General features: G+C 71.6%; 61 protein-coding genes and 1 pseudogene (2 of these 62 running past the window's edge). 28 read left to right on the top strand and 34 right to left on the bottom strand.

Going from position 1 to position 55204, the window contains the following annotated elements; genetic code table 11:
- The 3 genes from AB0C15_RS09805 to AB0C15_RS09795 all read left to right on the top strand — a co-directional run.
- On the top strand, window positions 1-929 hold the 3' portion of the coding sequence (locus AB0C15_RS09805) for an FAD-dependent monooxygenase (protein ID WP_357350551.1). 592 nt of this gene lie to the left of the window's left edge; 929 of the gene's 1521 nt are visible here — the last part of the coding sequence; its start codon lies beyond the left edge, outside the window; the stop codon is at window positions 927-929.
- A 130-nt stretch (window positions 930-1059) separates the two neighbouring features.
- Window positions 1060-1494 (top strand): sigma-70 family RNA polymerase sigma factor, encoded by a 435-nt coding sequence (locus AB0C15_RS09800; protein WP_357350841.1) that lies wholly within the window; start codon window positions 1060-1062, stop codon window positions 1492-1494.
- The gene (locus AB0C15_RS09795) at window positions 1491-2186 is read left to right on the top strand and encodes a hypothetical protein (protein WP_357350549.1); all 696 of its coding nucleotides are present in this window, start codon (window positions 1491-1493) and stop codon (window positions 2184-2186) included. Before AB0C15_RS09800 ends, AB0C15_RS09795 begins: the two co-directional genes overlap by 4 nt.
- Window positions 2187-2239: 53 nt before the next feature.
- Here AB0C15_RS09795 and AB0C15_RS09790 read toward each other — a convergent pair whose 3' ends face one another.
- The 6 genes from AB0C15_RS09790 to AB0C15_RS09765 form a co-directional block, all read right to left on the bottom strand.
- Window positions 2240-2998 carry a nucleotidyltransferase domain-containing protein gene (locus AB0C15_RS09790; protein ID WP_357350547.1) on the bottom strand — a complete coding sequence of 253 codons (759 nt, stop codon included), beginning with the start codon at window positions 2996-2998 and terminating at the stop codon, window positions 2240-2242.
- A gap of 130 nt (window positions 2999-3128) precedes the next feature.
- Window positions 3129-3494: a hypothetical protein gene (locus AB0C15_RS09785; protein WP_357350545.1), complete on the bottom strand. Its 366-nt coding sequence runs from the start codon at window positions 3492-3494 to the stop codon at window positions 3129-3131.
- A 533-nt stretch (window positions 3495-4027) separates the two neighbouring features.
- A complete protein-coding gene (locus tag AB0C15_RS09780; RefSeq protein ID WP_357350543.1) occupies window positions 4028-4357 on the bottom strand; it encodes an endonuclease VII domain-containing protein in 330 nt (109 codons plus the stop codon).
- 223 nt (window positions 4358-4580) lie between these two features.
- Complete coding sequence (locus AB0C15_RS09775) at window positions 4581-5042, bottom strand: HNH endonuclease (RefSeq protein WP_357350541.1); 462 nt, start codon at window positions 5040-5042, stop codon at window positions 4581-4583.
- 218 nt (window positions 5043-5260) lie between these two features.
- Window positions 5261-5830 carry a pantetheine-phosphate adenylyltransferase gene (coaD, locus tag AB0C15_RS09770; RefSeq protein ID WP_357350539.1) on the bottom strand — a complete coding sequence of 190 codons (570 nt, stop codon included), beginning with the start codon at window positions 5828-5830 and terminating at the stop codon, window positions 5261-5263.
- Window positions 5799-6527 (bottom strand): class I SAM-dependent methyltransferase, encoded by a 729-nt coding sequence (locus AB0C15_RS09765; RefSeq protein ID WP_357350537.1) that lies wholly within the window; start codon window positions 6525-6527, stop codon window positions 5799-5801. Before AB0C15_RS09765 ends, coaD begins: the two co-directional genes overlap by 32 nt.
- A gap of 780 nt (window positions 6528-7307) precedes the next feature.
- Here AB0C15_RS09765 and pip point away from each other — a divergent pair.
- Window positions 7308-8300, top strand: a complete 993-nt coding sequence (gene pip, locus AB0C15_RS09760) for a prolyl aminopeptidase (protein WP_357350535.1) — start codon at window positions 7308-7310, stop codon at window positions 8298-8300.
- On the opposite strand, the gene AB0C15_RS09755 is transcribed toward pip, so the two are convergent.
- The 4 genes from AB0C15_RS09755 to AB0C15_RS09740 all read right to left on the bottom strand — a co-directional run bounded on the left by AB0C15_RS09755 (window position 8280) and on the right by AB0C15_RS09740 (window position 11591).
- A complete protein-coding gene (locus AB0C15_RS09755; RefSeq protein ID WP_357350533.1) occupies window positions 8280-9905 on the bottom strand; it encodes a serine hydrolase domain-containing protein in 1626 nt (541 codons plus the stop codon). The genes pip and AB0C15_RS09755 overlap by 21 nt on opposite strands.
- Before the next feature lie 28 nt (window positions 9906-9933).
- Window positions 9934-10209, bottom strand: a complete 276-nt coding sequence (locus AB0C15_RS09750; RefSeq protein ID WP_357350531.1) for a hypothetical protein — start codon at window positions 10207-10209, stop codon at window positions 9934-9936.
- A gap of 3 nt (window positions 10210-10212) precedes the next feature.
- On the bottom strand, window positions 10213-10551 hold the full coding sequence (locus tag AB0C15_RS09745; RefSeq protein ID WP_357350529.1) for a winged helix-turn-helix domain-containing protein: 339 nt from the start codon (window positions 10549-10551) through the stop codon (window positions 10213-10215).
- 107 nt (window positions 10552-10658) lie between these two features.
- On the bottom strand, window positions 10659-11591 hold the full coding sequence (locus AB0C15_RS09740; RefSeq protein WP_357350527.1) for a LysR family transcriptional regulator: 933 nt from the start codon (window positions 11589-11591) through the stop codon (window positions 10659-10661).
- A 128-nt stretch (window positions 11592-11719) separates the two neighbouring features.
- Between AB0C15_RS09740 and AB0C15_RS09735 the strand changes: the two genes are divergently transcribed.
- Together AB0C15_RS09735 and AB0C15_RS09730 are read left to right on the top strand one after the other, a co-directional pair.
- On the top strand, window positions 11720-12973 hold the full coding sequence (locus AB0C15_RS09735) for an MFS transporter (protein WP_357350526.1): 1254 nt from the start codon (window positions 11720-11722) through the stop codon (window positions 12971-12973).
- Window positions 12973-13485 carry a GNAT family N-acetyltransferase gene (locus tag AB0C15_RS09730; protein ID WP_357350524.1) on the top strand — a complete coding sequence of 171 codons (513 nt, stop codon included), beginning with the start codon at window positions 12973-12975 and terminating at the stop codon, window positions 13483-13485. The genes AB0C15_RS09735 and AB0C15_RS09730 overlap by 1 nt, the downstream gene beginning before the upstream one ends.
- On the opposite strand, the gene AB0C15_RS09725 is transcribed toward AB0C15_RS09730, so the two are convergent.
- Window positions 13455-14195 (bottom strand): NAD(P)H-binding protein, encoded by a 741-nt coding sequence (locus tag AB0C15_RS09725; RefSeq protein ID WP_357350522.1) that lies wholly within the window; start codon window positions 14193-14195, stop codon window positions 13455-13457. The two genes, AB0C15_RS09730 and AB0C15_RS09725, sit on opposite strands and share 31 nt — an antisense overlap.
- Before the next feature lie 126 nt (window positions 14196-14321).
- On the opposite strand from AB0C15_RS09725, the gene AB0C15_RS09720 reads away from it, so the two are divergent.
- On the top strand, window positions 14322-14804 hold the full coding sequence (locus tag AB0C15_RS09720; RefSeq protein WP_357350520.1) for an Rrf2 family transcriptional regulator: 483 nt from the start codon (window positions 14322-14324) through the stop codon (window positions 14802-14804).
- Between the two features lie 49 nt (window positions 14805-14853).
- On the opposite strand, the gene AB0C15_RS09715 is transcribed toward AB0C15_RS09720, so the two are convergent.
- Complete coding sequence (locus AB0C15_RS09715) at window positions 14854-16407, bottom strand: glycosyltransferase family 39 protein (protein WP_357350518.1); 1554 nt, start codon at window positions 16405-16407, stop codon at window positions 14854-14856.
- 123 nt (window positions 16408-16530) lie between these two features.
- Here AB0C15_RS09715 and AB0C15_RS09710 point away from each other — a divergent pair, with 123 nt between their 5' ends.
- The 3 genes from AB0C15_RS09710 to AB0C15_RS09700 are packed head-to-tail and all read left to right on the top strand — an operon-like array spanning window position 16531 to window position 18676.
- On the top strand, window positions 16531-17562 hold the full coding sequence (locus AB0C15_RS09710; protein WP_357350517.1) for an aldo/keto reductase: 1032 nt from the start codon (window positions 16531-16533) through the stop codon (window positions 17560-17562).
- A complete protein-coding gene (locus AB0C15_RS09705; protein ID WP_357350515.1) occupies window positions 17559-18065 on the top strand; it encodes a DinB family protein in 507 nt (168 codons plus the stop codon). Before AB0C15_RS09710 ends, AB0C15_RS09705 begins: the two co-directional genes overlap by 4 nt.
- A gap of 23 nt (window positions 18066-18088) precedes the next feature.
- On the top strand, window positions 18089-18676 hold the full coding sequence (locus AB0C15_RS09700) for a GNAT family N-acetyltransferase (protein ID WP_357350513.1): 588 nt from the start codon (window positions 18089-18091) through the stop codon (window positions 18674-18676).
- Between the two features lie 9 nt (window positions 18677-18685).
- On the opposite strand, the gene AB0C15_RS09695 is transcribed toward AB0C15_RS09700, so the two are convergent.
- The 4 genes from AB0C15_RS09695 to AB0C15_RS09680 form a co-directional block, all read right to left on the bottom strand.
- Window positions 18686-18811, bottom strand: coding sequence for a hypothetical protein (locus tag AB0C15_RS09695; protein ID WP_357350511.1), 126 nt, complete (start codon window positions 18809-18811; stop codon window positions 18686-18688).
- A 5-nt stretch (window positions 18812-18816) separates the two neighbouring features.
- Complete coding sequence (locus AB0C15_RS09690; protein ID WP_357350509.1) at window positions 18817-20085, bottom strand: hypothetical protein; 1269 nt, start codon at window positions 20083-20085, stop codon at window positions 18817-18819.
- Window positions 20082-20603, bottom strand: a complete 522-nt coding sequence (locus AB0C15_RS09685; RefSeq protein ID WP_357350507.1) for a SigE family RNA polymerase sigma factor — start codon at window positions 20601-20603, stop codon at window positions 20082-20084. Before AB0C15_RS09685 ends, AB0C15_RS09690 begins: the two co-directional genes overlap by 4 nt.
- A 149-nt stretch (window positions 20604-20752) precedes the next feature.
- Window positions 20753-21049, bottom strand: a complete 297-nt coding sequence (locus AB0C15_RS09680) for a hypothetical protein (RefSeq protein WP_357350506.1) — start codon at window positions 21047-21049, stop codon at window positions 20753-20755.
- A gap of 204 nt (window positions 21050-21253) precedes the next feature.
- On the opposite strand from AB0C15_RS09680, the gene AB0C15_RS09675 reads away from it, so the two are divergent.
- Window positions 21254-22024, top strand: coding sequence for a DUF5753 domain-containing protein (locus AB0C15_RS09675; RefSeq protein ID WP_357350504.1), 771 nt, complete (start codon window positions 21254-21256; stop codon window positions 22022-22024).
- Window positions 22015-22206, top strand: coding sequence for a DUF397 domain-containing protein (locus AB0C15_RS09670; protein WP_357350502.1), 192 nt, complete (start codon window positions 22015-22017; stop codon window positions 22204-22206). Before AB0C15_RS09675 ends, AB0C15_RS09670 begins: the two co-directional genes overlap by 10 nt.
- A 5-nt stretch (window positions 22207-22211) precedes the next feature.
- On the opposite strand, the gene AB0C15_RS09665 is transcribed toward AB0C15_RS09670, so the two are convergent.
- The gene (locus tag AB0C15_RS09665; protein WP_357350500.1) at window positions 22212-23444 is read right to left on the bottom strand and encodes an MFS transporter; all 1233 of its coding nucleotides are present in this window, start codon (window positions 23442-23444) and stop codon (window positions 22212-22214) included.
- A gap of 69 nt (window positions 23445-23513) precedes the next feature.
- Here AB0C15_RS09665 and AB0C15_RS09660 point away from each other — a divergent pair, with 69 nt between their 5' ends.
- The 6 genes from AB0C15_RS09660 to AB0C15_RS09635 all read left to right on the top strand — a co-directional run bounded on the left by AB0C15_RS09660 (window position 23514) and on the right by AB0C15_RS09635 (window position 28590).
- Entirely contained in the window at window positions 23514-24017 is a 504-nt protein-coding gene (locus AB0C15_RS09660) for a MarR family transcriptional regulator (protein ID WP_357350498.1), read from the top strand.
- Window positions 24018-24072: 55 nt separating this feature from the next.
- On the top strand, window positions 24073-24588 hold the full coding sequence (locus tag AB0C15_RS09655) for a DUF2087 domain-containing protein (RefSeq protein ID WP_357350496.1): 516 nt from the start codon (window positions 24073-24075) through the stop codon (window positions 24586-24588).
- A gap of 224 nt (window positions 24589-24812) precedes the next feature.
- Window positions 24813-26480: an ABC-F family ATP-binding cassette domain-containing protein gene (locus AB0C15_RS09650; RefSeq protein WP_357350494.1), complete on the top strand. Its 1668-nt coding sequence runs from the start codon at window positions 24813-24815 to the stop codon at window positions 26478-26480.
- 36 nt (window positions 26481-26516) lie between these two features.
- A complete protein-coding gene (locus tag AB0C15_RS09645) occupies window positions 26517-27026 on the top strand; it encodes a GNAT family N-acetyltransferase (RefSeq protein ID WP_357350839.1) in 510 nt (169 codons plus the stop codon).
- A 68-nt stretch (window positions 27027-27094) separates the two neighbouring features.
- Complete coding sequence (locus AB0C15_RS09640; RefSeq protein WP_357350492.1) at window positions 27095-27520, top strand: Hsp20/alpha crystallin family protein; 426 nt, start codon at window positions 27095-27097, stop codon at window positions 27518-27520.
- A gap of 71 nt (window positions 27521-27591) precedes the next feature.
- Window positions 27592-28590, top strand: coding sequence for a tyrosine-type recombinase/integrase (locus AB0C15_RS09635; RefSeq protein WP_357350490.1), 999 nt, complete (start codon window positions 27592-27594; stop codon window positions 28588-28590).
- A gap of 35 nt (window positions 28591-28625) precedes the next feature.
- On the opposite strand, the pseudogene AB0C15_RS09630 reads toward AB0C15_RS09635, so the two are convergent.
- From AB0C15_RS09630 to AB0C15_RS09620, 3 genes and pseudogenes are all read right to left on the bottom strand, one after another.
- Window positions 28626-28805, bottom strand: a pseudogene (locus tag AB0C15_RS09630) (VOC family protein); the annotation flags it as partial.
- 171 nt (window positions 28806-28976) lie between these two features.
- Window positions 28977-30140 carry a PQQ-binding-like beta-propeller repeat protein gene (locus AB0C15_RS09625; protein ID WP_357350488.1) on the bottom strand — a complete coding sequence of 388 codons (1164 nt, stop codon included), beginning with the start codon at window positions 30138-30140 and terminating at the stop codon, window positions 28977-28979.
- A 31-nt stretch (window positions 30141-30171) separates the two neighbouring features.
- Window positions 30172-31875 (bottom strand): acyl-CoA dehydrogenase family protein, encoded by a 1704-nt coding sequence (locus AB0C15_RS09620; RefSeq protein ID WP_357350486.1) that lies wholly within the window; start codon window positions 31873-31875, stop codon window positions 30172-30174.
- A gap of 146 nt (window positions 31876-32021) precedes the next feature.
- On the opposite strand from AB0C15_RS09620, the gene AB0C15_RS09615 reads away from it, so the two are divergent.
- Genes AB0C15_RS09615 through AB0C15_RS09605 form a run of 3 tightly spaced genes read left to right on the top strand, consistent with a single transcriptional unit; the run spans window position 32022 to window position 34871 of the window.
- Window positions 32022-32480, top strand: coding sequence for a hypothetical protein (locus AB0C15_RS09615; protein WP_357350484.1), 459 nt, complete (start codon window positions 32022-32024; stop codon window positions 32478-32480).
- Window positions 32467-33660 carry a low temperature requirement protein A gene (locus tag AB0C15_RS09610; protein WP_357350482.1) on the top strand — a complete coding sequence of 398 codons (1194 nt, stop codon included), beginning with the start codon at window positions 32467-32469 and terminating at the stop codon, window positions 33658-33660. The genes AB0C15_RS09615 and AB0C15_RS09610 overlap by 14 nt, the downstream gene beginning before the upstream one ends.
- Entirely contained in the window at window positions 33657-34871 is a 1215-nt protein-coding gene (locus AB0C15_RS09605) for a low temperature requirement protein A (RefSeq protein ID WP_357350480.1), read from the top strand. The genes AB0C15_RS09610 and AB0C15_RS09605 overlap by 4 nt, the downstream gene beginning before the upstream one ends.
- Here the strand turns inward: AB0C15_RS09605 and AB0C15_RS09600 are convergent.
- The 5 genes from AB0C15_RS09600 to AB0C15_RS09580 all read right to left on the bottom strand — a co-directional run bounded on the left by AB0C15_RS09600 (window position 34838) and on the right by AB0C15_RS09580 (window position 39806).
- Window positions 34838-35461, bottom strand: coding sequence for a thymidine kinase (locus AB0C15_RS09600; RefSeq protein WP_357350837.1), 624 nt, complete (start codon window positions 35459-35461; stop codon window positions 34838-34840). The two genes, AB0C15_RS09605 and AB0C15_RS09600, sit on opposite strands and share 34 nt — an antisense overlap.
- Before the next feature lie 149 nt (window positions 35462-35610).
- Window positions 35611-37005: an MFS transporter gene (locus AB0C15_RS09595; protein ID WP_357350478.1), complete on the bottom strand. Its 1395-nt coding sequence runs from the start codon at window positions 37003-37005 to the stop codon at window positions 35611-35613.
- Window positions 37006-37024: 19 nt separating this feature from the next.
- Entirely contained in the window at window positions 37025-37792 is a 768-nt protein-coding gene (locus tag AB0C15_RS09590; RefSeq protein WP_357350476.1) for a glycerophosphodiester phosphodiesterase, read from the bottom strand.
- Window positions 37793-37877: 85 nt separating this feature from the next.
- Window positions 37878-38453, bottom strand: a complete 576-nt coding sequence (locus AB0C15_RS09585; protein WP_357350474.1) for a hypothetical protein — start codon at window positions 38451-38453, stop codon at window positions 37878-37880.
- A 582-nt stretch (window positions 38454-39035) separates the two neighbouring features.
- Window positions 39036-39806, bottom strand: a complete 771-nt coding sequence (locus tag AB0C15_RS09580; protein WP_357350472.1) for a lysophospholipid acyltransferase family protein — start codon at window positions 39804-39806, stop codon at window positions 39036-39038.
- A gap of 150 nt (window positions 39807-39956) precedes the next feature.
- On the opposite strand from AB0C15_RS09580, the gene AB0C15_RS09575 reads away from it, so the two are divergent.
- From AB0C15_RS09575 to AB0C15_RS09560, 4 genes are all read left to right on the top strand, one after another.
- A complete protein-coding gene (locus tag AB0C15_RS09575; protein ID WP_357350470.1) occupies window positions 39957-41369 on the top strand; it encodes a cytochrome ubiquinol oxidase subunit I in 1413 nt (470 codons plus the stop codon).
- 14 nt (window positions 41370-41383) lie between these two features.
- Complete coding sequence (gene cydB / locus AB0C15_RS09570) at window positions 41384-42382, top strand: cytochrome d ubiquinol oxidase subunit II (protein WP_357350468.1); 999 nt, start codon at window positions 41384-41386, stop codon at window positions 42380-42382.
- 41 nt (window positions 42383-42423) lie between these two features.
- Entirely contained in the window at window positions 42424-42621 is a 198-nt protein-coding gene (locus tag AB0C15_RS09565; protein WP_357350466.1) for a hypothetical protein, read from the top strand.
- A 527-nt stretch (window positions 42622-43148) separates the two neighbouring features.
- Complete coding sequence (locus AB0C15_RS09560) at window positions 43149-44336, top strand: GNAT family N-acetyltransferase (protein ID WP_357350464.1); 1188 nt, start codon at window positions 43149-43151, stop codon at window positions 44334-44336.
- A 182-nt stretch (window positions 44337-44518) separates the two neighbouring features.
- Here the strand turns inward: AB0C15_RS09560 and AB0C15_RS09555 are convergent, their stop codons facing one another.
- Window positions 44519-44959 carry a hypothetical protein gene (locus AB0C15_RS09555; protein WP_357350462.1) on the bottom strand — a complete coding sequence of 147 codons (441 nt, stop codon included), beginning with the start codon at window positions 44957-44959 and terminating at the stop codon, window positions 44519-44521.
- A gap of 97 nt (window positions 44960-45056) precedes the next feature.
- Between AB0C15_RS09555 and AB0C15_RS09550 the strand changes: the two genes are divergently transcribed.
- Window positions 45057-45512 carry a MarR family transcriptional regulator gene (locus AB0C15_RS09550; RefSeq protein ID WP_357350460.1) on the top strand — a complete coding sequence of 152 codons (456 nt, stop codon included), beginning with the start codon at window positions 45057-45059 and terminating at the stop codon, window positions 45510-45512.
- 20 nt (window positions 45513-45532) lie between these two features.
- Here AB0C15_RS09550 and AB0C15_RS09545 read toward each other — a convergent pair whose 3' ends face one another.
- Together AB0C15_RS09545 and AB0C15_RS09540 are read right to left on the bottom strand one after the other, a co-directional pair.
- Window positions 45533-46216, bottom strand: a complete 684-nt coding sequence (locus AB0C15_RS09545) for a hypothetical protein (protein ID WP_357350458.1) — start codon at window positions 46214-46216, stop codon at window positions 45533-45535.
- A gap of 106 nt (window positions 46217-46322) precedes the next feature.
- Entirely contained in the window at window positions 46323-46784 is a 462-nt protein-coding gene (locus tag AB0C15_RS09540; RefSeq protein WP_357350456.1) for a peroxiredoxin, read from the bottom strand.
- 167 nt (window positions 46785-46951) lie between these two features.
- On the opposite strand from AB0C15_RS09540, the gene AB0C15_RS09535 reads away from it, so the two are divergent.
- A complete protein-coding gene (locus tag AB0C15_RS09535; RefSeq protein WP_357350455.1) occupies window positions 46952-47680 on the top strand; it encodes an SDR family oxidoreductase in 729 nt (242 codons plus the stop codon).
- 32 nt (window positions 47681-47712) lie between these two features.
- Here the strand turns inward: AB0C15_RS09535 and AB0C15_RS09530 are convergent, their stop codons facing one another.
- The 3 genes from AB0C15_RS09530 to zwf form a co-directional block, all read right to left on the bottom strand.
- Complete coding sequence (locus AB0C15_RS09530; RefSeq protein WP_357350453.1) at window positions 47713-47838, bottom strand: hypothetical protein; 126 nt, start codon at window positions 47836-47838, stop codon at window positions 47713-47715.
- Window positions 47835-49241 (bottom strand): OFA family MFS transporter, encoded by a 1407-nt coding sequence (locus AB0C15_RS09525; RefSeq protein ID WP_357350451.1) that lies wholly within the window; start codon window positions 49239-49241, stop codon window positions 47835-47837. Before AB0C15_RS09525 ends, AB0C15_RS09530 begins: the two co-directional genes overlap by 4 nt.
- A 202-nt stretch (window positions 49242-49443) precedes the next feature.
- A complete protein-coding gene (gene zwf, locus AB0C15_RS09520; protein ID WP_357350449.1) occupies window positions 49444-50823 on the bottom strand; it encodes a glucose-6-phosphate dehydrogenase in 1380 nt (459 codons plus the stop codon).
- 342 nt (window positions 50824-51165) lie between these two features.
- Here zwf and AB0C15_RS09515 point away from each other — a divergent pair, with 342 nt between their 5' ends.
- Window positions 51166-52638 (top strand): beta-N-acetylhexosaminidase, encoded by a 1473-nt coding sequence (locus tag AB0C15_RS09515; RefSeq protein ID WP_357350835.1) that lies wholly within the window; start codon window positions 51166-51168, stop codon window positions 52636-52638.
- A 550-nt stretch (window positions 52639-53188) separates the two neighbouring features.
- Here AB0C15_RS09515 and AB0C15_RS09510 read toward each other — a convergent pair.
- The 3 genes from AB0C15_RS09510 to AB0C15_RS09500 all read right to left on the bottom strand — a co-directional run.
- Window positions 53189-53884: a hypothetical protein gene (locus AB0C15_RS09510; RefSeq protein ID WP_357350447.1), complete on the bottom strand. Its 696-nt coding sequence runs from the start codon at window positions 53882-53884 to the stop codon at window positions 53189-53191.
- Window positions 53885-54004: 120 nt separating this feature from the next.
- Window positions 54005-54706, bottom strand: a complete 702-nt coding sequence (locus AB0C15_RS09505) for a DUF6193 family natural product biosynthesis protein (RefSeq protein WP_357350445.1) — start codon at window positions 54704-54706, stop codon at window positions 54005-54007.
- A 169-nt stretch (window positions 54707-54875) separates the two neighbouring features.
- Window positions 54876-55204: the final stretch of a hypothetical protein gene (locus AB0C15_RS09500; protein ID WP_357350443.1), read on the bottom strand. The gene runs 427 nt beyond the window's last position; only the last 329 of its 756 coding nucleotides appear in the window; its start codon lies off the right edge, out of view; its stop codon occupies window positions 54876-54878.

Below are 55204 nucleotides of genomic sequence, written 5' to 3'. Positions count from 1 at the left end.
CCGGCGAGCCCGCCCGGACCGAGACCCTGATGGGCGAGATGGAGGTGGGCGTGCCGCAGGCGGAGATCGCGGCCACGACGACCGCCGTGGGTCAGACCCACAAGCCATTCTGGGTACGGCCGGCGGGCGGTGGCTTCTACAGCGTGCTGGTCCCCGCCGCGGGGCTCAGCGACCGTTCGGAACCGCCTACCATCGCCGACTTCCGCGACCAGTTGCGGGCCATCGCCGGAACCGACTTCGGTGTGCACTCGCCGCGCTGGCTGTCCCGCTTCGGCGACGCCACCCGGCTCGCCGAACGGTACCGGGTCGGGCGGGTGCTGTTGGCCGGCGACGCCGCCCACGTCCATCCTCCCATCGGCGGACAGGGCCTCAACCTGGGCATCCAGGACGCGGTCAACCTGGGGTGGAAACTGGCCGCGCAGGTCCGCGGCTGGGCACCGGCGACACTGCTGGACACCTACCAGGCCGAGCGCCATCCGGTCGCCGCGCAGGTGCTGGACAACACCCGGGCGCAGACGGAGCTGCTGTCCGCCGAACCGGGCGCACAGGCCGTGCGAAGGCTGTTCACTGAGCTGATGGACTTCGACGAGGTGAACCTCCACCTCCTTGCGAAGATCACCGCCATCGGCATCCGCTACGACTTCGGCGCGGACCCCGACCTGGTCGGTCGCCGCCTGCCCGACGTCGACGTGACACAGGGCCACCTCTACGGTCTGCTGCACGGCGGGCGTGGTCTCCTGCTGGACCGCACCGAACGCCTGACCGTCGGCGGCTGGTCGGACCGGGTCGACCAGCTCGCGGATTCCGCCGCCGACCTGGACGTGCCGGGCGTCCTGCTCCGGCCGGACGGTCACGTCGCCTGGGTCGGCGACGACCAGCGGGACCTGGACGCGCATCTGCTCCGCTGGTTCGGCAGACCCGCCCACTGATCTCGCCGACCTGTCAGGTGCCGTGTCGACGTGCCGCTACGTCGACACGGCACCTCATCGGCCTCGGCGTCTGGCCGGGCCGCCCGTGGTTTCCGCGCCACCGCACGGCGTCCGGCCTTGAGCTGCCGTCCTGAGCGGCGACCGGCAGGTGGCGGAGGATCTCGCCCAGACCGTGCTGGCCGATGCGTACCGGCACTGGAAGCGGGTGCGCGCGGCGGCAGACCCCGAAGCGTACGTACGCCGCATGCTGGTGAACGCGCACCTGAGCTGGCGTCGTCGGCGTTGGACGACGGAGCGGCCCGCCGACCTGCGTCAGGAGACCGGTGCCACGGTCGCCGACCCGGCCGACGCAGTCGCCGCCCGGGACCAGATGCGGGTGCTGCTGAGCGGGCTCGCCCCGCGCGCCCGCACAGTGCTCGTCCTGCGCTACTACGCCGACCTGGACGACGCGGCGATCGCCGCGGCCATGGGGGTCAGCGAGAGCTCGGTGCGGGCCACCGCCTCGCGTGCCCTGGCGAGGCTGCGCGGGCCCGCGTCCATCGACGCACGGAGGGAGACCCGATGAACCAGTCGACCGAGCGCGAGCTGCGCGAGCTGTTCGCCGCCGAGGCCGCCGACGCCCCCGACGAGCTGGCCGTGGCCGCCGCGGCGGTGCGCAGGGTCCGCCGCAGGCGCCGGACCCTGGCGGCTGCGGCGGCCTTGACCGCGGTGATCGTCGCGGCGGGTGTGTACGGCGTCTACCGGCCGGCCCCGACGCCGCAGGCGCAGCCGCCGGTCACTCCCTCGTCCGCACCGGCCGCCTCGGAATCGGCGGACGAACTGCCGGCCGGGGTCAAGCCGGGCGATCCGCTCACCTCCGGCGCGACGCAGTGCGCCAAGCCGTACTCCCCGAAGACGCTCGCCGAGCAGGCCTTCGCCTTCGACGGCACCGTGACCGGCATCGGGCCGGGACGAACCGGGCGCGGTGAGCATCCCCCGCTGGACCTGCGATCGGTGACATTCCAGGTGCACACCTGGTTCACGGGCGGCTCCGCCGGCACCGCCGTGGTGGACATCTCGCCACCCGCCGCGGGGGCCGAGACGGGCGATGCCACGTCCGAGCATGCCCCCGCCTATCAGGTCGGCACGCGGTTGCTCGTGTCTGGCATGCCCCGCTGGGGTGGCGCACCGCTCGCCGACCCGATCGCGTGGACCTGCGGTTTCACCCGGTACTACAGCCCATCGATGGCGGCCGAGTGGGCCACCGCGACGAGATGAGCGACGCGCCGGCGGGCCCACAGGGCGGCCGGGCTGGTGGTTCGCGGACTCCCTCAGCCCTCGCGTGGATCGTCATCGGAAGCGGCAAGGTCGCTGAGAATCGGGCGTAGGCGGTCGGCCAGGGTCGGGTCCGTACGAGTGAGTTCCGCGCTCAGGGCCGCCACGGCGGCCGACAGCGCGCGACGCAACTCGGTCTCCTCCAGGGAGCGGACCAGTGTCGTTTCGAGGGGACCGGTGATGGTCGGGGGTAGGAGATGGGCACCCTTGGCGTAGCTGGTGGGGTGGCGCAGACGTTGGCAGGCGAGCGCGATCGTCTGGGTTCGCAGCGCGCTGATCCAGTGCTCCGCCTGCCAGTACCTGCCGCGCTCGATGCTGATCCGCGCGTGCAGTGCGTGGTGCCAGGCCAGGCCGGCGATCACGTCGTAGCCACCCGGCATGACCGGCTGCGGCGGTGCGGATCGCCCGAACACGAGTCGCCACTTCGGGCCGCGCGGCCCGAAGTCACCTTCCGGGCTGAACGCGAGGTCGACCTCCAGGCCCTGCGGAAGTAGGAACACCCGGTAGATGGCAGGCCCGGACGGCAGGTCCCAGTGATGGACGGCGGCGAAGTCCCGGTACAGGTGTCGCGTCCACCGGTGCATCACGGCGTCGAGTGGTTCGCTGACCGCGAAGGCCAGATCGATGTCTGACCAGCGGTCCTCGTCGTCGGTGGCGTGGGAGCCGGTGATCGCGGCGGCGACGACAGCGGGGTCGTGGTCGGCGAGGTCCAGGAGCCGCCGCCGGACCAGATCACGTTCCGTTCTGGAGAACACCGGCTCAGGCTGCTCGTCGACAGAGACTCCCGCAACCCCGGTGCGACCTCCAGGGCTTTGTCAACGCCCGTGATGACCGCGGGCCCGTCACCCCCGGCGCCGGGGGTGACGGGCCCATCGGCGAGCTGTTCTACCCGAGACAGTTGGCGACGGCCGTAAGGTTCTGAGCCGTGGTTCCCCGGTTGGAGCCTCGTACCGCCCAGCCGTTGCCCGACGCGAACGAGTCGGTGAGGAAGATGTCGAACCCGGAAGTCTGTCCGCCTCCTCCGGTGATGACCGTGCCGGCGGGGCAGGTGGCGAAGGAGATATTGTTCGCCCCCGCCAACACTGTTACGGGAGTACCTGTCGTTTGAGACAGTGCAGTCATCCCGGACGGCTTCTTACTCGCGGCGGGGCTGGTGTCAGCCGCGTTCGCCCCGCTCAGAGGAACGACCAGCAGAAGACCGCTGACCGATATTGCCGCTGCGCTGTTGATGAACAACTTCTTCTTCTGCACGCCTGGTACTCCCATCGATTGCCGAGCACGAGAGACATTCGACCGAACGGTCCGCAGCAGGCTACTAACATTCAGTGATCAAGCGCAGTGATGAACTTCGATTTCCAGATGGATCAAAGTTCGACGCATGACCCCGGCCGGCAACAAAGACGTGACAGGTCTCGACCCTCCACCCGCTCACCGATGTGGGCACCCGGGCCGGATCCGGCGCCAGCAACAGATCCACCCCGTCGCAGCGGAAGCCCGAGAGTCGATGTGCGACCTCGCGTCCAGATAGGCCCCAACTCCACGCACGGCGCAGACGACGGACCGGCCTGTGGAGAACGCCGGCTCAGGCTGCACTTCGACAGAGTCTCCCGCAGCCCCGCTGCGACCTCAGCCCGATTAACGACTTACTGGTAACACTAATCCAGTAATTACCCTCTACATTTCGGGCAAACCGACCATGCACCATAATGACAGTTCTTGTGCGTAAGGATTTACGCTGGTGTACGCGTCTGGGTTGTTAGGCGCGCACACATCGAGCGGGAAACTCAGGTGGCCTCTCCGGGCGGCACCGACGACGGCCCCGATTGGAGGTAGTCCAGTGCGCGGCGCAGCGCCTCAGGGCTGTCCCGGAAGTGCCCAAGTGCCGAGTTGCATCCGTTGCAGAGGAGCCCTCGAACGGTGTTGGTGCCGTGGCAGTGATCCACGACCAACCGGAACGCCTGGGCGGAGGGCTTACCGTCCTTCCGAGGGCGACCGGCGAGAGTTGCCGCGAGGTCATCCTCATGGATGCCGCAGATGGCGCATCGAAACCCTTGCCGTGACCTCAGTTCATCGTAGAACGGCTCGGTGATCCGGTACTTGCTCCAGAGATTCATCGCTCGATTGGAGCCCGGTCGGGAATCCCTACTGGCCTGATTCACACGACGGGAGTAGTCGCGGCACGGTTGGCAGGAGAGCATGGTGCGACCGGTCGCGCCGACGAAGGACTCGGCCGGCCGAAGCTGCTTGCACCGATGGCAGGTCTTTGACTCGTTCACGATCCTCGCACCCTGGCAGCTTGAGTGGCGATGCCGGCATCCGAAGCGCTGGATGGCCTGACTACGAGCGGCCGTACGCGGCCCGGGCCTGGGTCACCTCGGCGGCCTCGCGTTCACGCCACCGGCGCTGTGCCTCCCGGTTGCACGTTCGGCAGACCCGACGGTACCGGCCGGTCGCCGGGTCGAGCTCACGGTCGTGGCCGTTGCGGCACCGCGGCGCCTGGTTCCGGCGGCGGCCGGCTTCGGCACGGCTGAGCTGACGTAGGTGCGTCGGCTCGATACAGTCGGCGGCGCCGCAGGACTGGTCGACGTCGAGGGCGGGGTCGTACCCGCCGAGGAAGACGACGTACGCGGCGATGTGCGCCCACGCCCGGCCCGCGACCTTCTGGTGCACCCCGCGTCGCTGCCCGTAGCCGACGACGACCAGGCAGCCGGTCTCGGTGCGGTGTGAGCGCTCCAGCAGGTAGGCGCGAAGCGACTCCTCGGTGTGGTAGCGGGACAGACCCTTCACGGCGGAGAGCACCGTGTCACCGTACCCACGTCACGCTCCATCGTCGATTGACGCTGACACGACGGCGCGGCTGTTCGGCGAGTGGCCGCGCTCCGACCTGTGGGCGGTCGTGCGGTCGGCGGTGACCATGGTGTACACGCCCAGGCCGAGGCGGGGTCAGCGCGAGCGCGGCTGCCACGAAGGTGGCCGTCCGGGGACGGGCGGCAGCCTTGGGTGTCGGTAGCTGAGCCTCACACTTCAGCGTCAGTCGACCGGGCCGACTGTGCCGATCGGTGTGCGCGTACGGCCGTGGATGACATGGCGGCCAGGTGCGGACGCGTCGGCAACCAGATGGTCCCCATGCCGAGTTGCTCGTTCATCGCGGCGAGTTGGTGCTCGTAGCCAAGGTCCGCGGCCGTGCGTACGCCGCGGACGATGACCGTGGCGCCTCGGCGTCGGCAGTAGGCAGCGGTCAGGCCGGTCCAGGTGTCCACTTCGACGTTGTCCCAGGCTGCCGGAATGGCATCGCGCACCTGCACGGCCCTGGCCGTAGCCCCGGCGGTTGGTTGCTTGTCGGCGTTCACCGACAGCAACACGATGACCCGGTCGAACATCACCCGAGCGCGGGCCACCAGGTCGCGGTGTCCCGGGGTGAACGGATCGAACGTGCCTGGATAAACCGCCAACGAAACGCGCACGGACACCACCCCACGACTCGATGTTGCAGTCACCACGACCCCGACCCCAATGCCACGATCGTCGGTGATCTTCTCAGGATGCTGGTGCGGCTCAGGTGACGACGAGGAGGTCCAGGGCGTCAACCACGGGTCCGGTCGCACGTTGCGCTGCCCTGCGCAGTCGGGCCAGACCTGCGGCGTACTCGTCGTCGCTTATCAGTTGCAGAGGGGTGTGTGCCTCGCGGCGCAGCGCCGCCGCAGCCTCGCGTAGTGAGGCTGCGGTTACCTGCGGGACCTGTTCGAGGCCGACGGTGATGAACCCGGCGGCAGTGAGGGCTGCTTCGACATCGGCCACGCTGGGGTAGGTGTCGAGCACCCGGATGGCTTCGGTGAAGTAACGGAACAGGGTGATGGCGTGGTGTCGGCCGGCGAACGCGGAGCGGATCAGCACCGGGCCGCCGGGGCGGACGACCCTGCGTACCTCTCGGGCTGCACGGTTCAGGTCCGGCACGTGGTGGATGACCGTGGAGATCCAGGCGGCGTCGACGCTGCCGTCGTCGAGCGGGATGCGCTCGGCGTCGCCATGCAGGACAGGCTGGTACATCGAGCGGGCACGCATCGCCTCGGAGGGCTCGACTGCGGTGACCTCGACGTCGTACCAGTCGATGAAGGCTCGCGCCCACATTCCGGTGCCCGAGCCGAGGTCGAGTAATCGCATGCCCGCATGGGGGTCAAGGTGCCGGGTCACGGCTTCCCGCCAGGCCGAGAGCCCGTCGTCGGTGAGGTGACGGGTCGCCTCGAACGCCGCGGCGTCCGCGTTGCCGTACGCGATTCGAGCCATGCCTTGACCCCACCGTCCAGGTACCCGAGGGCGCAAGGGTGCAGGGGTGTGACTAACCGCCCAGGCTGACGGCCCGTGATGGCCTTGGACTTTGACACGTCGGTGACGGCCCCAGCCTCACAGCCTTCCTCCTGGTGCCCAGAGGTTGCGGTCCAGCGTGGGTCCACGTTCCAGGAATCAGGCAACAGCTGGTCGCAGAGGGCGCACGCGTAGTCGTCGCCTTTGACGATGTTCACGCAGTAGCAGTCCGGGCAGCGGCGGAATACAAACGTCGCCGTGAACGAATCTGGGTGCCCAATTCCCATGTCATCGAGGGCTGCGGCTACCGCCGTCCAGCATGACGGATCAGGGCAGTATCCGGTCGACTGGTTGCTGATCTCGCCCACTTTCACGCCGGCAGGATGCTGAACGAAGGTGATCTCACCGGCGGCGAGCACCTCACCTCCGCCGGCGCACGCCACGTGCTCACTACGCCGTGGGGCCAGACGGAGAATGCCGTGCGGGTCGACCACATAGGTAAATGGCTCGGTGTGGTCCCGTGGCTCGGCACCAGCGAGCCAGCTTCTGACGTCCTCGATGGAGCGAACGCACTGTCCGTCTGAGCCCGTCCGGCGTACTGCAGCAGCTATGTCCGCAGGCCCAACGTATCGGAACCGGTACCCATCAGCGACCACGGCCCGACCGTATCGGCCCAGGGTTGATGGCCGCACCGAATTCTCCACCTGTCCCGCTGTTGAAGCTCGCCATACGATTGCCACCCACGTCGCGGAGGTCTGGAGCGTGACCGAGCTGTACCCGCCAATCGAGCCGTACGACGCGGGCGTGCTCGACGTAGGCGACGGCAACCTCGTGTACTGGGAGGTGTGCGGCAATCCGGCCGGAAAGCCGGCGCTTGTCGTGCACGGCGGGCCCGGATCCGGTTGTGGGACCGGCTGGCGCCGGTACTTTGATCCGGACCGGTACCGGGTCGTCCTGTTCGATCAGCGAGGTTGCGGTCGCAGCACTCCACACGCGAGCGAGCCGGCGACCGACATGCGGCACAACACGACCTGGCACCTGGTCGCCGACATGGAGCGGCTACGCGAGCGCCTTGGCATCGACCGCTGGCTGCTGCACGGCGGTTCCTGGGGCTCCACGCTCCTCTTGGCCTACGCGCAGCAGTTCCCCCGGCGGGTGTCCGAAATCGTGATCGTCGCCGTCACCATGACGCGACGCGCCGACGTCGACTGGCTCTATCGGGGCGTCGGCCGGTTCTTCCCCGAGCAGTGGGAGCGGTTTCTTGACGGCGCGCCGGGCACACCCCGCGACGGGGACGTCGTCGCCGCGTACGCCGGCCTCATGGAACACCCCGACCCCTCCGTGCGAGAGAGAGCCACGATCGACTGGTGCGCCTGGGAAGACGTGGTCCTGTCCGGAGAGACCGGCGGCGCGAGCAATCCGTACGGCGACCGCCCCTCCTCGGCTCGGCTGGCCTTCGTGCGCATCTGCGCGCACTACTTCTCCCACGGGGCGTGGCTGGAGGAAGGCGCACTGCTGCGCGATGCCAGGCAGTTGGTCGGTATCCCCGGCGTCCTCATCCACGGCCGACTCGACCTCGGCGCGCCGCTGCAGACAGCGTGGGATCTGCACCGTGCCTGGCCCGACTCGACGTTGACGGTGGTGGAGGGCGCAGGACACCTCGGCACCACCGAGACGCGGGAACACGTTCTTCGCGCCCTCGACCGATTCGCAGGTGCTGCGGACGTACGCACGTCACGCGCCATCGTCGACTGACGCTGACACGACGGCGCGGCTGCTCGGCGAGGGGTCGCGCTCCGACCGGTCGGCGGTCGTGCTGTCGGCAGCGCGCTTCGCGCGGTCGGCGGTGGCCATGGCGTACACACCCGAGCCCAGGCGGGTCAGCGCGAGCCCGGCTGCCAGGACGACCACGGCGCGGATGGTGTGCCCGACGTCCGGGGCCCACAACTGGAGTTTCGCCAGCCCGGCGCCCTGCCAGAGGGAGGGCGCCTGCCAGCCGGCTCCGGCCGCCACCGCGGCGCAGGCACCGACCCAGGCGGTGGTGGCGGCGACCGTCCGGCCCCGGGAGCGCGGTGGCGCGACCGCGTTCCGCCGCCTCCGCAGGATGCGGACCCAGGACCAGGCCAGGAGAGCGAACAGCACCGCGGCGACGCCGAGGAGCCCGACCAGGGCCCAGACGTGCATCGGGTCTTCGGTGACGGTCGCGGGTGTGCCGCCGTGCAGGATGCGGGCGAGGTTGAACGCACCTGCGGCGAGCGGCGCGTCCATCTGCAGGCCGTAGACGTTCGTCATGATGATCACGGCGAGGTTCGAGTCGGGTGCCAGCACGATGTGGGTGAAGAAGTCCGGGGTGGCGCCGGCGTGCCAGACGATGCGGGTGCCGACGCCGTCCAGGGTGCTGTTCTTCCAGCCGAACCCGTAGCTGCCGTGACCGGTGGAGACGGTGCCGGTCTGCATCTGTTGCGTGCGCTGCGGCCCGAGGACCCGGCTCTCGCCGTAGCGGCCGCCGTTGAGCTGCGCGATGGCGTAGTGGGACAGGTCGTCGAGACTGGCGGCGAGGAAACCGTAGGGCACCCCCGCGGTGTCGAACGGCGCGGTGAAGCGGTGCGGACGGCCGAAGTGGTACCGGTGCCCGGCCGGGATGCCGACAGCTCGGGCCTCGTCGGCGGTGGCCGCGGAGTGCGTCATCCGGAGCGGATCGAGCACGTGCCGGCGGAGGTAGCCGCCGAAGGTGTCGCCGGTGACGTGCTCGACGAGCGCGCCGAGGATCATGTAGTTGGCGTCGCTGTACTGGTAGGTCTCTGCGACGGCGGCGGTGGGCCGCACGCTGGCCAGGTCCCGTACGGATCGGGCCAGCGCGCCGGGGCGGTTGTCGTAGCGGTCGGTCAGGTCGGTGCTCCACACCTGCGGCAGGCCGCTGGTGTGGGTCAGCAGGTGCCGGACGGTGACCGTCCGGGTGGTGTCCGGGTTGCCCAGTCGCAGCCACGGGAGGTAGGTGGACGCGGTGGTGTCGAGGTCGACCCGGCCGGCCTCGACCAGTTGCGTCACCGCCAGCGCGGTGAACGACTTGCTCGTGGACCCGAGCAGGAACGGGGTCTGCGGGGTGACCGCTCGGCCGTCCCCGTCGACGCCCCACGCGCCGCGCTGGAGCACCTCGTCGCCACGGATGACCGCGTACGCCAGCCCGGGTGCGTTGACCTGCTCCTGGTAGGTGCGCAGGTAGCGTTCGCCGGCGGCGAGGTCGTCGACGGTCGCGGGGCTGGCCGCGACCGGGGCGGCAAGCGTGGCCGTCACCAGCATGCAGCCGGTCACGCCGACGAGCCGTCGGGTCTGCGTCCGGGCGTACGTCCAGGTGCTCATGGGGTGCGTCCCTCTCGTCGGTGGGCCGTCAGCCGATCTGGCTCAGGAGCTTTTCCAGTGCCGCCAGGCGCTGCCGGACCTCGCCGAGTTCTTCCCGCACCCCCCTGATCTCCTGCGCCGTGGCCTGGGCGCCGGTCGCACCGCGCTCGGCCAGCACCCGGTAGCCCTCCTCCCGAGCTGCCGCGTACCGGGCGCGGTAGATGGCGGTCCCGATGAGACCGCCGACCACGATCACCGCCGTCACGATCACCGCCACGGCGATGGTGGAGGTCTGCGCGATGTCCAACGCCACCTGGTGGGTCATTGCTCACTTCTCCTGTTCTGCGCCGGGCCCCGGGCCGGTCAGGTTCCGGGCGGCCAGCGCGATCGTCTCCAGGTCCAGGGCGACGGCGAACGGCACCGCCTGGACATACTTCACCGAACTGCCGTCCGGTGCCGTCACCAGTTCGCCGGTGACGAGGCCGGCCGCTTCCAATTTCTGCAGGTGCATGTAGAGCAGCGGTCGGTTCATCTGCAGTTGCCGCGCCAGCTCGCTGACGTAGGTGCGCTGCCGGGCCACGGCGGCCAGGATTCGCAACCGGTGCGGGCTGGCCAACGCGGCCAGCAGTGACACGAGTTCGTCACCGGTCGGCGGGGTGCCGCTCATCCTGGTTTCCCTCCTCAGCGGGAGCGTCAGATTTCTCTGACACCCCGTGTCACAAAAGTCTGACAGGGAGGGGAGTGGACGTCAACCGTCCGATCGGGGTGGGCCGATCACCGAGCCCAGTGCGGTAGCCAGACCCCGGTGGCGGGTGCCTGCGCGCGTCGGAAGCCCAGATAGTCGCGAAGTGTGCGCAGCGCGGGATGCGGGTTGTCGTCGCGCCAGATGAGCGAGAGGGGGTAGATCGGCGCGGGGTCGCGCACCGGTACGCGCCGCAGGTCGTAGCTGTCCGGCCACAGGTAACGGGTGCGCTCGCCCGCGAGGGTCGCCAGCTCCGCCGAGTCGGCGATCTCGGCCAGCAGCACCTCGTTGCCGAAGACCGGCCCGACCAGGTCGATGGTGAGGCCGAACGCGGCGGCGAGTGCGTCGTAGTAGTCGGCCCACTCGGTCCCGGGAGCCAGGCCGGGCATCCAGATGCGGTGTTCGGCGAGCTGTGCGGGCGTGACGCTGCGGGCGTTGGCGAGCGCGTGGCGTGGGCCGACGAGCAGCTCGTGGTGCTCGTCGATCACCCGCGCGGTCCGGATCGCCGCCGGCAGGTGGCGTACGGCGACGGTGACGGCGTGGAAGGTGGCGTCGACGGTGCCCGCCTCGACGGCGGCGGTCGCGGCGTGCACGTCGGCGTCGAGGGTGACGACGTCGAGCTCGATGCGGGGGTACGCCCGGTGGAAGTCCTGCAACAGCACCGCCGGTGCGATCCGTCGGCTGTGCACGTCGACCCGCAGCGCCCGTCGGCCGGGGCGTACCGAGGCGTCGGCGCGGGCCTCGGCGCGGAGCAGTTCCCGGGCGTGCGGGAGGAACGTCTGACCGTCGACGGTCAGGTGGGTGCCGCGAGCCGTGCGGGTGAACAGTCGTACACCGAGGTCTTTCTCCAGCGCGGCGACGCGCTTGGAGACGGCCTGCTGGGTGATCGACAGCGCGACCGCGGCGTCCTGGAACTGGCCGGCGTCGGCGGCGACGACGAAGGTGCGGACGGCGTCGAGATTCACCCGGCGAACCCTACTGACACAACTCCTGGTTGTGACTCGCCGCTCACCGGGTTGTTTGATCTCTGGTCACCGGGCTTGCTGTGATCGCGACGGTCAACGGCGGGTTGTCGGGAGCGGGAGGTGTGGGTGTGTCCACGAGGCGATCCCTGGGACGGCGGTTCGGTTGGTTGTGGGCGTCGTACGCGGTCAGCGCCTACGGCTCGGGGCTGGGTTTCGGGGCGTTGCCGTTGATCGCCGTGCTGGTGCTCCACGCCAGCCCCGCCCAGGTGTCCGTGCTGGCCGCGCTGGGGCCGGCGGTGGGCGCGCTGCTCGCGGTGCCGCTCGGGCCGTGGGTGGAGTTCCACCGCAAGCGGCGGGTGATGGTCGCGATGGACCTGGCCCGGTTCGCGGTCCTGCTGACTGTCCCCGTCGCGTACGCGCTGGGCCGGCTCAGCTTCGGGCAGTTGCTTGTCGTCTCGGCCGTGCTCGCCACCGCCAGGATCGCCTTCGCCGCGGCCAGCGGCGCCCTGCTGAAGTCTCTCGTCCGGCCGGACGACCTGCTGGTGGCCAATGCGCGGTTCGAGTCGACGACCTGGAGCGCGATTGCGATCGGGCCGCCGCTGGGCGGCGCGGCGGTGGGACTCTTCGGGCCGGTCGTCACCGTCGTGGCCGACGCGCTGAGCTACCTGCTCTCCGCGTTGGGCCTCACCGCCATGCGGGGCTACGAGGACCGCCCCCGGCGCGTCGGCGCGGGCCGGGTCCGGGCCGGGGACCTGCTCGACGGCTGGCGACACCTGCTGACCCACCCCGGCCTGCGGGCGCTCTACCTCAACCAGTTGCTCGTCGCCGGGCTGATCATGGCCACCGAGCCGTTGTTGGCCGTGCTCCTGCTCGGCGAGCTGGGCTTTCCGCCGTGGCAGTACGGCCTCGCCTTCGCCGTGCCCTGCGTCGGCGGGCTCATCGGGTCGCGCCTGGCCCGTCGGGTGGTGGCACGCCACGGTCAACACCGGATCATCCGCACCGTGGGCGCGCTGCGCGCGATCTGGTTGATCGGCCTCGCCTTCGTCCAGCCCGGTGTGGTCGGTCTCGCCACGGTGATCGCCGTCGAACTGGCGATCATCATCAGCATGAGCCTCTACAACCCGTTGCTCGCCACCTACCGCCTGGAACAGACTCCGCAGGATCGCGTCGTCCGCACCCTCTCTGCCTGGTCGATCGGCAGCAGCGCCACCATCGCCGTCCTCAGCGCGCTCGGTGGGTTGCTTGCGCAGGCCACCAGCCCACGCACGGCGATCACGGTCGCCGGCCTGCTGATCCTCGCGAGCCCGCTGCTGCTGCCCCGACGCCCGGACACCGTTCGACCGGCACCCGAGCGCGCCGAGCGGATCTCGACGATCGCGTGATGTTCCAGCCGACCTTCCCGATCCGCACCGCGCGGCTCACCCTGCGCCCGGTGACGATCGACGACCTCGACGATGTGTACGCGTATCAGCGCCGGCCCGACGTGGTGCGGTGGATGCTCGGCGCGGAGCCGCGTACCCGTGCGCAGTCGCGGGCGTCGGTGCTGGCCATGGCGGGCGAGGACGCGTGGCGCGCGGAGGGCGACTGCCTGACGGTGGCCGCCGTCACCGACGCCGGGGTGATCGGCATCGTGGAGTTGGTGTGGCGTAGCCGGCTGGAGCGTACCGCCGAACAGCGCCTCGGCCCGGCTGATGGCGCGACTGGGCATGCGGCAGGAGGCCCGCCATGTCGAGAGTTACCTGTTCAACGGGGAGTGGGCCGACCAACTCGTCTTCGCGGTGCTGGCGCGCGAGTGGCAGACCGGGACCCGCACGCCGCCGTCATGATCGTCCAGCACGGCGACGTGCGGGTCGTGTCCACACCTCAGGCCTGGCGGCCGAGCCACTCCCGGTAGCTGGTGGGCGCGATGACGGCGTCGGCGGAGCCGGTGAGCACGTCGCCGGACACGGCGGCGAACATGCCGGAGCTGTCGTCGGTGGTCACGGTGCGCTGGTCACCGCGGGCGGCCAGGGTGATCCGCCCCAACTCGTCGAGGGCGAAGACGTCCGGCCCGGCGACGTTGCGCACGCCCTTGAGCGGGGCGCCCATGCTGACCTCGGCGACGGCCTGCGCCACGTCGGCGGCGGCCATCGGCTGCACCGGGGTGCTGGGCAGCCGGACGGTGGTGTCGTCGGCCGTCCAGGACATGATCGCCTCGACGAACTCGAAGAACTGGGTGGCGCGGACGATCGAGTACGGAACGGGACCGGCCGTGAGGATGTCCTCCTGGAGGGTCTTGGCGCGGTAGTAGTCCAGGCCGGGCACCTGGTCGACGCCGACGATGGAGAGGATCACCGCGTGGCCGACGCCCGCGCGAGCGGCGGCGGCCAGCAGGTTGTCCATGGTCGTCTGGAAGAAGGCGGGGGAGGCCTCGTCGAAGGTCGGCGAGTTCGTCAGGTTGACCACGACCTCAGCCCCGGCGAGCCCGTCGGCCAGGCCCTGCCCGGTGAGCAGGTCCACTCCGGTGGACGGCGAGAGCGGCACCGCGTCGTGCCCCGCGGCCTGCAGGATCTTGACGACCTGCGACCCGATGAGGCCGGTTCCGCCCAGTACGGCGATCTTCATGCCCATGCACCTTCCCGTGACTGTGTGGTCCGACCGTCAGCGGTCAACCGAAACTCGGACCTTCCTTGTCCGAGAACTATACTCGGACACAATGAGTCCGAGTAACGGGGTGACTAGGGTGACGTCATGAAGATGTCCGGCGGGGTGGAGTGGGCCCTGCACTGCTGCGTGGTGCTCACCGCCAGCCACACGCCTGTTCCGGCGGCCAAGCTCGCGGAACTGCACGACGTCTCCAGCAGCTACCTCGCCAAGCAGCTCCAGTCGCTGGCCCGCGCCGGCCTGATCCACTCGGTGCAGGGCAAGTCGGGTGGCTACGTGCTGACCCGCGCGCCGGAGAGCATCACCCTGCTCGACGTGGTCCGCGCCGTCGACGGCCCCGGCCCGAGCTTCGTCTGCACCGAGATCCGCCAGCGCGGCCCCTTCGCGACCCCGGCCGACGCCTGCACCACACCGTGCCCGGTCGCCCGCGCCATGTGGTCGGCCGAGGACGCGTGGCGGCAGGCCCTCGCCGCGATCACCATCGCCGATCTCGCCCGCGACGTCGACGCCACCTCCGGCCCCGAGGCCCTGGTCGGCATCCAGGCATGGTTGGGCGGCGGAGCCGGCTGACCAGCGGAGCCGGTGCTGCCGGCTGACCAGCGGAGCCGGTGCTGCCTGGTCAGCCGGTGTGGCGTACCTCGGTGTCCCAGATCTGCGCCCACGGACGCCGCAGCCCCCGACACACGAAGATCGGGCCGCCGTTCTCGTCGTTCTCCACCTCGACCCGCTGGTCCACCCAGCCGGCCTGCGTGCACGACTCGAACCACTCGTTCAACCGGGCGGGACCGGCCCAGCCGACGGCGATGACGACGTCCGCGTCGGCGGGCGGCCGGCCGAAGTCGACCATGCTGTTGTGCCCGGAGTACGCCCGGGGCAGGCCACGTGCCGGCCCGTACCGGGCCACCGCGCCCGCCTCGCCGTAGTTGCCGGTCAGAATGACCGCGCGCGAACGCTCGTCCTGCGGCAGAGCACGATGGACGGTGGCGAGCGAGTCGGCGAACTCCGGCCAACCGATCGTCTCACCGGCGTCGTAGTTGACGTCGACCACGAACCCGGGCAACCGGTCGGCCGGCAGCACCGGCAGCAGCAACACGACGTTTGGCAGCAGGAACGGCACCACGCCCAGCACGAGCAACCCGCGACGCCACCAGAGCGACCCGCGCGACGCCCACGCCACGGTGACAACCGCACCGGCGGCGGTGAGCACCAGCAACAGCGGCGCGTCGTAGTAACCCTTGCCGCCGGCGATCAGCACGATGCCGACCACCACCATCCAGGCCCAGCCCACCGCACGGTAGGCCCGCCACTGCGGCCGACGCAGCAACGCGACGAGGCCGGCGATCCAGATCGGAACGGCGTACGGGCTGATGATGACGAACTGGAGGGTGAACGCGTCGAGCCGACCACTGTAGGAGCTGTCGCCGTCGGAGATGGACGCGGCCACGCCGAGCTGCGGAAAGCCGTTGGCCGCCTGCCAGATCAGGTTCGGCGCGGCCAGCAGCACGGTGATCCCGGCGGCGGCGAGCACCCATCTGTCGCGCAGCAGCCGACGCGGCCCGGCGATCAGCACCCCGGCGACCAGGCCCACGGCCAGCAACGCCGGCAGCAGCTTGCTGAGCATGCCCACGCCGAGCGCCAGCCCGATGCCCAGCGCCCAGCGGCTGTCACCGGTGCGCAGCAACCGCACCGCACACCACGCCGCGACCAACCAGACCAGCAGGTCGACGGTGGTGGTGCTGAGCAGGTGCCCGCTGGCGAGCACGATGCCGGACAACCCGGCGAGCACCGCCGCGAACACCTGCGCGCCCCGGCCGGCGCCCAGCTCCCGGGCGATGGCGGCGACCAGCAGCACCGCGCCGCCGGCCAGCAACGCCGACGGGGTACGCAGCACCACCAGGTTGCCCGGCGCGATCGTGTCGAGCAGCCGGGCCAGCGCCGGGACCAGTGGCCCCTGATCGACGTAACCCCAGTCGAGGTGCCGACCGGCGAGCAGGAAGTACAGCTCGTCGCGGTGGTAGCCGTAGCGGCCGGCGAGCAGCAGCAACGTCGCCGCGGTGGCGGCGGCGACCAGCCACGGACCGCGCGTACGCGCACCGGGCTCGGGTGGGACCGCCGTGGGCGGCGACTGGGTGGGCTCGTGCGGTCGGTCGATGTCGGTCGCGGACTCGCTCACGCGCCCATGATGACCGGCGGCGTCGCCGCGTGCGTGCCCGTGACCACGTTCGGCACCGTGACGTATGCGGGTGGCCGGGGCCAGTGCGAAGATCGGCTTTGTCACTCGGACCGAAAGGACGATATGCGCTATCGCACTCTGGGCAACACCGGCACCGTGGTGTCGACCCTGTGTCTGGGCACGATGACCTTCGGCGCGGAGACCGACGAGGCCGGTAGCTTCGCCCAACTGGACCGGTTCGTCGAGGCCGGCGGCACCTTCATCGACACCGCTGACGTCTACTCCACAGGCGTCTCCGAGGACATCATCGGGCGGTGGCTGCGCAGCCGGCCCGACGTGCGGGACCGACTGGTCATCGCCACCAAGGGGCGGTTCCCGATGGGGCCCGGGGCGAACGACGCCGGCCTGTCCCGGGTGCACCTCACCCGCGCCCTGGAGGCCAGCCTGCGACGGCTCGGCGTCGAGGCCGTCGACCTGTACCAGGCGCACGCCTGGGACCCGCTGACCCCGCTGCCGGAGACGCTGCGGTTCTTCGACGACGCCGTCAGCGCCGGCAAGATCCGCTACGCGGGGGTCAGCAACTTCACCGGTTGGCAGTTGCAGAAGGCGGCGCTGCTCACCCAGCACCTCAACCTCACCCCGATCGTGACCCTGCAACCGCAGTACAACCTGCTGGCCCGGGAGATCGAGTTCGAGCTGGTCCCGGTCTGCGAGAACGAGGGCATCGGCATCCTGCCGTGGTCGCCGCTGGGCGGCGGTTGGCTGACCGGCAAGTACCAGCGCGACAACGAGCCCACCGGCGCGACGCGGCTCGGTGAGAACCCGCAGCGCGGCGTCGAGGCGTACGCGGGTCGTAACGCCGAGGAGCGCACCTGGCGGGTGCTCGACGCGGTCCGCGAGATCGCCGAGGACCGTGGGGTGTCCATGTCGGCGGTGGCGCTGGCCTGGCTGGCGGCCCGACCGGCGGTCACCTCGGTGATCCTCGGCGCGCGGACCACCGACCAGCTCGACGACAACCTGACCGCCGCCGACCTGGTCCTCGACGCCGACCACATGCGGCTGCTGGACGAGGCGAGCGCCCCACCGGTGGGCGACTACCCGTACGGCGGCGCGGGTGTGCGTCAGCGCGGCCGTGACCTGCCCACCGGGTCATGACGGAGTTTCCCGAGCCGACCGGCCCGGCGGGCAGCCGCACCGAGGTCTTCCTCCGATACCTGGAGTACTTCCGCGAGTCCGTCCTCGACAAGGTGTCGGCGCTTGACGAGTCGGAGCTGCGGCGCAGCCGGCTGCCCTCCGGGTGGACCCCACTGGAGCTGCTCACGCACCTGCGCCACGTCGAGCGGCGGTGGATCGAGTGGGGTTTCCAGGGTCGGGACGTCGCCGAGCCGTGGGGTGACAGTCGCGATGACCGTTGGTACGTCGCCCCAGAGGAGACCCGCGCGGACCTGGTGGCGGCGCTGCGGGCGCAGGGCGCGCACACCACGGCCGTGGTGACGGCACACGACCTGGCCGAGATCGGTGCGCCGGGCCCGCGCTGGAACGGCGCCGACCCGGCGTCGCTGGAGCGGGTGCTGTTCCACCTGTTCCAGGAGTACGCCCGCCACCTCGGTCACCTCGACGTGGTCGCCGAACTCGCGGGCGGCCCGACCGGCGAGTGAGGCGATGGCTCGATAATGGGGCAATGCCGCTGCTCGTCGAACCCGCCCTGCCCGTCGGAAGCTTCCGGGCCCAGAAGCAACCGGACCTTCCGGTACGCCCCGGGCTGACGCTGCGGCCGTGGCGTGACGACGACGCCCCGGCCGTACGGGCGGCCTTCGGCTGTCCCGACATCCAGCGGTGGCACGTCCTGCGTCTGGACGATGACGACCAGGCGCGGGCGTGGACGGCGCAGTGGGAGAGCCGTTGGCGCGACGAGACGGCCGCGAGTTGGGCGATCGTCGGCGACGACGACCTGCCGGTCGGTCAGGTGGGGTTGCGGGGCGTTCTGCTGGCCGAGGCGTCGGCACACGTGTCGTACTGGCTGCTGCCTGCGGCGCGCGGCCGGGGGATCGCCACCGGGGTGCTGCTCGCGATGACCCGGTGGAGCTTCACGGGGGCGGGGTTGCACCGGCTGACGTTGGAGCACTCCACTGCCAACGAGGCGTCGTGCCGGGTGGCCACGCGGGCCGGTTTCACTGTGGAGGGCGTGGCCCGACGATCGATGCGTCACGCCGACGGCTGGCACGACATGCACCTGCACGCACGACTGCGCACCGACGGGCCGGTCTGACCTCCCGACCTACCCGGTGGTCGGCTCGGGTGTCGTCGGCGTCGCCGCGTTCGCGTCGGCGCGTCGCATCGCCCTCGGCAGTCGCAACGCGACCACACCGGTGGCCACCAGGCCGCCGACGCCCGCGACCACCAACTGGTTCAGGAGGCGACCGGGACGTTCGTGGTGGTCCCATCGGCGGCGGTGACCCGTACCTCGGTCGCGGTCGCGGGCAGGAGTGCCGCGTTACGGCCGGCATCCTGCCACTGGCCGTCACCCACCCGGAAGCTCAGCGCCGACCCCTCGGCGGCGACGAGGACGCCCTGGTCGTCGGGGAGTCGTAGCCGCACGGGTAGGGGTGCCGACCAGTTCACGGTGGTGCTGGCCACCGCTTCGAAGGGGAGATATTTTCGGGCGAGCAGGGCGACGACGTGGGTGGGGTCGTCGTCGTACTGGACGGTCTCCACAAGGAGTCGCCGGCCGTCCGGGGTTGCCCCATAGACCCACAGTCGGGGAGAGCCATCGTGCGTGTGCGCTCCGACAGGGTCGAGGTATTCGGCGAGGGCTTCGGTCGGCGCGCTCACCTCCTTGGCGGCTGGGTCGATGCCCCAGACCTGCTCCGTGCCGGGCAGCGTGCGGCGAATCAGCGGTGGTGCCGGCCGATCCTTGTTGCCGGGGAAGTAGATCTCGCTCGTACCGTCGATGTGCATCTTGTTCTCCCGTCCAACGGGAGTCCTGGAGAGCGCGACGGTGAGCTTCGTGCGCTGCGGCGGCACCGACAACACCGCCGCACCGTCGCGGAACGCCACCGGCGTGAAGGTCCGCTCGACCTTTCCATCGGGCAGGTATCGCAGTTGCGGCGAGAACTCCACCGATTGCCCGAAGTCGAGCACCAAAAGCACGTCGCGCTGCGGTCCGAGCAGTGCCGCCTGCTCGAGGCCGTCCGTCTCGGTGTCGGTGGCCTGCGTCAGGGTGCGCACGCGCGGGCCGCCGGCGGTGGGTTCGACGAACCCCACCGTCGTGCCGTGCGCGGTGGCCTGGGCGACGTAGGCGGCCGGGCCAGCAGGCGTGTCTGCCGCCCACACGACGTGCGGCTCGCCGCGCGTCCGATCCCCGACCTCCTTGATCCGGCGTTGCCACACCTGGCGAACCTGCCGCAGGTATCCCTCGTCGGCGGCCAGATCACCGCGAGTGGGCTCGTCCAGCAGTGGCGATGCGGCAGGTGCGTCTCCGGCGTTGCCGGGCAGGTCCAGGACGCCGGCCACGGGCACGGCCACCACGGCCGCGCAGAGCGCCGCCAACACCGCTCGCCGGCGTACCACCCGCCGCCGCCCGCCCCGACGCACCTCGGCGAGCAGGCCCGGCGGGCTGACCAGGTCATCCGTCGCCCGGTGCAGGATGCCGCGTACGTCGCTGTCGTTCATGGTCATCGCGAACTCCCGGTTCCGGTGGTGGGCGTGACGAGACTCGATCCGGCAAGTGCTTCTCGCAGCCGAGCCAGCCCTCGGGAGGCGTGACTCTTCACCGCGCCTTCGGAGCAGCCCATCGTCGCTGCGACGTCGACGACCGGCAGGTCTTCCAGGTAGCGGAGCACGACTGCTGCCCGCTGCCGAGGCGGCAGTGCGCGCAGCGCTCCGACGACCAACTCGCGCACCGCCACGACGTCGGAGTGGTCCCGGGCAATACCGTCGTGGTGACCCAGAGCCTGTTCCGGACGCCGCGCACGCCACCGCCACCTGTTGATCGACCGGTTGACCAGCGCGCGTCGCGCGTACGCCTCCGGGCTGCTCCGCACCCGACGCCAGCGCACGTACACCTGCTCCAGCACGTCCTGAAGCAGGTCCTCCGCGGCGTGCCGGTCCCCGGTCAACAGGAAGGCGACCCGCAACAGCGCCCCCGATCGGGTGCGAACGAAGTCATCGAACTCCGCTCCACGCGAATCCCTCATCTGACCCCCTGGCCTCGTCAACAAGCAAGACACCACGGCGGCTCGCGAGGTTTACCGGTCCGGCAACCGCGGGTCCAGCTTGGTGGATTCGGTGACTCAACGGGCCGCGGCCCAACCGACGAAAGGCGAGGTCAGGTCGGGCAGCGGGATCAGACGGTCCGCGCGGAGGCGCGACGTCGGACCGGCGCGGGTGGGCGTGCCGTACCCGGGGCGCACAACCGCAGGCCCGCGCGCATCACGAACAGTTCCCGCCGGGCGACCGCCTCGCCCTTCGTGTCGAGCTGGTACGCGTCGAGCCAGAGCCAACCGTCGTACGTGTGCCGGTCGGGGATCTCGCGGATGACGCGGACGACTATCGGTTTCCGGAACTGCACGCTCGCGGCTGTGGTCAGCAGCACCAGGTCCCCGGCCCTGAACCGGCAAGCGTCTTCGTTGTTGTCCGGCACCGGTCTTCCCTCTGCTCGGCGTCTGGGAAGGGGCCGCCTCCGGGAGTGCCCGCCCACCGGAGGCGGCCCCGCGAACGCGCCCGCCGGGTCGAAAATCCCTGCCGGTCGCGCCGCCTAAACCGCACTTTGCCGGTAGTTGCTGGACAAGCACACAGCGTTACGTTATGTCTTCATCGCAGCCGCTTTGCACCAGGGAAGGACGGCATGAACCACGCCTTTGTCGCAGCGCTCGCCGCAGCGGGTCACACCGCCGAAAGCCTCGCCGATCGGATCGGGGTGCACCCGAAGACCGTCGCCCGGTGGGCGAACCCGGGGCACGTTCCACAGAGTCGGCACCGGGCGACCGTTGCCGACCTTCTCGCCAAGGACGTCGACACGTTGTGGCCGGACGCGGGCAATCGCCGTGAGCCGGTGTGGTTCCGGCCGTGGGTCGATCTGGAACGCGAGGCGGTGACGCTGCGGTCGTTCGAGTTGGCGTGGGTGCCCGGGTTGTTGCAGACCGAGGCGTACGCGCGGGCGACCCTGGCCGACGGGATGCTGGCGGCGGAGGCGATCGACGAGTTTACCGGGGCGCGCCTCGGCCGACAGGCGATCCTCGCCCCGGGGGAGGGCGGGCCGCTGCTGGTGGCCGTGCTGGACGAGGGGGTGCTGCGACGGCGCGTCGGCGACGACCGCGCGCTGATGGCCACCCAACTCGCGTGCCTGGTCGGGCAGGCCGAAGCGGGCACCGTCCAGTTGCACGTCGTCCCGGCGGACGCGCCCAGCTACCCGGGGCTCGACGGGCCGTTCACCATCGCGGACCTGCCGGACGGCTCCCGGGTCGCGCATGTGGACAGCGCGGCCCAGGCGCAGATCCTGGACCAGCCATCGGACCTTGTTAATCTGGAGCGACGGTGGGAGCGGATTCGCGGAGAGGCACTGCCCCGAGGGCGTTCCCTGGCACTCCTCAGAGAAGCGGCAGCAGCATGGACATGACCGGCGCGCGCTGGCGGAAGAGCACCAAGAGCGGCGGCAACGGCGGCAACTGTGTCGAGGTCGCCGACAACCTGCCGGGTGTGGTCCTGGTGCGGGACACGAAGGATCGCGACGGCGGCACGCTTGCCTTCAGCCCCGCGTCGTGGCGGTGCTTCGTCGCGCTGGCCCGCCACCCCGCCTGACCTCGTCAGCGGACGCCGGCGGGTTCGGCCGGTTGCGGCTGCGGGGTCGCCGGCCAGGTGAATCGGCGTACGCCGGGCACCAGCGCGGTTCCCGCGCACGAGACGAGGACCAGCAGCCCGGCGACGGCCAGGGGCACCGGTGCGCCGAGCGCGTCGGCGGCCAGCGGCGCCAACGCGTAGCCCAGCGGCATGGCGCCGAGTGACACCAGCCAGTCGTACGAGGTGACGCGGGCCAGGACCTCGGGCGGGAAGTGGTGCTGCACGACGGTCTCCCAGACCGGGTTGAGATAGCCGAGGGCGGTCAGCGCCACCGCGTACGCGGCGATCACCGCGGGGGCGGGCGCGGCGACGGCGAGCAGGAACAGCGGCGCGGCGTAGCAGGCCAGCCCGAGGTTGGCCAGCAGCACCGGCCGGCGTAGCCGAACCCGCCCGGCCAACAACGATCCGGTGAGCATCCCGATCGCACCGGCCTGCAACAGCAGCACCCAGGTCGTCTCACCGCCCAGCCGGTCGATGGCGACGGCCGGCCCGAGGGTCATCAGCACGGCGGCGGCCCCGTTCCACACGCCGTGCCCGATCAGGCTGGTCCAGAACCAGTCGCGGGCGCGGACCTCAGCGAAGCCGTGCCGCAGGTCGGCGAGGACGGGGCGGCGGGGCACCGGCACGTGGCGGACCCGTACCAGGGCGAGCAGCGCGGCGCTGAGCGCGAACGACGCGCCGTCCAGGATGAACGCCCAGCCGGGCCCGGCGGCCCAGATCAGCGCGCCGGCAAGCGCCGGACCGGCCAGGCGGCTGGTGTTGGCGGTGATGCCCATCAGGGCGTTGGCGCGTTGCCGGTCGGCTGGCTCGACGGTGCCGGCGACAAGCGGCGACGCGGTCGGGATGGCGAACGCCGAGGCGACGCCGCCGAGGGCGGACGCCACGACCACCGTGGACAGCGACGGGTCGCCGCCGAGCAGCTCCACGCCGACCGCGAGTTGGGTCGCGCACCGGACCAGGTCGGCCAGTAGGGCGACCCGGCGGGCGTCGAACCGGTCGGCCACCACACCGCCGAGGGGCAGCAGGAGCAGCCGGGGGACCATCGCCGCGGCGAGGACGACGGCCAGCGCGCCGGTGGAGTCGGTGGCCCGCAGCACCGCGAGGGCCAGCGCGGCGGGCACCACCGCGTCGCCGAGGGCGGAGAGGGTGCGGCCCAGGAACAGCAGCCGGAAGGAGTGGTTGCGCAGCGGGTGAGCCATGCCCGACAACATACTTCGACATCGAATATTTCGGCAATGAATATTTTGGTGTTGAGATAAGCTGAGCCGGTGACCACCCCCCAGGACGCCGTCGACAGGCACATCGAGCGGTGGTTGCCCGTGCTCCCCGACCTCGACGCGGACGTCGAGGGGGCGGTGACCAGGATGATCCGGCTGATCCGGCACCTACGGGCGGTCAAGGAGCGGGTCCTGGTCGAGTTCGACCTGCCGGCTCACGAGTACGACACCCTGCAGGCGCTGGCCGGTCGCGGGGGCCGGGCCGCACCCTCGGACCTCGCCGCCGACCTCACAATGGCCCCCGCCTCCATCACGGCGCGGGTGGACGCACTGCTGCGACGGGGCTACGTGCGCCGTATTCCGTCGACAGTCGACCGTCGACGCGTCGACGTGGAACTGACCGAGGAGGGTCAGGCCGCCTGGCGCGGGGCGATGGATGTTCAGGGCGCGGAGGAGCACCGCCTGCTCGGCGCGCTCACCGCGACCGAACGACGAGACCTCGCCGACCTGCTGCGCCGGGTGCTGCTCGTCGCCGAGCAGCCGCAGGCCGACTGAGCGCACCGGAAAATTGCCTGGCGGCCCGCGTACGGCTGATGCGAGGGTGACCGGCGTGACTGCGCATGCGCTGGCCGGTGCCCTGGCCGACGACGGACGACGACGGATCTTCGCGGCGATCGTGCTGGGTGCGACAAGCGTGGCCGGGGTCGCCGAACGCGCCGGCCTGCCGGCGCGGGTGGTGCTCACCGGTGTCCGCCGGCTCACCGACGCGGGCCTCGTCACCGGCGCCGACGGCGCGCTCGCGGCCGACGGCGCCGCACTGACGGCCGCCGCGCGCGACAGTCGCCCCGCCGACGACGCCGAACCCGGTGTCGACCCGGTGCTGCGGACCTTCCTGCGGGCGGGCGTCCTGGTGGGCATGCCGGCGCAGCGGGGCCGGCGGCGGGTCCTGCTGGCGCACATCGCCGAGCGGTCGTTCGAGCCGGGCACCCGCTATCCGGAGCGGGCCGTCGACGACGCGCTCAAGCCGTGGTGCGCCGCGGGGGGCTCCGATCACGCCACGCTGCGCCGGTATCTGATCGACGAGCGGTTGCTCACCCGCGAGCACGGCATCTACCAGCGGCTCTGATCGTCCGCCGCGCGCTGGCCACCGGGTGGGCGAAATCGCTCGCAGTCGTCGCGCCGAGATTGCTAGCATCGCCGACATGGCACGAGGTATCTGGTCGCAGAAGGTCCGCTCCGCCCGCTGACGGCGGCGCCCTTCGTCTCTGCTGAATTCGCGCTCGCCGTCCCGGTTCCCGCCGGGCGGCCGTTGCCTGCTGCCCGGCTCCCATCGCGAGCTGCGGAGCACCGTTGAACCTCACCCCGAACCCCGAAACCCTGTCCCGGCTCGTCGAGGCCAGCACCGCGCACGTGCGCGCCACCGACGTCACGGTGACCCGCGGGTCCCGTCGCGTCCTGACCGATGTCTCGGTCACCGTATCCGCCCGGTCGCGGGTGGCGATCGTCGGCGAGAACGGTCGCGGCAAGACGACACTGCTGCACGTCCTCGCCGGCCTGATCACGCCGGACGACGGCACCGTGCGGCGGGCCGGCACGGTCGGCCTGGCCCGCCAGGAGCTGCCCGCCCGCGACGGCGAAACGGTCGGGACCCTCACGGCCGAGGCGCTGGCCGCGTCGCTGGCCGCCCTCACCGCGTTGGACGAGGCAACCCTCGCCCTGGCCGAGGGCGAGCAGGACGCCGAGGACCGTTACGCCAGCGCGCTCGACGCGGCCACCCGCCTCGACGCGTGGGACGCCGAACGCCGCGTCGACGTGGCACTGGAGGCCCTGGGCGCCTGCACCGACCGGGACCGTCCCCTGGCGACGCTGTCGGTGGGGCAGCGCTACCGGGTGCGGCTGGCGTGCCTGCTCGGCGCACGGCACGACGTGCTGCTGCTCGACGAACCGACAAACCACCTCGACGCCGACGGCCTGGACTTCCTGACCCGTCACCTGCGCGAACACGGCGGCGGGCTCGCGATCGTCAGCCACGACCGGGCACTGCTGCGCGACGTCGCGGACCGCTTCGTCGACCTCGACCCGACCCACGACGGAAAGGCACGGCTGCACGCCGGCGGCTACGACGCCTGGCAGGACGCCCGGCGTCGCGAGCGGGAGCACTGGGAGCAGGAGTACGAGCAGCAGCAGGCCGAGCGTCGGCGACTCCAGGACGCGGTGTCGAAGGCCCGCGACCGGCTCTCCACCGGCTGGCGGCCGGACAAGGGGACCGGCAAACACCAGCGCCAGTCCCGCGCGCCGGGCGTCGTGCAGGCCCTGAACCGGCAGCAGGACGCCCTGAAGGCACACCGGATCGACGTACCGAAACCGCCGCCGACACTGCGGTTGCCCGACCCCGGCGTACGGTCGGGCGCGCCGCAGGTACGCGTGCACAGCGTCGCGGTCGACCGGCGCCTGCCCGGTCCGGTCGACCTCACCGTCGACGGCGGTGACCGGCTGCTCGTCACCGGGCCCAACGGCGCCGGGAAGTCCACACTGCTCGCGGTGCTGGCCGGCGCACTGGAACCCACCGACGGGTACGTCTGGACGGCGAAGGCCGCCCGCGTCGCCCGGCTCACCCAGGAAACCGCCGGGCAGACCCCGGACCTCACCGCCGACGAGGTGTACGCCCGCCGGGTGGGGCTCCTCGTCGCCCGGGGAACGCTCGCCGACGCCGTGTCGCTCGGATCGCTCGGGTTGCTGGACTCCGCCGCACTGCGGACGCCTGTCGGGCGGATGTCGCAGGGACAGCAACGCCGCCTCGACCTGGCGCTGGTGCTGGCCGGGCGGCCCACCCTGATCCTGCTCGACGAACCGACGAACCACCTGTCGTCGACACTCGCCGACGAGCTGACCGCCGCGATCCGCGACACCAGCGCCGCCGTCGTCGTCGCCACCCACGACCGGCAACTGTTGCGCGACCTGGCCGACTGGCCGCTGCTGCGCGTCGGCGAGCCCTCGACACCGGGGACGAGCGGATAAAGCCGTTGACCGGGCGGTGATGATCGACTCGTGACCATGACCGCCCGGCCCACCTGGACGACACGCACCAGCCGTCCCGACCACCCGGACGCGATGCGTCTGCTGCGCGAGTACATGACCGAGATGGTGGTGCGCTACCACTGTCGCCAGGCTCTGCCCGGCGAGGTCGACGCGGCTCTGGCCGAGATGCCCAGTGGCGACCTGGCGTACCCGAGCGGGCTGCTTCTGCTCGCCCACCTCGGCGACGACCTGGCCGGCTGCGCCGGGCTGCGCTGGCAGCCGGGCTGGGCCGAGCTGACCCGGGTGTTCGTCCGCCCCGGGCAACGCGGCGCCGGTGGGGGCGCCGCGCTGCTGGCCGCCGTCGAGGAGCGGGCCCGCGCGGCCGGGGCGGACCGGATCCGGCTCGACACCCGGCACGACCTGGTCGAGGCTCGCGCCCTGTACGCCCGGCACGGCTACGTCGAAATCCCGGCGTACTCGCAGGGTCCCTACGCCGAGCACTGGTTCGAGAAGCAGTTGACGTTCGCCGCCGAACACGCTAAATAAGAAGGGGAAGTTGAGTCACCACGGCTCAACTCATTACCTTCGGCCAGGAGATCCGAGGAGGCACGACCATGTTGATGCGTACCGACCCGTTCCGCGAGATCGACCGGCTCGCCGAGCAGTTCTTCGGTACGGCGGCCCGCCCCGCAACCATGCACCTGGACGCCTACCGCGACGGCGACCACTTCTACGCCGCGTTCGACCTGCCCGGCGTCGACCCCGACAGCATCGACTGCACCGTCGAGCGCAACGTGCTCACCGTCCGCGCCGAGCGGCACCGGCCCGCCGGTGACGGCGTCGAGCTGGTCGCCGCCGAACGCCCGATGGGCACCTTCACCCGACAGCTGTTCCTCGGCGACACGTTGGACGCCGACAAGCTGGAGGCGGGCTACGAGAACGGGGTGCTGACACTGCGCATCCCGGTCGCCGAGCGCGCCAAGCCCCGCCGGGTCACCATCAAGGCCAACGGCGACGGCCGCCGGCAGATCAACGCCTGATCCACCACGGTGACGGGTGGGACCGGCGCGCCTGCACGCCGATCCCACCCGAGGCTGAGAGCCTTTTTCACATGGTGTTCTCCGACGTTCCGGTGCTCGCCCGCCCGTCCGCGCCACCGGCGCTGCCCACCGGGCCGGTCGAGGTCACCGAGGCGTGGCTGCGCAACCGGCGGCTGTCCGAGCACACCCGCGACGCGTACCGGCGGGACGTCACCGGCTGGCTCACCTGGTGCGCCGGCCACGACCTGGACCCGCTACGGGCCACCTTCCTGCACGTCAACGAGTACGCCCGCGCCCTGGAGAACAGCGTCGGCGCCCGCAGTGGTCGCCCGCTGACCCCGGCGACCGTCGCACGTCGACTCTCCGCACTGTCCAGTTGGTACGACTTCCTGGTCAAACTGGGCGCGGTGCCGGCCAACCCGGTCTCCGGCGCGGACCGCCCCCGCGTCGACCGGGACCACTCCGCCACCGTCGGGCTCACCCCCGAGGAGGTGGACGCCCTGCTCAGTGCCGCCGACGCGGACACCGGCGCGACAGCCGTACGCAACCGGGCGGCCCTCGCGCTCCTCGCCGACCTGGGGCTGCGGGTCGGCGAGCTGATCTCGCTGGACCTCACCGACCTCGGCACCGAACGCGGCCACCGCAGCGTGCGCTTCGTCGGCAAGGGCGGCAAACAACGCCGCCGCGCCCTCACCCCCGGCACCGGGCACGCCCTGGACGCCTACCTGGCCCAGCGGGCCGCCGCCACCGGTGTGCCGGTGCCGCAGCTCACCGGCCCCCTGCTGGTCACCGCCAGCGGAGCCCGACTGGACCGGCACTCGGTGTTCCGGATGGTCCGTCGGCTCGCCCGCGCCGCAGGCATCCCGGCCTGGGCGAAGCTGTCCCCGCACTCGCTGCGGCACGCCTTCGCCACCACGGCCCGCTCGGAGGGCGTGCCGTTGGAAGATGTGCAGGACGCCATGGGGCACGCCGACCCCCGCACCACCCGCCGCTACGACCGGGACCGGCACAACCTCGACCGCGACCCGGCCTACGCGGTGCGGGCCGCCCGGTCACGTCGGCGCGGCTGAGGAGCCCGGCGTCGTCTGACCCGGCGGGTGCTGCGTCAGCCCTGCGGGCGGGGGCAGATGCAGAACGGCTGCCCTATCGGGTCGAGCAGCACCACCCACCGCTCGCCTCCGGGCTGGAACGCCGGCTTCGACGCGCCCGCCGCCACGAACCTCTCCTCCGCCGCCGCCAGGTCGTCGACGTAGAGATCCAGGTGGTAGCGCTTGTCGCCGGTCTGGTCGGGCCAGGTCGGCGGCCGGCAGAAGCTGTCACGCCGGCATTATGCCGCCGGGGCCCGACAAACCCGGCCGGGATCAGGTGTCGGGGCCCCGCCCTACGGTCGGAGGATGAGACACGGTCTGGAGATTTCCTGCGGCGGGGCCCGGTCGCGGTGGCGCTGACCCGGGGGTCAGCGGGCGTCAAGAGGCCAGAACGTCACGCGGGCCGAGGTGTCGCGGCAGATCAACCCCGCATCCACCCGTCGGCAGTCGGTCAAGCCGGCGGGGAGCACCGCGAACACCCGACGGCCGTCGCGTTCCACGGTGGCGACCAGGGGGCGCCCGCCGTCGGCCGCCATCCCCAGCACCACGAGGGTCTCCGTGACACCCCGGGGGCCCGGCACCGTGCGCCAGCGCGCCCCGGCCGGCCACGTCCACGCCCGTACCCCGGTGCCCGCGTCGATCGCCCAGCGCCCCTGCTCGTCCTGCCCGCAGATCAGACCCTGGCACGGCCGCAGGGTCAGCTCACCCGGCTGCGCCGGCACCTGCCAGCGCGGCACCAGCCCGGGCAGGTCGTACCCGGTGAGCGCCACCGCGTCGCCGTCCGGATGGCGCAGCACCAGATGCGCGCCGACGACCTGCGGGTTGTCCGGGCCGTAGTCGGCCGGCGGCAGCCGACCCCGCCCGCGTTCGGTGCCGTCGCGGGCGTCGAACAGCCGGGTCAGCCCGTCGTCCTGCACCAGCAGCACCCGCCCGGGCAGGGGCCGCAGCACCGCCGTGGACGGTAGCGGGATCGACCACCGGGTCGCGCCGGTGGCCTGGTCGACGCCGTGCACAGTGCCCTCGACCCGCCGTCCTGGTTCGGCGGCGCTGCGCACCTCGCTCACCGCGACCGCCGCGTCCCCGGCCGCGTACACCCGCTCGGGTCGCCGCCACACCGGCTGGCCGGTCCGCATCGACCGGGCGGTGGTAGCCCGCGCCCCGCTCACCTGGTCGCGTTCGACAAGCAGCAGCAGGTCACCGGCGGCCTCGGCGAACCAGCCGGCGGCCGGCGGCACGGTGACCCGCCACCGAGGCGGGCCGTCCGGCGCGGCCGCGTCGTAAGCGCTCAGCGTCGGCGGGCTCGGGTCGGGGTCGACGACAAGCAGCAGCGGCCCCGCGCCGAGCACTGTCGCCCGCGGCGGCACCGTCAACCCGACCAGGGGTGTCGGACGCGCGGCCGGGGCGGCACCGCCGAGCAACGCGCAGACGGCGACCAGCGCCGCCACCCGCCAACCGGGGGACACCGGCGCTGGTGCCTGCCGCTCGTCCAGGGGCGCGCCCCGGTCGTCACCCAACTCGATAAGCACCGACATGCGCGCCCACCCGTCCGTTCGCGTCGACCGTTCAGCAGAGCAGGTCCAGGTGGTGGTGGGCGTCCTCGGCGATCTCCTCGTGCCTCAGCCAGCGGCGCGCCCACAGCCGGGCGGCCAACTCCGCCTGCTCGTCGCCCCAGGCGGCGTGCTCGACGAGCAGCGCGGTGGTCAGCGCGTACGCCAGGCGCAACGCCAGACCACGGGCCCCGGCGAGCACCGCGGGCGTACCCGGGTCGACGGTCACCGCGGTGATGGTCTCTTCCCACTGCGCGGCGGCGGTGGCCAGGGTGTCGGCAAGCACCGGCGACAGCGGCCGGGCCAGGTCGACGGCGGCGGCGAGCCGCCTCAACAGCGGCGCCCCGGCGTCCTCCCGGGTCAACGCGCGCAGCACGTCCAGGGACAGCACGTTCGTGGTGCCCTCCCAGATCGGCAGCACCTGGGCGTCGCGCAGCAGCCGGGGCACGCCGGTGTCCTCCACGTAACCGGCCCCGCCGAAGCTCTCCACGTACTCGCTGGCGGAGCTGACGGCGAGCCGGCCGGTGGCGAGCTTCGCCAGGGGCGCCACGATGCGCAGCTCCGCCGCGGCCTCCGGGTCGGCGCCGACCTCCACCCGCCCGAGCAGGGCGAACGCGTGCCCGGCGAGGGCGAACGCGCCCGCCGCGTCGACCGCGAGGGTGCCCAGGGTGGCCCGGTGCAGGGGCGAGGACGCCAGCGGGCCGCCGGCGACGTGCCGCACGTCGGCGTACGCGCGGGCGTAGGCGAGACCGCGTCGCATCCCGCCGGCCGCCGCCGCCGCGTTGTGCACCCGGGTCACCACGACCAGGGTCATCGCCCGCACCAGACCGGGGACCGTCGGGTCGCCCAACGGCAGGGCGTACGCGTCCCGCAGGCCGATCTCCGCGGTGGGCAGCGCCCTGGTGCCGAGCTTGTCCTTGAGGCGGTGCACGGTGACACCCGGGGCGGGTGCGCCCGGAGCCGCGCCGTCGGCCAGGGGTGAGTCGACCGCGTACCGGGGAACGAGGAACGGGGCGAGCACCCGGCTGCCCCGCCCGGCGCCCTCCGGTCGGGCCAGCGCCACCGCCATCGCCGCGTCGGCGGCGGAGCAGAACCACTTCTCGCCGGTCAGCCGCCACGAACCGTCCGCCGCAGGGCGGCCCAGGGTGCTGGAACGACCCAGGTCGGAGCCGCCCTGCGACTCGGTCATCCACTGCCCGCTGGTGATCGCCGTGGCCGGGTCCGTGGAGATCAACCGGGGCAGCCAGGCGTCGCGGACCGTGGCGTCGACGTCGGGCATGCTGAGCAGCGCCGCCGCGCCGTCGGCCATCGCCACCGGGCAGGAGAACGTGGCCGACTCCGGCCCGTACAGGTGCAGCAGCGCGTGTTGCACGACCCGCGCGGCGGCCCCCCAGGTGCCCCGGGCGTCCGGCAGGTAGGGCAGCGCGACCACGGCGTGGCGGGCGGCGGCGGCGCGCTGCGCCTGCCAGCCGGCGGAGGTGTCGATGCGGTCGACCCGGGCGCCCCACGGGTCGTAGCGGACCAGGGTCGGCGGGTGCGCCTCCGCGTCGGCGTGCGCCGCGCGCAGCGGCCCGCTCACGTCGGCGGCCAGGTCGGCGAGGCGGCCCTTGGCGGCGGCGTGCCCGCCCGGCCCGAGGTGACGCTCCAGCCAGGACCGCAGCAGAGCATCGCCGGCGTACGGGTCGACGGGGCGTGGGACCGGCTGCACGAAGCGGCTCATCGATCGGCTCCTGGCACTGCTCGGGGGTGTGCGCCGACGGTAGACGATCCGTGGCCACCGCGGACAGGGCACACCCACTCCTCGGGCGCACCCAGTTTCCGGCTTGTCGCCCGACGGCGCGAGCGTGTTCTCTACGGTCGGTAGTCGTGGGTGCCGGCCAGCCATGGAGCCGACCGGCCCGGCGTCACCGCCCGATGCGCACCGGGTTGGCATTCGCCGGGTTCGGCGTGGCGCTGTGCTGCGTGGGGGTGGCCGGGCTGGGCGCCTGGAACCTGCAGACCGTCCGGCAGGCCGCCGGCCCGATCCGGGAGACCGCCGACGGTTTCCTCAACGAGGTGGCCCTCGGCGACAGCGACCGGGCGTACGAGCGGCTCTGCCAGGACGCGCGCAGCCGGTGGAGCGCGATCGGCTTCACCAGTTGGGTGCGCACACCGCCGATGGTCACCGACTACGAGATCACCGACGTGTCGGTCGCCACCCGCAGCGGCCGACCGCAGGGCACCGTGACGGTGAAGGTGACCCGATCCGGCGGGATCAGTGAGGAACGCCGTCTGCCGGTGGTCCGCGAGGACGGCGACTGGCGGGTGTGCGGTGACCCCTTCTGAGCCGCCGGCCGTCGCCCCGGTACGCCCACAACTGCTGCGACCACGCGAGGGGGTGCAGCCGACCACCTCGACGGAACTCTTCTTCGACCTGGTCTTCATCTTCACCGTCACCCAGTTGTCGCACTCGCTGATCGCGCACCTGGACTGGCCGGGCGCCGGGCGTACCGGCCTGCTGCTGGCGCTGGTGTGGCTCGTCTGGGTCTACACCACCTGGTTGACCAACTGGCTGCAACCGGACCAGGGGCCGGTGCGCACGATGCTGATCGGGGTGGGGCTGGGCAGCCTGTTGCTGTCGGCGGCGATCCCGCAGGCGTTCGACGCGACCGGCCTGCTCTTCGCGGTGGTGTACGTGGTCGTGCAGGTGGGTCGCACCGTCTTCGCGTTGTGGGCGGTGCAGGGCAGTCCGTGGCTGGTGGCCGGATTCCAGCAGTCGCTGCCGTGGATCGCCGGGACGTCGGTGCTCGTGCTCCTCGGCGGCCTGGTCGACAGCCCCTCCCGGGAGGCGGTCTGGGCAGCGGTCATCGTCCTCGAGGTGGTCGGCCTGTCGATCGGCTATCCGCTGCCGGGGCGGGGGCGCAGCCGACCCGAGCGGTGGATGGTGGAGGGTGGGCACCTGGCCGAACGGTGTGCGGCGTTCGTCCTGATCGCGCTGGGGGAGTCGATCCTGGTCACCGGCAGCACCCTCACCGCGCACGTGGATCTGGTGACGTCCGGGGCGTTCCTGCTGGCGTTCGGCGGTTCGGTGGCGCTGTGGTGGGTGTACTTCGCCCGCTCGGCCCCGGCCGCCACCGAGGTCATCGCCCACGCCGGGGAGCGCACCGGCGCGTTGAGCAGGGTCGCGTTCAACTTCCTGCACCCGGTGATCGTCGCCGGTGTCATCGTCGCGTCGGCGGCCGACGAGCGGTTGCTGCGGGAGCCGGGCGCGTCGGCGACCACTGTCGATGTGTTGCTCACCCTCGGCGGTCCCGCGCTGTTCCTGGCCGGGCACGCCGCCTACCAGGGGCTGCTGTGGCGGACCCTGCCGATCAGCCGGGTCACGGCGGTGGTGCTCCTGCTGGCGTTGATGCCGGTCGGTGTGTGGCTGGAGATGCCCGTGGCGGTGTGCGCCACGGTGGCGATGGCGGTGACGGTCGTCGTGATCGTGACCGACCGGTTCCGGTCACGGGTGGCTGCCCGGTGACCCCCTCCTCGCCGGGCGTCGGGCCGCGGCACCCGCGGCTGCTGCGCCCACGCAAGGGAGTGGAGCGGACCACCTCCACCGAGCTGTTCTTCGACCTGGTCTACGTCTTCACGATCACCCAACTGTCGCACTACCTGGCCGGGAACCTGGACTGGCGCGGTATCGGGCGGACCGCGGTGCTGCTCGGCCTGGTCTGGCTGGTCTGGATCTACACGGTGTGGGCGGGCAACTGGCTGCACCCGGACCGCCCACCGGTGCGGGCCACGCTGCTGGTGGTGACGCTGGGCAGCCTGCTCCTCGCTGCGGCGCTACCCACCGCCTTTGACGGAAACGGGCTGCTCTTCGCCTTGGCCTACGCGGTGGTGCAGGTGGGGCGCACGGTCTTCTCGCTGTGGGCGATCCGCGGCGAACCCTGGCTCGGCGACAGTTTCCGCCAGTGCCTCGTCTGGATCTCCGGCACCGCGGCACTGGCGATCGTCGGCGGGCTGATGGACACCCCGGCCCGGGAGCTGATCTGGATCGCGGTGATCATCGTCGACGCGATCGGGCTGGCGACCGGGTTCCCGGTGCCCGGCATGGGTCGCAGCGCGCCGGAGCACTGGCGGGTGGAGGGCGGGCACCTGGCCGAACGCTGTCAGGCGTTCGTCCTCATCGCGCTGGGAGAGTCGATCCTGATCACCGGTGGGACGCTGACACAGCGGTTGGACCGGGTGACGATCGCCGCGTTCCTGCTCGCCTTCGCGGGCTCAGTGGCCCTGTGGTGGGTGTACTTCGACCAGGCGCAGGCCAGCATGCGGGCGCTGGCGGCCGCGGGCGCGCGGGCCGGCCGGCTCTCCCGGCTGGTGTTCAACTACCTGCACCCGGTGATGGTGGGCGGCATCGTCATCACGGCGGTCGGTGACGAACGGTTGCTGCACGCCCCCGGTGAACCTGTCGACTGGGCGAGCGCTCTGGTCGTCCTGGGCGGTCCCGCCCTGTTCCTGGCCGGGCACGCCGCGTACCAGATGGCGCTCGTTGACACCGGCGTGCTCGCCCGGGTCACGGCGACGCTGCTGCTGCTCGCGTTGTCCCCGGCGGCGGTCGCGCTGCGGGCGCCAGTCGCGCTGGCCGCCGGGGCGGCGCTGCTGATCACGGTCGGGGTGATCGTGGCCGACTGGTTGGCGGGACGGCGGGTGTCTCAGTCGCGGGGGCCGAGGTCGCCGCTGCGGTAGTGCCGACGGCAGAGCACCTGGTAGCGCACCTCGGCGGTGTCGACGGTGTCACCGATGACGACCTGGGCGCCCTCGCGCACGACCCGCCCGTCGACGACCCGGGCGTTGAGCAGCCCTTCGCGGCCGCACCAGCAGAGCACCTCGACCTGGATACGGGCCACCTCGTCGGCCAGCTCGAACAGGCGTTGCGCGGCGGGGAACATCCGCGACCGGAAGTCGGTGGCCAGGCCAAACGCGAAAACGTCGACGTCGTAGCTGTCGACCAGCTCGGCCATCTGCTCGACGTGCTCGACGGTGTAGAAGCACGCCTCGTCGCAGATCAGGTAGTCGACGCGTACCCCGTCGGCCCACCGGCCGCGCACCAGGGCCCGCAGGTCCAGGTCGTCGGTGACCTCGATGGCCTCGTGGGCCAGGCCGATGCGGGTGGTGACCTGCGGCCCCAGCGACCTGTCGATGCGGGTGGTGACCAGCCCGCGGCGGCCCTGCCGGGCGTGGTTGTAGTTCATCTGCAACGCCATCGTGGACTTGCCGCAGTCCATCGGCCCCCAGAAGAACTTCAACGCCGCCGCGTGCACCGGACGCCCGTCCAGCCCGCGCGCCGCCGCGCACCCGGCCGGAGCGTGCGGCTGGCCGGGGAACGGGTGGGCGAGGCAGGTCGGGGCGGCGGTGGCGTCGTCAGTCACGGTCGGGCAGCCTAGCTGATCGGCCGCCCCTGATCTGTCGGGTGCGGGATGCGTGCTCAGAGCACCCGGGGTGGCGTGTTACCTGCGGCGACGATGGCACGGCGGATCGGTACGGCGGCCAGGAGCAGGAACCCGACCACGAAGAAGATCAGCAGTGAGACCAGGCCCACCCGGTACGAGGCGGTGAGTTGGAACACCAGGCCGAAGGCGAGCGGGCCGAGCCAGCTGGTGCCCTTGTCGCTGATCTCGTAGAAGCCGTAGTACTCACCTTCCTTCCCGGCCGGGATGAGCTGGCTGAACAGCGACCGGCTCAGCGCCTGGCTGCCGCCCAGGACCAGGCCGATGGCCGCGCCGAGGACCATGAACGGCACCGGCGCCTCGGCCGGCAGCCGGAACGCGCCAATGATCACACCCGTCCAGAGGACCAGGCTGAGCAGCACGGTCTTCCAGGCGCCGATGCGCCGGGCCAACGCGCCGAGGCTCAACGCGCCCCCGAAGGCGAGGAACTGCACCAGCAGAATGGTGATGATCAGGGTGCTCTGCTCCAGGCGCAGTTCCTCGGTGCCGTACTGGCTGGCCAGGGTGATGACGGTCTGGATGCCGTCGTTGTAGACCAGGAACGCCAGCAGGAAGAAGAGCGTCAACGGGTACGCCTTGATCTCGCGCAGGGTGTGCCCGAGCTGGCGGAACCCGTCGGTGAGCACGTTGCCCCGCCGCCCCGACGCCGCCGCCACGCTGGGGCGTTCGCGCAGCCAGCGCAGCGGCACGAGGGTGAACACCGCCCACCACACCCCGGCCGAGACGATCGACCAGCGGGCCAGGTCCAGGGTGCGCTGCGGGTTGTCGTCCTGGCTGAACAGGGTGACCGCGACCAGGTTGAACCCCAACAGCAGACCACCGCCGAGGTAGCCCAGCGCCCAGCCGCGGCTGGAGATGCCGTCGCGTTCGTCGGGGCCCCCGAGCTGCGGCAGGAACGAGTTGTAGACCACGATCGCCGCGCCGAAGGAGATGTTCGCGACCAGGAAGAGCGCCCCGCCGAGCAGGTAGCGGTCGCCGGTCACGAAGATCATCGCCATGGTCGCGCCGGCGCCGGTGAACGCGGCCCCGCCGAGCAACCGCTTCTTGTGCGCCGACCGGTCGGCGATCGCCCCGATGACCGGTAGCACGAACACGGTGAGGAACACCGACAACGAGATCAGGTACGGGTAGTAGGACCCGGCGGCCACCCGGATGCCCAGCGGGTACACGTACCCGTCGCAGGTGTCGGCACCCAACTCGCAGCCGGCGGCCACCTCCGCGACGGTGGTGATGAACGGGCCGAGGAACACCGTGATGACGGTGGTCTGGAACGCGGAGTTCGCCCAGTCGTAGATGTACCAGCCCCGGCGCTCCCGACGGGTGCTCGCGGGGGGCGGGGTGTCGTCCACCGTGGGGGTCACGGTCTCGGCCATCGGGGGTCCTTGGAGTGGTTCAGGCGGCCCAGTGGCCGCGGCTGCGGTAGACGTCGCGCAGCACGCCGACGTGATCGGTCATGATGCCATCCACGCCACGATCCAGTAAGTCGTGCATCTGGGCGGGTTCGTCGATCGTCCAGACGTGCACCTGAAGGCCGATCCGGTGGCAGTAGGCGAGGAACCGGCGGTCCACCACCGGCACCCGCCCGTAGCGCGGCGGCACCTGCGCGGCGACCACCGACGGCGGCAGCCGCAGCGGCCGTCCGTGCAGGGAGGCCAGCCGCAGCCGGGCGACGCCGCGCATGCCGAGGCTGGTGGCGACCCGGCCGCCGGTGAGGGCGCGCAGTCGGGTCAGCCGGGCGTCGCTGAACGAGGCGAGCAGCACCCGGTCGCCGGCGCCGGCCCGGGTCACGGTCGCGACCGTCGGCTCGACGCCGCCGTCGGCCTTCACGTCGATGTTGAAGCGGACCTGCGGCCACGCGTCCAACACCTCGTCGAGCCGGGGTACGACGGCAGCGCCACCGACGCGCACCGAGGCGAGGTCCGCCCAGCTCATCTCGGCGATGCGCCCCGCCTCACCGGTGACCCGCAGCAGCGTCGGATCGTGGAAGATCACCGCCACACCGTCGGCGGTGGCGTGCACGTCGGTCTCCACGTACCGGTAACCGAGCCCGATGGCCCGGGCGAACGCCTCGGTGGTGTTCTCGTCGCCGTCGGCCGCGCCGCCACGGTGGGCGAACGCCAGCGGCGCTGGCGCGTCGAGGTAGCCGAATCGGGTCAACACGCGACGCAGTATGCCCCCGGTCGGTGGCCGGCGGGTGGCCGGCGGGCGTCTGTCGCCCGCTCGCGCCGCCGCCGGCGGAAAGCGGTCAGCTCCAGTCGGTCTGGTAGCCGTCGCGGCGCAACAGGTCCAGCAACTCGGCGTCACTGGGCCCGTGGACCCGGGTGAGCGCGGTCGCCAACTCGTCGACCCCGACCGGGTCCGGCCCCTGCACCTCGATCGCCCGCACCCTGGCACCGTCGGCGCGGTAGAGGGCGATGGACGGGTCGCTGTTGTCGGTGTCGTGGGTCACGACCAGCGTGCTCCCGCCGCCCAGGTCGGTGCAGGTGCGCAGCAGAGGCGTGTCGCAGTCGACGCCGTCGGGTAGCCCACTCGCGGGTTGCGGCACGCCGAGCCGCCAGAGCACGGGTACTTTCCGGCCGTCGGCGGTCCGCAGCGGGTAGGCGATGTCGAGGCCGCCACGATCGAGCCAGCCGACGGTGCCGGGCCGGGTCACGTCGTCGGGGATCAGCAGTTGATCCCGTGGCCACGGTGACGATCTGGTCAGATCGGCGAGGTCCCGCTGGTCCTTGGCGTTGTGGTACGCGGTCCGCAGACCGGCGTAGCCGATTCCGCCGACGACGAGGAGCAGCACTGCGGCGAGGATGAGACGGCGGCGCGACACATGATCATTATCGCTGGTCGCCGTGCGGCTCGGTTGCCCGGGCGTCGCACGCCGCTCAGCCCGAGTGGCGGGCCCCCGTCCGACTCCGGCACGGGTGACCACCGGCGGCAGTGCGACAACCGTCGCCGGGACGATGGCGAGGGCGCGCGGGGCCCGTCTGCGTCCAGGGCACCCCCCGGCCGTCAGTTGTTCTCCCTTTGCTCTGCACCCCTATAGGCGACGGTCACCGTGAGTAGGTGGCGCGTCCGCGGGTGCAGAGCAAAGGAAGAGAAGGTGGGGTGAGGGTCCAGCCTCGGGCCCGCACTCGGTGCCGTGGGCGCCGGCGCGAGCACGCCTTCGTCGGCACGCCTTCGTCGGGCGCGGCGCCTTCGTCGGCACGCCTTCGTCGGGCGCGGCGCCTTCGTCGGCACGCCTTCGTCGGGCGCGGCGCCCTCGTCCGGCGCGGCGCCCTCGTCCGGCGCGGCGCCCTCGTCCGGCGCGGCGCCCTCGTCCGGCGCGGCGCCCTCGTCCGGCGCGGCGCCCTCCGGGCGTGCGGCGGTGGGCGCGGCGTCCTCAGGGCGTGCGGCGGTGGGCGCGGCGCCCTCAGGGCGTGCGGCGGTGGACGCGGCTGAGGTCGGCGGGGCGGCTGGGGTCGACGTGCCGGGGCCGGTCCGGCTCGTCGGGGCGTAGTGGGGCGAGGGTGTCGGTGAGCGCGTCGACAATCCGGTCGGTGGCCCGGCGGGCGGCGCCGGGGTTGGCCGCCGCCGTCTCGCCCAGGTCGACGGGGGTGCCGAAGTGCACCCGGATCACCGGTCGGCGCCACACGGAGCGGGCGAGGCCGCGCAGCATGCCACGGGGTGCCTGGTAGGGCAGCACCTCGTGTGCGCCCCACTGGGCGACCGGGATGACCGGGGCGCCGCAGGCCAGGGCGAGTCGGGCGGCGCCGGTCTTGCCGCGTTCGGGCCACAGGCCGGGGTCCAGGCCGATGCGCCCCTCGGGGTAGATGAGGATCACCGAGCCCCGGGCCACCGCCGAGGCGGCGTCGTCGAGGGCCTGGTGCACGGCGCTGGTGCCCCGGTCGACCCGGATGTGCCCGGCCTGGCGCATGAGTGCGCCGAGCACCGGCGCGCGGAACAGCCCGGCGGTGGCCATGATCCGCGGGGCGATGCCCCGGGTCTGGCAGGCGGCGGCCATGACCAGCGGGTCGAACGGGCTGATGTGGTTGGCGGTCAGCACGAGCGGGCCGCGTCGCAGGTGTGCCGGGACGTCCCCGGTGACCTCGAGTCGGGCGAGCAGGCCGACCAGGCCACGGGCCAGCAGCAGGGCGGTGCGCCAGATCAGCGGCGGCTGCCAGGTGGTGAGTGCGGTGTTCATCAGCGCGCCATCGTCGCACGCGCCGGCCGGCCCGCGAGGGCGGGTCGGGTGATCAGGGTCATGACGTCCGAACGGGTACGGGCCACCAGCCCTCTACGACGAGCAGTAGTATTTACTACGTCTCGTAGTACGGATGGCTGGGGGTTCCAGGTGGACGCGTTGGACGTTGCCCGCTGGCAGTTCGGTGTCACCACCGTCTACCACTTCCTCTTCGTGCCGTTGACCATCGGCCTCTCCGTGCTGGTGGCCATCCTGCAGACGATGTGGCACCGCACCGGCAACGAGCGCTACCTCAAGCTCACCAAGTTCTACGGCAAGCTGTTCCTGATCAACTTTGCCATGGGTGTGGTCACCGGCATCGTGCAGGAGTTCCAGTTCGGCATGAACTGGAGCGACTACTCCCGCTTCGTCGGCGACGTCTTCGGCGCACCCCTGGCCATCGAGGCACTCGTCGCGTTCTTCCTCGAATCCACCTTCATCGGCCTATGGATCTTCGGCTGGGACCGACTGCCCAAACGAGCGCACCTGGCCAGCATCTGGGCCGCCGCGATCGGCACCAACCTGTCCGCGTACTTCATCCTCGCGGCGAACTCGTTCATGCAGAACCCGGTCGGCTACCGGATCAACCCCGACAGCGGGCGCGCCGAACTGACCGACTTTCCGGCCGTGCTGACAAACAAGGTCGCCCTGGTCACCTTCCCGCACACCCTGGCCGGCTCGTTCCTGGTCGCCGGGTCGCTGATCGTCGCGGTCGGCCTGTGGCACGTCATCCGCAACCGCAACTCCGCCGACACCGGGGCGTACCGCTTCGCCACGAAGTTCGGCTCCTGGGTGGTGCTGGTCGCCTCCGCCGCCGTGCTGTTCACCGGCGACATCCAAGGCAAGATCATGACCGAGGTGCAGCCGATGAAGATGGCCGCCGCCGAGGGCCTCTACAGCACCGAGAGCCCCGCCTCGTTCTCCGTGCTCACCATCGGCAGCCTGGACGGTAGCCGCGAGGTGTTCGCCCTCAAGATCCCGTACCTGCTGTCCTACCTGGGCACCGGCGACCCGCACGGCACCGTGCACGGCATCAACGACCTACAGGCCCAGTACGCCACCCAGTACGGCGCCGGCAGCTACACCCCGATCATCCCGGTCACCTACTGGAGCTTCCGCTTCATGATCGCCTTCGGGATGGCGGCCGGCGCGATCGCCCTGCTGGTGCTGTGGAGCCAGCGCAAGGGCCGTACGCCGAGCAGTAAGTGGCTGCTGCGCGCGGGCCTGGCCATGCCGGTGCTGCCGCTGCTGGCCAACTCGTTCGGCTGGATCTTCACCGAGATGGGCCGCCAGCCGTGGATCGTCTTCGGCGAGATGCTCACCCGCAACGGGGTGTCCCGCAGCGTCTCGCTGGCCGAGGTGCTCACCTCGTTCACCGCGTTCACGCTGATCTACGCCACCCTCGCCGTGATCGAGGTGAAGCTGCTGCTGCGCTACGCCAAGGCCGGCGTACCCGACGTCAGCGAAGAGCCGCCCACCGACGACACCGACGACGCCGAGCGCCCGCTCGCCTTCGCCTACTGATCCCGGAGCCCATCGTGGACCTGACCACCATCTGGTTTCTCCTCGTCGCCGTGCTGTTCACCGGGTACTTCATCCTGGAGGGCTTCGACTTCGGCGTCGGCATGCTGCTGCCCGTCCTCGGCCGCGACGACCGCGAACGCCGCGTCCTGATCAACACCATCGGCCCGGTGTGGGACGGCAACGAGGTGTGGCTGATCACCGCCGGCGGCGCGATGTTCGCGGCGTTCCCCGAGTGGTACGCCACCCTCTTCTCCGGTTTCTACCTGCCGCTGCTGCTGATCCTGCTGGCCCTGATCGCCCGGGGCGTCGCGTTCGAGTACCGACACAAGCGCCCCGAGGCGTCCTGGAAGCGCCGCTGGGACACGGCGATCGTGGTCGGCTCGCTGCTGCCGGCGTTCCTGTGGGGCCTGATCTTCGCCAACATCCTGCGTGGTGCGCCACTCGACGCCGACCACGAGTACGTCGGCGGCCTCGTCGACCTGCTGCACCCGTACGCCCTGCTCGGCGGCGCGACCACCCTCGCGCTGTTCCTCACCCACGGCGCGGTGTTCCTCGCCCTGAAGACCACCGGCGACATCCGCGAGCGCGCCGGGGCTCTCGCGGTGCGCCTGGGCGTCGCCGCTGCGGTGCTCGCGGTCGCGTTCCTGACCTGGACGTTGAGCATCCGTTCCAGCGCGGCCGCCGTCGTGCTCGCCGTCGGCGCGGCCCTCGCCCTGCTCGGCGCTCTCGCCGCCGCCCGGGTACGGCGTGAGGGCTGGGCGTTCACCGGCACGGCCGTGGCGATCGGCCTGGCCGTGGCGACCCTGTTCGCGGCGCTGTTCCCGAACGTGCTGCCCTCCACCCTGGACCCGGCCGGCACGCTGACTGCCACCAACGCGGCCTCCACCCCGTACACCCTGAAGATCATGACCTGGGTGGCGGTCATCTTCACGCCGGTGGTGCTGGCCTACCAGGGCTGGACGTACTGGGTGTTCCGCAAGCGCATCGGCGTGGCCAACATCCCGCAGCACTGACCACTCGCCCGGTGTCACGGGCCGCTGCAAAGATCGCCATCATGTGGAACCGGGATCTCGACGTGCTGGTACCGATGTGGCAGGGCGCGGACGACACCCGCGTGCGCCAGGGAGCGGCCGCGCTGGGCGCCCTGGTAGGCGTGGGGATCACCGAGTACGTCCCGCAGCTCAAGCACGACCAACAGACCCTCATCAAGGTGCTCAGCGCCCTCAACCTAGGCAAAACCCCACCCCTCTGAAACCCCCACCCCCTGAAACCTCACACCCGAGCCCACACCCCGCCCCGCCCCACCCCACACCCCGCCCCGCCCCGCCCCGCCCCGCCCTGAGCCTCGCTCTACGAGCCCTCGCCCTACGCCGCCCTACGCCGAGCCCTCGCCCTACGCCGCGCCGATCTTGCACTTACTGTTGCTGGAATGCACCGAATGCCCTGTATGCCGCGACAGTAAGTGCAAGATCGCCGGGGCCGGGGCCGGGGCCGGGGCGGTTTGGGCGGGGCGAGGGCCAGGGCGGGGACGCGGGGCCGGGCTCGGGGCGGGCCGGGGCGGCGAGGGCGGCGAGGGCGGGGGCTCGGTCGATCATGGAGTTGTGGTGCCGGTTTTGGTGTGATGATGGGTGTTTTGGTGCCCACCACAACTCCATGATCGACGGGTGCGGGGACGGAGTGGGGGGACGGGGCAAAGGACGGGGTTGGGGTGGGGGACGGGCGGCGGGAGCTGGTCGAAAATCGGCGGTTGCCGGGAGGCGGTGCCGCTACGGTGTGCCGATGCCCGCCACCCTGCACGTACGCGAACTGACCGCCGACGACCTTGACGCCGCCTGGGAGTTGGGGCGGTTCGCGTTCGGCTCCGACCCGCAGCGTCCCGCGCCCACGTCCACCCCGGTGCCCGGCCTGACCCGTTACGGCGCGTTCGACGACACCGGTCGGCTCGTCGGCAAGGCCGTCGACCTGCACCACGACCAGTGGTGGTCGGGGCGGGCGGTGCCGGCTGCCGACGTGGCCGGGGTGGCCGTCGCACCCGAGGCTCGTGGTCGGGGCGTGGCCCGCGCTCTACTCACCGCGCTGCTGCGGGGTGCCCGTGAGCGGGGGGCGGCGATCAGTGCGCTCTACCCGACTGTCGCCGCTCCGTACCGGGCCTGCGGGTGGGAGGTCGCCGGAGCGCTGCGCACCGTCGACCTGGCCACCGCCGCCCTGCCCCGGCACCGGCCCGCAACACACCTCACCGTCCGGGCCGGTACGCCCGCCGACCTGCCGGCCGTCGACGCCCTGTACGCGCGGGTCACCCGGCACCGCAACGGCCCGCTGACCCGCCGGGGTGAGCTGTTCGACGCCCCCGACCGCGGTCTGCCCGGTGATGGGATCACCCTCGTCGAGGCCGACGGCGAGCTGGTCGGCTACGCGACCTGGCAGCGGGGCCGCGGCTACGGGGCCGACTCGGTGCTCACCGTCGACGAGGCCCTGGCCGTCACCGCCGACGCGGCCCGGGAACTCGTCGGTGTGCTCGGCAGTTGGGCGAGCGTCGCGCCGACCCTGCGCCTGTGCCCGCTCGACGGTGACGCCGTCAGTGTCCAGTTGCCGTTGGAGTCGGCCCGCGAGCACGAGCGGGACGTGTGGATGCACCGACCTGTCGACATCGCCCGCGCGGTGGTCGCCCGGGGATGGCCGGCCCACGCCCGGGGTGTCGTCGACTTCAGCCTCACCGACCCGCTCGCCGAGTGGAACACCGGCACCTGGCGGTTGAGCGTCGCCGACGGCGCCGCCGAGCTGACCCCCGTGGACGGCGGGGCGGACCTGCGGCTGAACGTCCGCGGCTTCGCCCTGCTGTACGCCGGCGCGGCCGGCGCCCGCTCGGCCGCGCAGGCCGGCCTGCTGCACGCCGCCGGTGACGCCGACCCGGCCGCCCTCGACCTGCTCGGTGTCGGAGGCCCGGCGCAGCTGCTCGACTACTTCTGACCGGCCGGCTCCGGCATCCGGGGTCGCTGCCGACACGCCCCTTCCGATGACCGGCCGGCTCCGGCACCCGGGTCGCTGCCGACACGCCAGTTCCGACGGGCGTCCAGGCTCCCGCCTGTCTTGGCACGAAGCGGACGCCCCGTTGGGCGTGACACTCGACGCGCCCGGCAGGAGACGCGTCGTCAGGTCGGGGTCGCGGCCAGTTCGGCGTTGGCGCGCTCGGTGACCAGGGTGAGCGCCCGGGCGGCGGCGTTCGCCTCGTCGGTCGGGATGTCCGCGTAGAGGCGGGCGGTGATGCCGGCGACGGTGTCGGCGATGCGGGTCTGCACGGCGCGACCGGCGTCGGTGAGCCGCAGTCGTGGCGCGTCGGCGTCGACCTGGGCGAGGTTCGCGTCGACGAGGGAGGTGAGCACCCGCTGCACCCGCGGCTCGTCGACCTTCAGTGTGCTGGTGACCCGCTGGACGAGGTGGGCGTGTTCCACCGGGCCGTTGGCGAGGGCGTTGAGGGCGAGCACCTGCTCGAACGCGACGCCCAGGGGAGCGACGGCCCGTTCGAGCAGGGCCCGGGTGGCGTAGTGGGCCTGGCCGATGACCTGGCCGTTGAGGGTGGGGACGGTGGACATGACGCCTCCTTCGAAACGTTGGAACAACCAACGTTGGAAGAACCAACGTAACAGCAGATCGTGGGTCGCGCCAACGATTACTGGTAGTCTTCAGCCCATGGATCACGCGGCCCCGCAGTCACCCGCCGGGCTCAACACCACCCCGAGCTGGCTGCTGAACCAGAGCGCCACCCACGCCGCCCGCCTGCTCAGCGAGGGTTTCGCCGCGCACGACCTGCGCGGCTACCACTACCGGCTGCTCGCCACCCTGGCCGAGGAAGGCCCGGCGAGCCAGGCCGACCTCGGCCGACGCTGCGGCATCGACCGCAGCGACGTGGTGGCCGCCATCAACGACCTGGCCGGCCGAGGGCTCGTGGTGCGCGCCCCCGACCCGGCCGACCGCCGCCGCAACGTCATCAGCGTCACCGACGCCGGCGCCGACGAGGCCCGCGCGATGGGCGCGACCGTCGACCGCGTCCAGGCCGACCTGCTCGCCCCCCTGTCCAGCACCGAGCGCGAGCAGCTCACGCGCCTGCTCACCCGACTGCTGGAACACCACCGCAGGCGGCACTGACCCACCCGCGCCGGCACGCGTCAGCGGGCCTCGCGCAACTCCGCCAGCCGAGCCTCGATCTCCGCCAGCTCGGCACGCAGCTTCTCGGCCTGCTGCTCCGCCTCGGCCCGCTCGGTGCCGAGGATCTGCTCCACCGCCTCCTGCACCCCCGGCACGTCCACAAGCGCCACCATCTTCAACGCCTCCGCCGGCTTCACCACGTACGGCTTCGCCAGCGCCTTGGTGCCCTGCTGCGCCGCGACGGTCCACTCACCGTCGGCGTACGCCAGGGTCACGGTGAGGCCCGCGGGGCCCTTGGGCTTGACGGCCTTGACCGCCCGCCGCGCCGGCGGCTTCTCCGTCTGCTCCACCTTCGGCTCCTCCTGTCGCTGCGCGGGCACCCGCGGCGTGTCCAACACGAACTCCGGCGCGGGCGCCGCGGGTGGCTCCGGCTCGGGCTCTGGCTTCGGCTCCACCACCCGGCGGGTAACGCCCTTGGGCGCCACGGCCAGGTCGGCGGGGGAGAACGGCAACTCGTCGCGACCGAAGCGCACCACCACGAACTCGTCGGACACCTCGGGGTCGGTCAGCTCGATCACCTGACCGACCTGACCGGCGATCTGCCCCGCCGACGCGGTGAACACCACCCGCGGTTTACGCCCGGCCGCCAACGACTCCCGGATGCTCTGCACCTCGCTAGTGGACAAACCCTGGCCGGCATCCATCACAACCCTCTTCCGTACACCTGTTTGATTGCTGTCTTGATACCAGCCGGCTGCGACACCCGCCGCACAGGGCTCACACCCCCGGCCGCACCCGGGTCGACGACCCTCAGCCGCCCAGCGCCCGCAGCGCCCGGTCCGCGTGGTCGTTCATGCTGACCTCGCTGTGAATCACCTCGACGACCCGCCGGTCGACACCGATCACGAAGGTCATCCGCTTCATGCTCAACGGCCCCAACGGCACCCGCCGCTTGACCCCGAACTGCTGCGCCACCACGCCGTCGGCGTCCGACAACAGCGGATAGTCGAAGCCGTGCAGCTTGGAGAACTCGGCCTGCTTCGCCACCGGGTCCCGGCTGATGCCCACCCGCGACGCGCCAAGCGCGGTGAACTCCGCCGCGAGGTCACGGAAGTGGCAGCTCTCCGCAGTGCACCCCCGGGTCATCGCCGCCGGGTAGAAGAACAGCACCACCGGCCCGGCCGCCAGGAACTCCGACAGCCGCCGCGGCGTGCCCGTCTCATCCGGCAGCTCGAAATCCTGCACCACGTCACCGACACCCACACCCGCCACCGCGCACCTCCGTCGTCGAATCGACCGCGCGGTGAGCGTAAGGGATCACGCCCAGAGCGCACCTCGTCGGTCACACCCCCCACCGGATGTGACAGTCCTCTCGACGACCGACCCGCGCCGGTCACGGTAGCGTCGGCGGGTCACTTGCGCAGATTCTGGGAGGCACCGTGGCACCCGTCACCGTCATCACCGGCGGCGGCCGGGGCATCGGCGCGGCCACCGCCCGCCGGCTCGCCGCCGCCGGTCACCACGTCGCCCTGTGCTACCGCCGCGACGAGGCCGCCGCCACCGCCGTCCTGGCCGACCTGCGGGCCGTCGGCGCACAGGCCATCGCGGTACGCGCCGACACCACCGACCCCGAGCAGGTGCGCGACCTGTTCGACACCGCCGCCCAGCTCGGCCCCCTCACCGGCCTGGTCAACAACGCCGGCGTCACCAGCCTCATCGGACCCTTCACCGAGCTGCGCGTCGAAGACCTGCGCCGGGTCGTCGACGTCAACCTCGTCGGCTACGTCCTCTGCGCCCAGCAGGCCGCCCGGCGGCTCACCGACGGCGGGGCGATCGTCAACGTCTCGTCGGCGGCCGCGACCCTCGGCAGCCCGGGGGAGTACGTGCACTACGCCGCCGTGAAGGCCGCCACCGACACCCTCACCGTCGGCCTGGCCAAGGAACTCGCCCCCAAGGGCATCCGGGTCAACGCCGTCGCCCCCGGCATCGTGCGCACCGACATCCACGCCGACTCCGGGGTGCCCGACCGCGCCGACTCCGCCGTCGGCCGCATCCCGCTGGGCCGCGCCGGCGAACCCGACGAGATCGCCGCCGCCATCGCCTGGCTGCTCGGCCCGGACGCCTCCTACGCCACCGGCACGGTGCTCCGCGTCTCCGGCGGCCTGTGAGCCGGGGCGCGCGCCGCGCCCCGGCTCACCGCTCAGTGGGTGAACAGCTTCGCTGCCGTGATGACCGTCTGCGCGACCCCGTAGCCGAGCAGCGCCGCCACCACCAACCAGGAGATCCACAACCGGGCCTGCTGCCCGGAACGGCTGTCGTCACTCATCGCGTACCACTCCTCTGCTCGGTCTTCGGCTCGTCCACGTTCCCCGCTGGTTCGTGGTAGCGCTGCGGCACCGGCCGCACCAGCAGGTTCGCCACGAAGCCCACCGCCAGCACACCCACCATCGTGAACAGCGCCGGGCGGTACGCCGCCGCGGTCAGCGAACCCGGCTCACCCTGCGCGTCGAGGAACCCGTTGACGATCAGCGGACCCGCGATGCCCGCCGCCGACCAGGCGGTCAGCAGCCGACCGTGGATCGCGCCGACCTGGAAGGTGCCGAACAGGTCCCGCAGGTACGCCGGCACCGTCGCGAACCCACCGCCGTAGAACGACAGGATCACGCAGGCCAACAGCACGAACAGGGCCGTCGAGGTCTGCCCGACCAGCGCCAGCAGCGCGTACAGCACCATGCCGACACCCAGGTACACCAGGTAGATCGGTTTACGGCCGATGACGTCCGAGGTGGACGACCAGACGAACCGCCCGGCCATGTTGAACAGTGACAGCAGACCGACGAACCCGCCGGCCGCCGCGACGGTCACCGCCGAGGTGCCGTTGTCGCGGAAGAAGTCCTGGATCATCGGGCTGGCCTGTTCCAGGATGCCGATGCCGGCGGTCACGTTGCAGAACAGCACCACCCACAGCAGCCAGAACGAGCGGGTCTTCACCGCGTTCGCCGCCGACACGTTCGCCGTGGTGACAAGCGGCTTCGCGGCCACGCTCGCCGGGTCGAAGCCGGCCGGCCGCCAGTCCTGCGCCGGCACCCGCACGTTCGCCACCCCGAACATCATGATCACGAAGTAGCCCAGGCCCAGGGTCACGAACAGCCACACCAGGGCGCTGCCCGACGCCGTCGACCCGGCGTTGGCCGGGTCGTAGCCGGCGTCATAGAACGACAACAGTTGCCGCGACAGGGGAGAGGCGACCATCGCCCCACCACCGAATCCCATGATCGCCAACCCGGTGGCCAGCCCCGGCCGGTCCGGGAACCACTTGATCAACGTGGAGACGGGGGAGATGTAACCGATGCCCAACCCGATGCCGCCGAGCAACCCGTAGCCCAGATACAGCAGCCATAGCTGCTTCGTGGCGATGCCCAGCGAGCCCACCAGGAAACCCGCCGCCCAGAAACACGCCGAGACGAACATGGCCTTACGCGGCCCGTTCGCCTCCACCCAGGTCCCGGCGACCGCGGCGGACAACCCGAGCATCACGATCGCGATACTGAAGATCACCCCGATCGCCGTCTGACTGGTGTCGAAGTGAGCGATCAGGGAGTTCTTGTAGACACTTGTCGCGTAGACCTGACCGATGCAGAGGTGGATGGCCAACGCCGCCGGGGGGATGAGCCACCTGCTGTAGCCGGGCGGCGCGACGGTGTGCCGACGATCGAGTGCGGAAAGCATGCGCTGCTCCCTCTCCGACGAGGACGAGAAACATCGCAGACAACGTGCCCACACCAGTCGTAAGCGGCAAACCTCACCAGCGCCGGACGGTCGCTCCGCTGAGCTGAGCGGTCAGTCAGGACACCACGCAGCCCCGGCGCGGTCGACTCCGCTGCGCAGACCGCGACCTGCCGGGGACTCGACCACGCCGGCAGCGGACCCGCTAGCGCAGATCCGGGGTGTGCCAGCCACCGGCCAACGCGTCGGCGTCCGCCGGACCCCAACCGCCCTTCTCGTACGACTGCACCGCCGCCGGCAGATCCAGGATCGGCTCGACGATGCGCCACTCCTGCTCGATCGTCTCCGCCCGGGCGAAACGCAGGTGCTGACCGTCCATCGCATCGTCGAGCAACCGCTCGTACGCCTCCTGCCGACGCCCCAGCGCCGCCCCGAAGTCGACGGACAGGTCCACCGGACGGCTCACCACCTCGGCACCCGGGCTCTTCGCCTGGATCGACAGGGTGATGCCGTCACCACGCCCCAGCCGGAACCGCAGCAGGTTCGCGGCGGCCACCGTGCCCCGCTGCGCCGGGATCAACGCACGCTGCGGCTGCTTGAACTCGACCACGACCTCGGTCGCCGTGCCCGGCAACGACTTACCGGTGCGCAGGTAGAACGGCACACCCGCCCAGCGGGGGGAGTCGACGGTCAACCGGGTCGCCACGAACGTCTCCGTGTTCGAATCCGCCGCAACGCCCGGCTCGTCGCGGTAGCCGGCGTACTGACCCCGCACCGTGGACTCCGGCGACAGCGGCGCGATCTGCCGCAACACGGCGACCTCGGCCTCCCGGAACGCAGCGGTGTCCTCGCTTGCCGGAGCCTCCATCGCCAGGAGCGCGACGACCTGCAGGATGTGGTTCTGCAGCACGTCCCGGGTCGCACCCACCGTGTCGTAGAACCCGGCGCGCCCCTGCGTGCCGAAACCCTCCGCGAGGGTCACCTGGACGTTGTCGACGTGCTCGTTGTTCCACAGCGGCTCGAACAGCCGGTTGGCGAACCGGAACGCGTAGAGGCCCTCGACCGCCTCCTTACCCAGGTAATGGTCGATGCGGAACACCCGCTCGGTGTCGAAGGCCGCGCGCAGCGTGCGGTCCAACTCACGCGACGACGCCAGGTCACGCCCGAACGGCTTCTCCACGATCACCCGACCCCGGTCGGCCAGACCGACGGCCGCCAGGCCCTCGACGACGGAGCCGAACACCGCCGGAGGGATCGCCAGGTAGAAGACCGGCCGTTCGGCGTCGCGCAGCCGGTCGGCCAGCCGCTGGTACGTCGTCGGGTCCGCGTAGTTACCGGAGATCATCGACAGGTTGTCCGCGAGCCGATCGAAGGTCTCGTCGTCGACCGCGTCGTTGGCCTCGGTGACCGACTTGCGCGCCATGGTGACCAGTTGCTGGTCATCCCAGGCGGAGCGGGCCACGCCGATCACCGGGACGTCGAGACGATCGCGCCGGGTCAACTCGTACAGCGCCGGAAACAGCTTCTTCGACACCAGGTCGCCGGTGACGCCGAACAGCACTACCGCGTCTGAACGCATGCGCATGGCACTTCCATTCGATCATCTGGATCTGATCTTCCGAACGGTCAACGGCACGACCCGCTCCGGGCATTCCCCGGCGGGCGGCACACGTGAGGTCGGCGACAACGTTGTCTCACCCCGCCCTAACCATAAGGAAGGTTTACAGTACGGGCCGAGCGCCGGTAACCTGCGAACCTGATCGACGGCCGTCGATCAATACGAGGCCTGGAGGTACCGTGCGCCGCCGACACCCCACCACACGGCTACTCGCCATAGCCGCACTCGCCCTACCCCTCACCCTGACCGCCACGGCAACCCCCGCCACCGCCGCACCCCACCCACCGGACCCGACAACTCAGCGACGTCATCCCCGCACCCGTCGAAACCCGACCCGACACGCACAACGCGTTCCGGATCACCCCCCCGACCATCATCCGCACCACCCCCGGCTCCGCCGCCGCCCGGCGCATCGGCAACCACCTCGCCACCACCCTGCGCCCCGCCACCGGCCACCCCCTGCCCGTCATCCCCGCCCGCTCCACCCCGCTACCCGAGATCGCCCTGCTCATCGGCGGCGCCGACAACCGCATCGGCCAACAGGGCTACCAACTCGACGTCACCCACCGCGGCGTGACCATCCGGGCCAACACCCCCGACGGACTGTTCGCCGGCACCCAGACCCTGCGCCAACTCCTCCCCGCCCAAATCGAGGCGCCCAACCGGCAGCGCACCACCTGGACGATCCCCGGCGGACGCATCGTCGACTACCCGCGCTTCGCCTACCGCGGCGCGATGCTCGACCTCGCCCGGCACTTCCACACCGTCGACGAGATCACCGCCTACGTGGACCTGCTCAGCCAGTACAAAATCAACTACCTGCACCTGCACCTCACCGACGACCAGGGCTGGCGCATCCAGATCGACTCCTGGCCCCGCCTCACCACCGTCGGCGGGGGACCCGGCACCGGCGTCGACGGCGTCGGCCCCGGATACCTCACCAAGGCCGACTACCAGGCAGTCGTCGCCTACGCCGCCGCCCGACAGATCACGATCATTCCCGAGATCGACATGCCCGGGCACACCAACGCCGCCCAGTCGACGTACCCCGAACTCAACTGCGACGGCGTCGCACCACCCCCACGCACCGACATCACCGTCGGCTACAGCTCCCTCTGCATCAACGACGAACTCACCTACCGCTTCGTCGAGGACGTCATCCGCGAACTCGCCGCCATCACACCCGGACCATTCCTGCACATCGGCGGCGACGAAGCCCACGCCACCACCGACGAGGACTACCGCACCTTCATGAACCGCGTCCTACCCCTGGTCGCCAAGTACGGCAAACGCGCCTACGGCTGGAACGAGATCACCCAGGCCGACACCACCACCGACCACGTCGCCCAGTACTGGGGCACCGGCACCACGAACACCAGCCTCGTCGCGGCCGCCGCCCGCGGCACCAGAGTCGTCATGTCACCGGCGAACAAGGCCTACCTCGACATGAAGTACGACGCCAACACCCGCCTCGGCCTGCGCTGGGCCGGCCTGATCGAGGTGTCCGACGCCTACGGCTGGGACCCCGCCACCCGGGTAACCGGCATCGGCGAGGACGCCATCCTCGGCGTCGAAGCCCCACTGTGGTCCGAAACGCTGCGCACCCTCGACGACATCGAACACATGGCCTTCCCCCGCCTGCCCGCGATCGCCGAACTCGGCTGGTCCACCACCGCCAGCCACGACTGGGAGTCCTTCCGAACCCGACTGGGGCAACAGGCACCCCGCTGGCGACTGCAACAGGTCGACTTCTACCCGTCCCCACAGGTGCCCTGGCTCTGACCCGCACCCCCGCACCCCGTCCGGGGGCACCAGTCGACACACGGCCGGTGCCCCCGGCCCGACCCGACCGGTCATGAGAGGTTGAAGCGCACAGCCGCCTCCAACGAGGAGCCCCCCCCCATCCCGCCGTCGCCGGCTCGGGACTGCGAGAGATCTACCCGGACCTGCACGCCCACCTCGACGCCGCCCTGGGCCACCGCACCCCGGCCGTCGTCGCGACGGGGCTCGCCGCACTGCACTCCGGCGACGCGACATCCCAACAGGAGCTACAGAACAGCCCCGACTACGCGCTACCGGACGAGACCGCCGAGGTCGTCTTCGACGGCCCGGTCAGCGTCATCACCGGCCGGCAGGACCGGATCGTCGGATACGCCGACCAGTTCCGCGCCATGCGCCACTACCCGCGCGGCACCTACACCGTCAACGACGCGGCCGGACACTACCTGCCACACGAACAACCCGCACTGCTGCGATCGCTCACCCAGGACTGGCTGCGCCGCACGCGAGGCTGAGACGCGCCGACGGGGGAGAGGACCCACCGTCAGCGCACTCACGAGGGCCAGGGCACCTCGTGGTACGTCACCCCGGTGCTGACCGTCAGCAGATATGCCTGCCCACGCAGAGGGCCGTTCCACAACGCATCGACGTCGACCCGGTGGTCGTCCTGCCACACCATGGGCCACCGAACGTCCACCGAATGGTCCTCGGGCCGCGGATCACTCGCCCGGAACCACCTGACCGACAGCCGCCCGCCATACCCCACCGCGACATAGGTCAACGTCGGCAGCGGTAGCACCTGCCCATCCTCGGTCAGACCATTGGCCGCGACGTAGAACTCCACACCGTCGAGCGCCTCACCGCTGACCGGCAGCACACCAGCCTGCTTCGCGGCCACATCCATCTGACGCAACGCGTCGAGCAACTCTCCACGGACAGCGAAATACCTGGTCTCACCCCAACTACAGCGCAGTCGGAAGGGGTCGTGTGGGTACAGAACATCGGCGACACCGGCGTGGCAGTCATCGGACGTCGACGTCGCCACCTCTGTCAGCGCCGGTGTTCCCCCCACCAGTTCGGCGAAGACCGCGTCGGTCTGGGCAGCCGTCGCCGCGCTCGCCTGCCGGACGGCGCTGGAGGCAGCCTCCCGCCGTGCGTCCTCGGGTGTGGGAGCGTCGGGTCCACACCCGACAAGCGAGAGCACCAGGACCACGGCTGCTCCCGATCTGCCAAGGTGTGGCGTATCCATGCCCGCGAGCATTCCGGCTCGCCACACCGGCCGCATGAGCCGCCGTACCTAAGCCGCCGCGAGCACCAACCTCCCGGCACAGGCTCGAACGCTTGCCCACCCGACGACTGGCGCGGATGGTCAGTCCGGCAGGCCGGCGAGGACGAGGGCGACACTGCGGGCGGCATCGCCAGTTCCGCATTCGCGTCGACGATCCGGCGCCTTCACCAGATACCGATCGTCCTCGAGCGGTTCGACCCAGGGGCAGTCGCCGCTGTACGGGTGACCGACTGTTCTGCTGAACCCGAGGGTCCCATGGCTGGTGAAGGGCATCAGCCGGCGCAGTCGCGGCTCGCGAACGGCCACGGCGATGAAGGAATGCAGGCGGCGCAGGTGCGGCGCCCGCTGAGGATTCTCGTGGTACCGCCGCCAGGTGTACTCGGCGGCTTCACCGCGTTCGTGGGCCTCGGCGAGAGGCCCGAAGGTGACGAACGGCCACGCGGAGCCGAGGGCCCGGACCCGCGCGCCCGACTGCCAGGTCCGGATCGCGGCGGCCACCGCAGGCAGGTCGTCGGTCTCGCCCCGCGCCAGGCAGACTCCCTGTGCCCAGAACTCCACGAGGAAGACCCGCTCGTGACTGCCCATCAGGACGGTGGCGATGCGGTCGTCGTCCCGCACCCGCGCGCCGGTGAACCGCCAACCGGGTGAGGCTTCGGGGAGCGCCTGCACGAATGGGGCAATCTGGTCGAACTCGACTTGCAGAGTGCGGACCAGGCTGCCCGCGAGAGCGACGTCCGGGTACAGGACGGGATCTGGTCGCGACGGACCACGTTGCACAGACACGCACCCATGGTGCCTCGGCGCTCAGGCCAACAAGTGATACCGCAGGGCCGCGCCGACAGGGCCGGCACCGGCCACTTCCCGCTCATCCGACCATCGAGGTGCGATTCGATAATGCACATTATGTAAAGTGAGGCGTTCTGGCGGTCCCCTTACCGTCACCCGACAGTGGTCAGTCGCGGGTCCGGCCGGGCGGACCCGCGTCCTCGTCCGGCCCGACGAGGCGCGCGTTGACCAGCGGGTTGCGCCGCAGGGCCGCGAGCACCGCGGCGCCGGCGCCGACGTCGGTCCAGGTGTCGTCCCACAGGGCGGAGACGAGCCAGGACCGATCCGCCGGGAAGAACAGGTCGGGCAGCGCCCCGTCGCCGCGCATGTGACCGGTCCGCCAGTTGAGCGCCTGCTCCGGCCCGGCCTCGACCAGCACGTAGGGCCAGTCCCAGTAGAGGGACACCCTCGCAGCCTGCGGGAAGACGACGTCGTGGGCGCCGGTGTCGAGGAAGC

It is taken from the genome of Micromonospora sp. NPDC048835, from assembly GCF_040649995.1.
GTDB lineage: Bacteria > Actinomycetota > Actinomycetes > Mycobacteriales > Micromonosporaceae > Micromonospora.
The sequence above is the reverse complement of the archived record's forward strand: the minus strand, read 5'-3'. Positions and strand labels throughout refer to the sequence as shown.

Excerpts from the sequence above, each read along its gene's own strand:
- AB0C15_RS09795 (WP_357350549.1), top strand. The coding sequence starts at position 1,491 with ATGAACCAGTCGACCGAGCGCGAGCTGCGCGAGCTGTTCGCCGCCGAG.
- AB0C15_RS09780 (WP_357350543.1), bottom strand. The coding sequence starts at position 4,357 with ATGAATCTCTGGAGCAAGTACCGGATCACCGAGCCGTTCTACGATGAA.
- AB0C15_RS09765 (WP_357350537.1), bottom strand. The coding sequence starts at position 6,527 with ATGGCTCGAATCGCGTACGGCAACGCGGACGCCGCGGCGTTCGAGGCG.
- AB0C15_RS09755 (WP_357350533.1), bottom strand. The coding sequence starts at position 9,905 with ATGAGCACCTGGACGTACGCCCGGACGCAGACCCGACGGCTCGTCGGC.
- AB0C15_RS09750 (WP_357350531.1), bottom strand. The coding sequence starts at position 10,209 with ATGACCCACCAGGTGGCGTTGGACATCGCGCAGACCTCCACCATCGCC.
- AB0C15_RS09745 (WP_357350529.1), bottom strand. The coding sequence starts at position 10,551 with ATGAGCGGCACCCCGCCGACCGGTGACGAACTCGTGTCACTGCTGGCC.
- AB0C15_RS09730 (WP_357350524.1), top strand. The coding sequence starts at position 12,973 with ATGTTCCAGCCGACCTTCCCGATCCGCACCGCGCGGCTCACCCTGCGC.
- AB0C15_RS09725 (WP_357350522.1), bottom strand. The coding sequence starts at position 14,195 with ATGAAGATCGCCGTACTGGGCGGAACCGGCCTCATCGGGTCGCAGGTC.
- AB0C15_RS09720 (WP_357350520.1), top strand. The coding sequence starts at position 14,322 with ATGAAGATGTCCGGCGGGGTGGAGTGGGCCCTGCACTGCTGCGTGGTG.
- AB0C15_RS09710 (WP_357350517.1), top strand. The coding sequence starts at position 16,531 with ATGCGCTATCGCACTCTGGGCAACACCGGCACCGTGGTGTCGACCCTG.
- AB0C15_RS09705 (WP_357350515.1), top strand. The coding sequence starts at position 17,559 with ATGACGGAGTTTCCCGAGCCGACCGGCCCGGCGGGCAGCCGCACCGAG.
- AB0C15_RS09700 (WP_357350513.1), top strand. The coding sequence starts at position 18,089 with ATGCCGCTGCTCGTCGAACCCGCCCTGCCCGTCGGAAGCTTCCGGGCC.
- AB0C15_RS09690 (WP_357350509.1), bottom strand. The coding sequence starts at position 20,085 with ATGACCATGAACGACAGCGACGTACGCGGCATCCTGCACCGGGCGACG.
- AB0C15_RS09685 (WP_357350507.1), bottom strand. The coding sequence starts at position 20,603 with ATGAGGGATTCGCGTGGAGCGGAGTTCGATGACTTCGTTCGCACCCGA.
- AB0C15_RS09675 (WP_357350504.1), top strand. The coding sequence starts at position 21,254 with ATGAACCACGCCTTTGTCGCAGCGCTCGCCGCAGCGGGTCACACCGCC.
- AB0C15_RS09670 (WP_357350502.1), top strand. The coding sequence starts at position 22,015 with ATGGACATGACCGGCGCGCGCTGGCGGAAGAGCACCAAGAGCGGCGGC.
- AB0C15_RS09665 (WP_357350500.1), bottom strand. The coding sequence starts at position 23,444 with ATGGCTCACCCGCTGCGCAACCACTCCTTCCGGCTGCTGTTCCTGGGC.
- AB0C15_RS09645 (WP_357350839.1), top strand. The coding sequence starts at position 26,517 with ATGACCGCCCGGCCCACCTGGACGACACGCACCAGCCGTCCCGACCAC.
- AB0C15_RS09640 (WP_357350492.1), top strand. The coding sequence starts at position 27,095 with ATGTTGATGCGTACCGACCCGTTCCGCGAGATCGACCGGCTCGCCGAG.
- AB0C15_RS09635 (WP_357350490.1), top strand. The coding sequence starts at position 27,592 with ATGGTGTTCTCCGACGTTCCGGTGCTCGCCCGCCCGTCCGCGCCACCG.
- AB0C15_RS09625 (WP_357350488.1), bottom strand. The coding sequence starts at position 30,140 with ATGTCGGTGCTTATCGAGTTGGGTGACGACCGGGGCGCGCCCCTGGAC.
- AB0C15_RS09620 (WP_357350486.1), bottom strand. The coding sequence starts at position 31,875 with ATGAGCCGCTTCGTGCAGCCGGTCCCACGCCCCGTCGACCCGTACGCC.
- AB0C15_RS09595 (WP_357350478.1), bottom strand. The coding sequence starts at position 37,005 with ATGGCCGAGACCGTGACCCCCACGGTGGACGACACCCCGCCCCCCGCG.
- AB0C15_RS09580 (WP_357350472.1), bottom strand. The coding sequence starts at position 39,806 with ATGAACACCGCACTCACCACCTGGCAGCCGCCGCTGATCTGGCGCACC.
- AB0C15_RS09565 (WP_357350466.1), top strand. The coding sequence starts at position 42,424 with ATGTGGAACCGGGATCTCGACGTGCTGGTACCGATGTGGCAGGGCGCG.
- AB0C15_RS09560 (WP_357350464.1), top strand. The coding sequence starts at position 43,149 with ATGCCCGCCACCCTGCACGTACGCGAACTGACCGCCGACGACCTTGAC.
- AB0C15_RS09555 (WP_357350462.1), bottom strand. The coding sequence starts at position 44,959 with ATGTCCACCGTCCCCACCCTCAACGGCCAGGTCATCGGCCAGGCCCAC.
- AB0C15_RS09550 (WP_357350460.1), top strand. The coding sequence starts at position 45,057 with ATGGATCACGCGGCCCCGCAGTCACCCGCCGGGCTCAACACCACCCCG.
- AB0C15_RS09545 (WP_357350458.1), bottom strand. The coding sequence starts at position 46,216 with ATGGATGCCGGCCAGGGTTTGTCCACTAGCGAGGTGCAGAGCATCCGG.
- AB0C15_RS09530 (WP_357350453.1), bottom strand. The coding sequence starts at position 47,838 with ATGAGTGACGACAGCCGTTCCGGGCAGCAGGCCCGGTTGTGGATCTCC.
- AB0C15_RS09525 (WP_357350451.1), bottom strand. The coding sequence starts at position 49,241 with ATGCTTTCCGCACTCGATCGTCGGCACACCGTCGCGCCGCCCGGCTAC.
- zwf (WP_357350449.1), bottom strand. The coding sequence starts at position 50,823 with ATGCGCATGCGTTCAGACGCGGTAGTGCTGTTCGGCGTCACCGGCGAC.
- AB0C15_RS09510 (WP_357350447.1), bottom strand. The coding sequence starts at position 53,884 with ATGGATACGCCACACCTTGGCAGATCGGGAGCAGCCGTGGTCCTGGTG.